Source organism: Neorhizobium sp. T25_27, from assembly GCF_002968565.1.
GTDB classification, from domain to species: Bacteria; Pseudomonadota; Alphaproteobacteria; order Rhizobiales; family Rhizobiaceae; genus Neorhizobium; species Neorhizobium tomejilense.
The window spans coordinates 1-54,418 of record NZ_PVBJ01000015.1; the positions used below are offsets into that span (position 1 = coordinate 1).

General features: G+C 61.4%; 60 protein-coding genes. 34 read left to right on the forward strand and 26 right to left on the reverse strand.

From position 1 onward, the window contains the following. Nucleotides 1–99: 99 nt before the first annotated feature. From C5J24_RS28550 to C5J24_RS28580, 7 genes are all read right to left on the reverse strand, one after another. Nucleotides 100–1,212 (reverse strand): sialidase family protein, encoded by a 1,113-nt coding sequence (locus C5J24_RS28550; RefSeq protein ID WP_105422822.1) that lies wholly within the window; start codon nucleotides 1,210–1,212, stop codon nucleotides 100–102. Nucleotides 1,213–1,262: 50 nt separating this feature from the next. Further along, on the reverse strand, nucleotides 1,263–2,195 hold the full coding sequence (locus tag C5J24_RS28555; protein WP_052754678.1) for a carbohydrate ABC transporter permease: 933 nt from the start codon (nucleotides 2,193–2,195) through the stop codon (nucleotides 1,263–1,265). Beyond that, entirely contained in the window at nucleotides 2,192–3,094 is a 903-nt protein-coding gene (locus tag C5J24_RS28560) for a carbohydrate ABC transporter permease (RefSeq protein WP_105422824.1), read from the reverse strand. The genes C5J24_RS28555 and C5J24_RS28560 overlap by 4 nt, the downstream gene beginning before the upstream one ends. A gap of 10 nt (nucleotides 3,095–3,104) precedes the next feature. Beyond that, nucleotides 3,105–4,406 carry an extracellular solute-binding protein gene (locus C5J24_RS28565; RefSeq protein ID WP_172724174.1) on the reverse strand — a complete coding sequence of 434 codons (1,302 nt, stop codon included), beginning with the start codon at nucleotides 4,404–4,406 and terminating at the stop codon, nucleotides 3,105–3,107. A 31-nt stretch (nucleotides 4,407–4,437) separates the two neighbouring features. After that, a complete protein-coding gene (locus C5J24_RS28570) occupies nucleotides 4,438–5,532 on the reverse strand; it encodes an ABC transporter ATP-binding protein (protein WP_105422828.1) in 1,095 nt (364 codons plus the stop codon). Between the two features lie 202 nt (nucleotides 5,533–5,734). Further along, nucleotides 5,735–6,418, reverse strand: a complete 684-nt coding sequence (locus C5J24_RS28575) for a GntR family transcriptional regulator (RefSeq protein ID WP_105422830.1) — start codon at nucleotides 6,416–6,418, stop codon at nucleotides 5,735–5,737. 31 nt (nucleotides 6,419–6,449) lie between these two features. Further along, on the reverse strand, nucleotides 6,450–7,349 hold the full coding sequence (locus C5J24_RS28580) for a dihydrodipicolinate synthase family protein (protein ID WP_172724175.1): 900 nt from the start codon (nucleotides 7,347–7,349) through the stop codon (nucleotides 6,450–6,452). Between the two features lie 251 nt (nucleotides 7,350–7,600). On the opposite strand from C5J24_RS28580, the gene C5J24_RS28585 reads away from it, so the two are divergent. The 13 genes from C5J24_RS28585 to C5J24_RS28645 all read left to right on the forward strand — a co-directional run bounded on the left by C5J24_RS28585 (nucleotide 7,601) and on the right by C5J24_RS28645 (nucleotide 19,549). Continuing rightward, the gene (locus tag C5J24_RS28585) at nucleotides 7,601–8,350 is read left to right on the forward strand and encodes a hypothetical protein (protein ID WP_105422834.1); all 750 of its coding nucleotides are present in this window, start codon (nucleotides 7,601–7,603) and stop codon (nucleotides 8,348–8,350) included. Between the two features lie 160 nt (nucleotides 8,351–8,510). Further along, nucleotides 8,511–9,389, forward strand: a complete 879-nt coding sequence (locus tag C5J24_RS28590; RefSeq protein WP_105422836.1) for a dihydrodipicolinate synthase family protein — start codon at nucleotides 8,511–8,513, stop codon at nucleotides 9,387–9,389. A 5-nt stretch (nucleotides 9,390–9,394) separates the two neighbouring features. Further along, nucleotides 9,395–10,075, forward strand: coding sequence for a GntR family transcriptional regulator (locus C5J24_RS28595; protein WP_105404450.1), 681 nt, complete (start codon nucleotides 9,395–9,397; stop codon nucleotides 10,073–10,075). A gap of 51 nt (nucleotides 10,076–10,126) precedes the next feature. Next, complete coding sequence (locus C5J24_RS28600) at nucleotides 10,127–11,458, forward strand: ABC transporter substrate-binding protein (RefSeq protein WP_046666286.1); 1,332 nt, start codon at nucleotides 10,127–10,129, stop codon at nucleotides 11,456–11,458. Further along, nucleotides 11,458–12,393 (forward strand): carbohydrate ABC transporter permease, encoded by a 936-nt coding sequence (locus C5J24_RS28605; protein ID WP_105422838.1) that lies wholly within the window; start codon nucleotides 11,458–11,460, stop codon nucleotides 12,391–12,393. Before C5J24_RS28600 ends, C5J24_RS28605 begins: the two co-directional genes overlap by 1 nt. A 29-nt stretch (nucleotides 12,394–12,422) precedes the next feature. Then, nucleotides 12,423–13,244: a carbohydrate ABC transporter permease gene (locus C5J24_RS28610; protein ID WP_046634738.1), complete on the forward strand. Its 822-nt coding sequence runs from the start codon at nucleotides 12,423–12,425 to the stop codon at nucleotides 13,242–13,244. A gap of 27 nt (nucleotides 13,245–13,271) precedes the next feature. Further along, entirely contained in the window at nucleotides 13,272–14,330 is a 1,059-nt protein-coding gene (locus C5J24_RS28615; RefSeq protein ID WP_105422842.1) for an ABC transporter ATP-binding protein, read from the forward strand. 90 nt (nucleotides 14,331–14,420) lie between these two features. After that, nucleotides 14,421–15,914: a UbiD family decarboxylase gene (locus C5J24_RS28620; RefSeq protein WP_245446830.1), complete on the forward strand. Its 1,494-nt coding sequence runs from the start codon at nucleotides 14,421–14,423 to the stop codon at nucleotides 15,912–15,914. 117 nt (nucleotides 15,915–16,031) lie between these two features. Beyond that, entirely contained in the window at nucleotides 16,032–16,694 is a 663-nt protein-coding gene (ric, locus tag C5J24_RS28625) for an iron-sulfur cluster repair di-iron protein (RefSeq protein WP_105422846.1), read from the forward strand. Nucleotides 16,695–16,748: 54 nt separating this feature from the next. Continuing rightward, nucleotides 16,749–17,024: a DUF6522 family protein gene (locus tag C5J24_RS28630; RefSeq protein ID WP_105422848.1), complete on the forward strand. Its 276-nt coding sequence runs from the start codon at nucleotides 16,749–16,751 to the stop codon at nucleotides 17,022–17,024. A 109-nt stretch (nucleotides 17,025–17,133) separates the two neighbouring features. Then, nucleotides 17,134–17,643: an SCP2 domain-containing protein gene (locus C5J24_RS28635; protein WP_105422979.1), complete on the forward strand. Its 510-nt coding sequence runs from the start codon at nucleotides 17,134–17,136 to the stop codon at nucleotides 17,641–17,643. Further along, complete coding sequence (locus C5J24_RS28640; RefSeq protein ID WP_105422849.1) at nucleotides 17,634–18,611, forward strand: peptidase U32 family protein; 978 nt, start codon at nucleotides 17,634–17,636, stop codon at nucleotides 18,609–18,611. The genes C5J24_RS28635 and C5J24_RS28640 overlap by 10 nt, the downstream gene beginning before the upstream one ends. A 2-nt stretch (nucleotides 18,612–18,613) precedes the next feature. Next, the gene (locus tag C5J24_RS28645; protein WP_371674848.1) at nucleotides 18,614–19,549 is read left to right on the forward strand and encodes a U32 family peptidase; all 936 of its coding nucleotides are present in this window, start codon (nucleotides 18,614–18,616) and stop codon (nucleotides 19,547–19,549) included. A gap of 20 nt (nucleotides 19,550–19,569) precedes the next feature. Here C5J24_RS28645 and C5J24_RS28650 read toward each other — a convergent pair whose 3' ends face one another. Further along, nucleotides 19,570–20,253, reverse strand: a complete 684-nt coding sequence (locus C5J24_RS28650) for an NnrU family protein (RefSeq protein ID WP_105422852.1) — start codon at nucleotides 20,251–20,253, stop codon at nucleotides 19,570–19,572. A gap of 10 nt (nucleotides 20,254–20,263) precedes the next feature. Continuing rightward, entirely contained in the window at nucleotides 20,264–20,419 is a 156-nt protein-coding gene (locus C5J24_RS28655) for a hypothetical protein (protein WP_167551678.1), read from the reverse strand. Nucleotides 20,420–20,540: 121 nt separating this feature from the next. Here C5J24_RS28655 and C5J24_RS28660 point away from each other — a divergent pair, with 121 nt between their 5' ends. The 6 genes from C5J24_RS28660 to C5J24_RS28685 all read left to right on the forward strand — a co-directional run bounded on the left by C5J24_RS28660 (nucleotide 20,541) and on the right by C5J24_RS28685 (nucleotide 26,181). Next, nucleotides 20,541–21,086, forward strand: coding sequence for a cytochrome c oxidase subunit 3 (locus C5J24_RS28660; RefSeq protein WP_105422853.1), 546 nt, complete (start codon nucleotides 20,541–20,543; stop codon nucleotides 21,084–21,086). A 9-nt stretch (nucleotides 21,087–21,095) separates the two neighbouring features. After that, a complete protein-coding gene (locus C5J24_RS28665) occupies nucleotides 21,096–21,368 on the forward strand; it encodes a cytochrome C oxidase subunit IV family protein (protein WP_105422854.1) in 273 nt (90 codons plus the stop codon). Nucleotides 21,369–21,568: 200 nt separating this feature from the next. Beyond that, nucleotides 21,569–22,021: a cytochrome c gene (locus C5J24_RS28670; RefSeq protein ID WP_105422981.1), complete on the forward strand. Its 453-nt coding sequence runs from the start codon at nucleotides 21,569–21,571 to the stop codon at nucleotides 22,019–22,021. 22 nt (nucleotides 22,022–22,043) lie between these two features. Further along, nucleotides 22,044–23,390, forward strand: a complete 1,347-nt coding sequence (locus C5J24_RS28675) for a nitric-oxide reductase large subunit (protein WP_105422855.1) — start codon at nucleotides 22,044–22,046, stop codon at nucleotides 23,388–23,390. 76 nt (nucleotides 23,391–23,466) lie between these two features. Beyond that, nucleotides 23,467–24,273 (forward strand): CbbQ/NirQ/NorQ/GpvN family protein, encoded by an 807-nt coding sequence (locus C5J24_RS28680; protein ID WP_105422983.1) that lies wholly within the window; start codon nucleotides 23,467–23,469, stop codon nucleotides 24,271–24,273. Between the two features lie 9 nt (nucleotides 24,274–24,282). Continuing rightward, nucleotides 24,283–26,181: a nitric oxide reductase activation protein NorD gene (locus C5J24_RS28685; protein ID WP_105422985.1), complete on the forward strand. Its 1,899-nt coding sequence runs from the start codon at nucleotides 24,283–24,285 to the stop codon at nucleotides 26,179–26,181. Nucleotides 26,182–26,245: 64 nt separating this feature from the next. Here C5J24_RS28685 and hemN read toward each other — a convergent pair whose 3' ends face one another. Next, nucleotides 26,246–27,598, reverse strand: a complete 1,353-nt coding sequence (hemN, locus tag C5J24_RS28690; protein WP_105422987.1) for an oxygen-independent coproporphyrinogen III oxidase — start codon at nucleotides 27,596–27,598, stop codon at nucleotides 26,246–26,248. A gap of 200 nt (nucleotides 27,599–27,798) precedes the next feature. Here hemN and C5J24_RS28695 point away from each other — a divergent pair, with 200 nt between their 5' ends. Genes C5J24_RS28695 through C5J24_RS28715 form a run of 5 tightly spaced genes read left to right on the forward strand, consistent with a single transcriptional unit; the run spans nucleotide 27,799 to nucleotide 30,442 of the window. Continuing rightward, entirely contained in the window at nucleotides 27,799–28,068 is a 270-nt protein-coding gene (locus C5J24_RS28695; protein WP_038546255.1) for a DUF2249 domain-containing protein, read from the forward strand. Nucleotides 28,069–28,079: 11 nt separating this feature from the next. Next, complete coding sequence (locus C5J24_RS28700; protein WP_105422856.1) at nucleotides 28,080–29,438, forward strand: hypothetical protein; 1,359 nt, start codon at nucleotides 28,080–28,082, stop codon at nucleotides 29,436–29,438. Further along, nucleotides 29,435–29,956 carry a DUF2249 domain-containing protein gene (locus C5J24_RS28705; RefSeq protein WP_105422857.1) on the forward strand — a complete coding sequence of 174 codons (522 nt, stop codon included), beginning with the start codon at nucleotides 29,435–29,437 and terminating at the stop codon, nucleotides 29,954–29,956. The genes C5J24_RS28700 and C5J24_RS28705 overlap by 4 nt, the downstream gene beginning before the upstream one ends. Beyond that, nucleotides 29,949–30,245, forward strand: a complete 297-nt coding sequence (locus C5J24_RS28710; protein WP_105404465.1) for a metal-sulfur cluster assembly factor — start codon at nucleotides 29,949–29,951, stop codon at nucleotides 30,243–30,245. The genes C5J24_RS28705 and C5J24_RS28710 overlap by 8 nt, the downstream gene beginning before the upstream one ends. After that, complete coding sequence (locus C5J24_RS28715) at nucleotides 30,242–30,442, forward strand: hypothetical protein (RefSeq protein WP_105404466.1); 201 nt, start codon at nucleotides 30,242–30,244, stop codon at nucleotides 30,440–30,442. Before C5J24_RS28710 ends, C5J24_RS28715 begins: the two co-directional genes overlap by 4 nt. 54 nt (nucleotides 30,443–30,496) lie before the next feature. Here the strand turns inward: C5J24_RS28715 and C5J24_RS28720 are convergent, their stop codons facing one another. Next, nucleotides 30,497–31,192, reverse strand: coding sequence for a Crp/Fnr family transcriptional regulator (locus C5J24_RS28720; RefSeq protein WP_105422858.1), 696 nt, complete (start codon nucleotides 31,190–31,192; stop codon nucleotides 30,497–30,499). Between the two features lie 167 nt (nucleotides 31,193–31,359). Between C5J24_RS28720 and C5J24_RS28725 the strand changes: the two genes are divergently transcribed. Beyond that, nucleotides 31,360–32,577: an NnrS family protein gene (locus tag C5J24_RS28725; protein WP_105422989.1), complete on the forward strand. Its 1,218-nt coding sequence runs from the start codon at nucleotides 31,360–31,362 to the stop codon at nucleotides 32,575–32,577. A gap of 55 nt (nucleotides 32,578–32,632) precedes the next feature. Here C5J24_RS28725 and C5J24_RS28730 read toward each other — a convergent pair whose 3' ends face one another. The 5 genes from C5J24_RS28730 to C5J24_RS28750 all read right to left on the reverse strand — a co-directional run bounded on the left by C5J24_RS28730 (nucleotide 32,633) and on the right by C5J24_RS28750 (nucleotide 37,392). Then, nucleotides 32,633–34,249 carry a copper resistance CopC/CopD family protein gene (locus tag C5J24_RS28730; protein ID WP_105422859.1) on the reverse strand — a complete coding sequence of 539 codons (1,617 nt, stop codon included), beginning with the start codon at nucleotides 34,247–34,249 and terminating at the stop codon, nucleotides 32,633–32,635. A 31-nt stretch (nucleotides 34,250–34,280) separates the two neighbouring features. Next, nucleotides 34,281–34,808: a YcnI family protein gene (locus tag C5J24_RS28735; protein ID WP_105422860.1), complete on the reverse strand. Its 528-nt coding sequence runs from the start codon at nucleotides 34,806–34,808 to the stop codon at nucleotides 34,281–34,283. Nucleotides 34,809–35,035: 227 nt separating this feature from the next. Beyond that, on the reverse strand, nucleotides 35,036–35,422 hold the full coding sequence (locus C5J24_RS28740; RefSeq protein ID WP_172724176.1) for a hypothetical protein: 387 nt from the start codon (nucleotides 35,420–35,422) through the stop codon (nucleotides 35,036–35,038). Nucleotides 35,423–35,565: 143 nt separating this feature from the next. Then, on the reverse strand, nucleotides 35,566–36,750 hold the full coding sequence (locus C5J24_RS28745) for a DUF418 domain-containing protein (protein WP_105422862.1): 1,185 nt from the start codon (nucleotides 36,748–36,750) through the stop codon (nucleotides 35,566–35,568). 39 nt (nucleotides 36,751–36,789) lie between these two features. Next, nucleotides 36,790–37,392 carry a TetR/AcrR family transcriptional regulator gene (locus tag C5J24_RS28750; protein WP_105422863.1) on the reverse strand — a complete coding sequence of 201 codons (603 nt, stop codon included), beginning with the start codon at nucleotides 37,390–37,392 and terminating at the stop codon, nucleotides 36,790–36,792. A gap of 205 nt (nucleotides 37,393–37,597) precedes the next feature. Between C5J24_RS28750 and C5J24_RS28755 the strand changes: the two genes are divergently transcribed. Then, nucleotides 37,598–38,098, forward strand: coding sequence for a ClbS/DfsB family four-helix bundle protein (locus tag C5J24_RS28755; protein ID WP_105422865.1), 501 nt, complete (start codon nucleotides 37,598–37,600; stop codon nucleotides 38,096–38,098). 27 nt (nucleotides 38,099–38,125) lie between these two features. On the opposite strand, the gene C5J24_RS28760 is transcribed toward C5J24_RS28755, so the two are convergent. From C5J24_RS28760 to C5J24_RS28775, 4 genes are all read right to left on the reverse strand, one after another. Then, entirely contained in the window at nucleotides 38,126–38,971 is an 846-nt protein-coding gene (locus tag C5J24_RS28760; protein WP_105422867.1) for a metal ABC transporter permease, read from the reverse strand. Further along, nucleotides 38,968–39,828: a metal ABC transporter permease gene (locus tag C5J24_RS28765; RefSeq protein WP_105404471.1), complete on the reverse strand. Its 861-nt coding sequence runs from the start codon at nucleotides 39,826–39,828 to the stop codon at nucleotides 38,968–38,970. Before C5J24_RS28765 ends, C5J24_RS28760 begins: the two co-directional genes overlap by 4 nt. Continuing rightward, nucleotides 39,825–40,724 (reverse strand): manganese/iron ABC transporter ATP-binding protein, encoded by a 900-nt coding sequence (locus C5J24_RS28770; protein WP_105422869.1) that lies wholly within the window; start codon nucleotides 40,722–40,724, stop codon nucleotides 39,825–39,827. Before C5J24_RS28770 ends, C5J24_RS28765 begins: the two co-directional genes overlap by 4 nt. Nucleotides 40,725–40,796: 72 nt before the next feature. Further along, nucleotides 40,797–41,711, reverse strand: a complete 915-nt coding sequence (locus C5J24_RS28775) for a metal ABC transporter substrate-binding protein (protein WP_105422871.1) — start codon at nucleotides 41,709–41,711, stop codon at nucleotides 40,797–40,799. A gap of 329 nt (nucleotides 41,712–42,040) precedes the next feature. Here C5J24_RS28775 and C5J24_RS28780 point away from each other — a divergent pair, with 329 nt between their 5' ends. Further along, on the forward strand, nucleotides 42,041–42,541 hold the full coding sequence (locus C5J24_RS28780; RefSeq protein ID WP_105422873.1) for a sigma-70 family RNA polymerase sigma factor: 501 nt from the start codon (nucleotides 42,041–42,043) through the stop codon (nucleotides 42,539–42,541). A gap of 92 nt (nucleotides 42,542–42,633) precedes the next feature. Next, entirely contained in the window at nucleotides 42,634–42,939 is a 306-nt protein-coding gene (locus C5J24_RS28785; protein WP_105422875.1) for a DUF982 domain-containing protein, read from the forward strand. A gap of 97 nt (nucleotides 42,940–43,036) precedes the next feature. Here C5J24_RS28785 and C5J24_RS28790 read toward each other — a convergent pair whose 3' ends face one another. After that, on the reverse strand, nucleotides 43,037–43,459 hold the full coding sequence (locus tag C5J24_RS28790) for a response regulator (protein ID WP_105422877.1): 423 nt from the start codon (nucleotides 43,457–43,459) through the stop codon (nucleotides 43,037–43,039). Nucleotides 43,460–43,641: 182 nt separating this feature from the next. On the opposite strand from C5J24_RS28790, the gene C5J24_RS28795 reads away from it, so the two are divergent. Next, complete coding sequence (locus C5J24_RS28795) at nucleotides 43,642–44,355, forward strand: Crp/Fnr family transcriptional regulator (RefSeq protein WP_105422879.1); 714 nt, start codon at nucleotides 43,642–43,644, stop codon at nucleotides 44,353–44,355. 7 nt (nucleotides 44,356–44,362) lie between these two features. On the opposite strand, the gene C5J24_RS28800 is transcribed toward C5J24_RS28795, so the two are convergent. Together C5J24_RS28800 and C5J24_RS28805 are read right to left on the reverse strand one after the other, a co-directional pair. After that, complete coding sequence (locus C5J24_RS28800) at nucleotides 44,363–44,608, reverse strand: hypothetical protein (protein WP_105422881.1); 246 nt, start codon at nucleotides 44,606–44,608, stop codon at nucleotides 44,363–44,365. Nucleotides 44,609–44,662: 54 nt separating this feature from the next. Beyond that, nucleotides 44,663–45,379 (reverse strand): Crp/Fnr family transcriptional regulator, encoded by a 717-nt coding sequence (locus tag C5J24_RS28805; protein ID WP_105422883.1) that lies wholly within the window; start codon nucleotides 45,377–45,379, stop codon nucleotides 44,663–44,665. A 499-nt stretch (nucleotides 45,380–45,878) separates the two neighbouring features. Here C5J24_RS28805 and C5J24_RS32120 point away from each other — a divergent pair, with 499 nt between their 5' ends. After that, nucleotides 45,879–46,235: a hypothetical protein gene (locus tag C5J24_RS32120; protein WP_172724177.1), complete on the forward strand. Its 357-nt coding sequence runs from the start codon at nucleotides 45,879–45,881 to the stop codon at nucleotides 46,233–46,235. 302 nt (nucleotides 46,236–46,537) lie between these two features. Next, nucleotides 46,538–46,843, forward strand: coding sequence for a hypothetical protein (locus C5J24_RS28820; protein ID WP_046604592.1), 306 nt, complete (start codon nucleotides 46,538–46,540; stop codon nucleotides 46,841–46,843). 118 nt (nucleotides 46,844–46,961) lie between these two features. Here C5J24_RS28820 and C5J24_RS28825 read toward each other — a convergent pair whose 3' ends face one another. Further along, nucleotides 46,962–48,470, reverse strand: a complete 1,509-nt coding sequence (locus tag C5J24_RS28825; RefSeq protein WP_105422889.1) for a PLP-dependent aminotransferase family protein — start codon at nucleotides 48,468–48,470, stop codon at nucleotides 46,962–46,964. A gap of 129 nt (nucleotides 48,471–48,599) precedes the next feature. On the opposite strand from C5J24_RS28825, the gene C5J24_RS28830 reads away from it, so the two are divergent. The 3 genes from C5J24_RS28830 (at nucleotide 48,600) to C5J24_RS28840 (ending at nucleotide 52,110) form a co-directional block, all read left to right on the forward strand. Continuing rightward, nucleotides 48,600–49,238, forward strand: coding sequence for a LysE family translocator (locus C5J24_RS28830; RefSeq protein WP_105422891.1), 639 nt, complete (start codon nucleotides 48,600–48,602; stop codon nucleotides 49,236–49,238). Nucleotides 49,239–49,255: 17 nt separating this feature from the next. After that, nucleotides 49,256–50,164 (forward strand): dihydrodipicolinate synthase family protein, encoded by a 909-nt coding sequence (locus tag C5J24_RS28835; RefSeq protein ID WP_105422893.1) that lies wholly within the window; start codon nucleotides 49,256–49,258, stop codon nucleotides 50,162–50,164. A gap of 542 nt (nucleotides 50,165–50,706) precedes the next feature. After that, complete coding sequence (locus C5J24_RS28840; RefSeq protein ID WP_105422895.1) at nucleotides 50,707–52,110, forward strand: hypothetical protein; 1,404 nt, start codon at nucleotides 50,707–50,709, stop codon at nucleotides 52,108–52,110. A gap of 22 nt (nucleotides 52,111–52,132) precedes the next feature. On the opposite strand, the gene C5J24_RS28845 is transcribed toward C5J24_RS28840, so the two are convergent. Together C5J24_RS28845 and C5J24_RS28850 are read right to left on the reverse strand one after the other, a co-directional pair. Then, the gene (locus tag C5J24_RS28845) at nucleotides 52,133–53,062 is read right to left on the reverse strand and encodes a family 16 glycosylhydrolase (protein WP_105422897.1); all 930 of its coding nucleotides are present in this window, start codon (nucleotides 53,060–53,062) and stop codon (nucleotides 52,133–52,135) included. Between the two features lie 42 nt (nucleotides 53,063–53,104). Beyond that, nucleotides 53,105–54,247, reverse strand: a complete 1,143-nt coding sequence (locus C5J24_RS28850; protein ID WP_105422900.1) for a glycosyltransferase — start codon at nucleotides 54,245–54,247, stop codon at nucleotides 53,105–53,107. Nucleotides 54,248–54,418 lie beyond the last annotated feature (171 nt).

Genomic DNA, 54,418 nt, shown 5'->3' on the forward strand with positions numbered 1-54,418 from the left:
CCCCAACCCCTCCCCACAAGGGGGAGGGGTTCCACGCACCGCCCCGCATCCCATGTGCGATTTCCTGTCGGCCGCGGAGGCTTAGCCAATCAAGGCTGATCAGTCAGCTATGCCGAAAATCGATGCGCCGACGAAGCGCTCCTGATCGCTGCCGTAATTGTAATAATAGACGCTCAGCAGCTTTCCATCGGGCCTGACGACCGTACGCGGATAACCGAGATCGGACATGCCGCCGTCGTCGCGGATGACGATGTCGTCGCTCCATGTCTTGCCCTCGTCCGAACTGACCCGGGCACGCAGGCCATAGGGCGCGTCGCGATAACCGAACACGAGCACCAGCCGGTCATCCTTCAACCGGTTCAGCGTCGGCGGGTTGCCGGCGTACCCCGTATTCGGCACCGGCCGGCCGATCAATTCCCAGGTCTTGCCCTCGTCGCCGGAGGTATAGGCCTCGATCCACGCCTTGCGGTCCGGGCCGCGGCTTGCCGTCGAGCAGCGCACCAGCGTCAGCACCTTGCCGTCCTTCAGCCGGATCGACGCCGGCATGATCGCAAAACCCTCCGGTTCCTCTCCGACGAAGCTTTCGAAGCTGAAACTCTTGCCGCCGTCGCGGGTGCGGACGCAGAAGACCTGGCCTTCCTTGCCGTTCGGCTTGGCGGCGCTCAACAGGAAGAGCGCGTCATGCTTGCCGAGCGGCACGATGTCGGTGCGTGCCGAAATGCCCGGCAGGCCGAAATCGTCGAGCCGGTAGGGACCACGCCAGGTCCGCGCCCGGTCGTTGCTGACATAGAACCAGCTGATCGCGCCACCCAGCAGGCCTGTGCGGGCACACATGACGATCGTTTCCGGATCGGTGAAATCGATCGGCTGGTCGAGCTGGCGAAGGTCCCGGTCGATGTCGATCCTTGGCTGCGCTTCGAGTTCGGGCAGGACATGCTCGTCGCCCGAAAGCGTCTGGCCGCCGGGTACGAAAGCGTTGAACCGCTCGATCGTCCAAGTTTCGCCACCGTCGAGGCTGCGGGCCTGCACCGGAATGAACGGCCGGGTCTTGTCGCGCGCATGCAGGTTCTCCGCCTCGCCACGGAAACCCTGGACGAAAATCGTCACCGCCTCGTCGCCCCAGAGCCACAGGCCGTAATTGGCGGGCCATGCGGCAAACTCGCCCGGCTTGCGGTAGACTTCCACATTCTTGATCGCATCTGACTTGACCACAGGCATCCTCCTTGCCGCCAAGGCGGCTCATTCATCTCTTGATTGATCGGTCAGCCCTTGACCCCGCTGGTCACCGCGCCGTCGATCACGTGCCGCTGCGCCAGAAGGTAGACGATGATGACCGGCAGGGTGATGAGTGTCGCCATCGCCATGACGACGTTCCAGCGCGCATCCGGCCCGCTCTGCAGCAGTTGCAGGCCGATCTGCAGGGTGGCCATCTCCCGGTGCGAGTTGAGGATGAGCGGCCAGACGAAGTCGTTCCAGGCGCTCTGAAAGCTCAAGACGCCGAGCACGGCAAGCGACGGCCGGGCCAGCGGCAGCAGGATACGCCGGAAGATCGTGAACGGCGACGCACCGTCGAGCTTGGCGGATTCCTCGTACTCCATCGGGATGCGGGTGAAGAACTGCCGCATCATGAAGATGCCGAAAGGTGTCGCCGCAGTCGGCAGGATCATGCCCCAATAGGTATTGAGAAGGCCGGTGCCGCCATTGCCGAGCCAGTCGTTGCCGCCGGCAAAGGGGATCTTCTGGACGATCAGGAAGACGGGAACGATCTGGCTCTGGGCCGGCACCATCAGCAGTCCGACGACCAGCGCGAAGATCAGGTTGCGGCCGGAAAACTGCATGCGGGCCAGCGCGTAACCAGCCAGCGAGCAGAATACGAGGTTCGAAACGGTCGAGCCCAGCGCGTAGATCAGGCTGTTCACCAGCTGCCGGCCGGCATCCGGCGAAGCCATTGCATCAAGATAATTCTGCCATCGCAGCCCGTCCGGAACGAAACTCGGTGGAAACCGGAAGATTTCCTGGTCGCCCTTGAAGGAGGTCGAGACCATCCAGAGGAAAGGCATCACGGTGGCGAGCGCTGCAAACAGCAGCAGCAGGTAACCGATGACGTTCATCACGTCGAAGCGCGGGAATTCCCGGCCACGGCGGCGGGCCGTGATCTGCCGTTCCATCGCGGCGGGCTGTGCAAGGTCGGTCATGCGTCTTTCCTCCGCATGATCCGGGTCCCGATGATCGAGAACACCAGGATGGTCAGGAAGAGTATGGTCGACATGGCCGCGCTATAACCGAACTCGGTATAGCCGAAGGCCGTCTGGTACATCTGGTAGACGACGGTTTCCGTGGAGCCGAGCGGCCCGCCCTGCGTCATCACGTAGATCGCGCCGAACACCTGGAAGGTCTGCACGATCAGGATGATCAGCAGGTAGAAGGTGACGGAACTCAGCATCGGTACGGTGATGCGCAGGAAGATATCCTTGCCCTTGGCCCCATCGAGGCGCGCCGCTTCGTAGATGTCGTTGGGAATGTCCTGCAGACCGGCGAGATAGATGATCATCGCGGTGCCGAAATCGCGCCAGATCGCCATGATGATCAGCGAATTCATTGCAAGGCTGGGGTTCTGAAGCCAAGGCTGCGGCGGCAGGCCGACCCGGGTCAGGACACCGTTCAGCGGCCCGGCATAGGGCTCGTAGACATAGGCCCAGACGACGGCCGCCGCGATCAGCGAGGTGAGGACGGGCAGGTAGAAGATCGTCCGGAAGGCGATGCGCCCCGGCACGTTCTGATTGAGCGCGACCGCGGCCAGCAGGCCGAGCACCATGGTCGGAAAGGTTACGCCGACCGTATAATGGATCGTGTTGCCGACCGCCTGCTGGAAGCGCGTATCGTTGAAAAGCTTGATGTAATTGTCGAAGCCGATGAAATTCGTCGGCTTGAGGAAGGAGACGTCCGTGAAGCTCATCAACAGCGTCGCCACCGCCGGTAGCAGCAGCGACAGGAACAGGATGACGAGCGCCGGTGCGAGGAATGCGTAGGCGCTCCAGGTCTGATGAAAACTGACCGTTTTGATCGGTCTGGATGTCGAGTTCTGAAGCGCCATCACCTGCTCCTCAGCTCTTTTTGAGCAATGTCTGCACTTCGTCGGCGGCAGTCTTCAGCGCCTTGTCGGGCGTGTTCTTCTGGAAGATGACTTCCTGAACGCCGCGGGCGACGAGCGTCATCATGCGGGAGAATACGGGCGTCGCCGGGGCCGTCGGCGGAGCGTAGCTCGCGGTCTTGATGAACTTGGAAAGATAGGGGTCGGCCTGCACGTCCTTGTTCTGCTGGGCGGACTTCAGGGCCGGCACATTCTTGCTGGCGACCGCGAAGGCGACCTGCTGTTCCGGCGACATCGCAAACTCGACGAGCTTGAGCGCCGCTTCCTGATTTGGGGCGCCTGCCCGGACGGCAAAGCAGAAGGGATCGACAAGCGACGTGAAACCGCCGCTCTCCTTCGGGAAGGGCACGACGTCGAACTCGACGCCTGCCTTCAGCGCGTTGTTGGTCGAGTAGTTGCCCGCGACCAGCATCGCAGCGCGTTGCTGGTTGAACGGGTTCGCCATGCCGCCAGGGCCGACGCCGAAGCCCGCATCGGTGATCTTGTCGGTGACAACGAGGTCTTGCAGGAAGGTCAATGCCTTGACGCCTTCCGGACCGGCAAAGCCCGGCGCCGACAGATCCGCCGTCAGCAGCGAACCGCCCGCCCCCTGCAGCAGCAGCGTGAAGAGTTCGAAGGCCTCGAGGTCGTTCTGGTAAAGCTGGATGCCGGAGACCTGCAGCATGCCGCCGCCCGGGCGCTTGGTGACGGCCTTTGCCCATTCGCGAAGTTCGGCCCAGTTCTGCGGGCCCTTGTCCGGATTGAGGCCCGCTTCGCTGATGAGCTTGCGGTTGATGCCAAGGCCGCGCGAGGTGCCGTAGAGCGGCATGGAATACTGACCGCCGTCGGCACGGCCGTAGGCGAGCAGGGACTGGTCGAGATCGGCCGTCTTCACATTCGGAAGCGCCTTGCCGAGTTCGACGAGCTTCTTGCCCGAAGCATAGGTGAGATTGTAGTCCCAATGCTGGACGATCAGGTCCGGGCCTGTATTGCCGTTGATCGCCGTCAGCATCTTTTCATTGAGCTGCGACGGCTCGGCATAGAGGCTGGACTGCAGCGTGACTTCCGGACGTGCGGTCTTGAAGGCGGCTTCGAGCGCTTCACCGGCGGCCTTCTTGCTGCCCGCGAGCTGAGACCAGAAAACCAGTTGCTGGTCCGCCGCAAGCGCGCGGCCGGATGCCGACATCAGGATCGGCAGGCCCGCGAGCCCGGCGGCAGCACCTGACAGAAATGCACGGCGTGTAGGCCTCATGGCATGCATGACATCGTTCTTCATCGCAAACTCCTCCCGATTTATCGACGATGATTCAGTTCCGTCCGATTGTGGTCCCGGCGGCATCAAAGACGTGGATGTTGGCCGCGTCGCAATAAACGTTGAGGTCCCTGCCCGGCTCGACGGCCTGGTCGCCGGCAAACACGCAGGTGAAATTCTGCCCCTCGATAGCGCTGTGAACGATCGTCTGGGCACCGAGCCTCTCGACCGATCGCGGCACGACGCCGATCTTCACCAGCGGCTCGCTGCCGGCCGGTTGCGGCGCCAGGAATTCCGGGCGAATGCCAAGGACGACCTCCTCGCCGACCTTGAGGCGCTTCGCCAGTCCGTCGATGACGATCGTGCCGATGCCGGCAGCCTCGAAGGAATAATATTCGCTTTCGATCGCCTTCACCTTGCCGCGCAACATGTTCATCGGCGGGCTGCCGATGAAGCCCGCGACGAAACGATTGACCGGCTTGTGATAGAGGTCCATCGGTTTCCCGACCTGCTCGACACGGCCGCCGTTCAGCACCACGATCCGGTCGGCCATGGTCATGGCCTCCAGCTGGTCGTGGGTGACATAAACCATGGTGGCACCGAGCTCCTTATGGAGCTGGGTGAGTTCGGTGCGCATCTCGATGCGCAACGCGGCGTCGAGATTGGAAAGCGGCTCGTCCATCAGAAAGATTTTCGGCTTGCGGACGATCGCCCGGGCGATCGCGACACGCTGCCGCTGGCCGCCCGAAAGCTTCGACGGCTTGTCCTTCAGCCGGGTGGAAAGCTGCACCGTGCCGGCGGCCTTCTCGACCTGCTGGCGGATGTCGCCCTTCGAACGGCGCTCCATCTGCAGCGGAAAGGCGATGTTGTCGTAGACGCTCATATGCGGATAGAGCGCGTAGGACTGAAAGACCATCGCCACACTCCGTGTGCCGGCCGGACGGCGGGTCACGTCGTCCGGGCCAATTCTGATCGCGCCGTCGCTGATCGGATCGAGCCCCGCGATCAGGCGCAGCAACGTGGACTTGCCGCAACCGGACGGGCCGACGAAAACCGCGAATTCTCCGTCCTCGATGGCAAGCGATACGTCCGTGATGGCGTCGAACGCCCCGTAGCTTTTCGAAACGTTGGATAGCTCCAGACGCGCCAAAGCTCGGTCCTCCCCTGAATTGCTTCTCCCAAAGCGTCAGATGCCTGACAGCTTCACCATGCAACAAAAAACCGGACCTGTAAACATGTTGTTCGACAACTTCTATGCCAACTGATATGATCAGTTATACATCAAGAGCGCTGCCGGGGGCGTGGAGCCCCTGGAAACGACCTATAGGATTTAAATACCGGGCCGCCGCCCGTCAGAGCTCGATCGCCCGCTCGCGGGCATGCATGATGTGGCGGTCGATGGCGTCGCCTGCCGCATGCGGATCGCGGGATTTGATGGCGTCGATGATTGCCAGATGATCGGCGAAGGCCGGCGGCAGGACCTGCTCGGAAAGGCTGATCCTGTCGAGCTTGATGAGCCGCATGCGGATCGCGTTGACCGCATAGGCCTGGATCAGCAGGTCGTTCTGGGTCGAGTCGACGAGAAGGTTGTGAAACCCGTCGTCGACCTTCTGGCCGCGCTCGAAGACATCCGGCGAGGGAGCATTGCGGACCTCGTCGAGGATCGACTGGTGAAGCCTGGCCTGCTCGTCGAGGATTGCGTCGGGCATCCGCCTGACGGCCGTCAGCACGGCCTCGCGCTCCAGCGCCATGCGCACCTGGAAAGCCTGGCGAATGATCGAGAGATCGATCTGGGTAATCTGGATGCCTCGCTGCGGCATGACCACCAGCAGGCCTTCATATTGCAGACGCGGCAGCAGTTCGCGCAGAGCGCCGATCGATAGGCCAAGGAGAGCGACGAGCTCCCGCTGGGACACGAACTGGCCCGGCCGCAGCCGGCCATCGAACAGCGCCTCGCGAAACCGCTCATAGGCGATCTGTTTGACCGAGCGGAGTTCTGGCTGTTCGGTGCCGGGCGGTGCAGTACGTGCGCTCATCTGTCTCCTATCGCCGGCAGTACCGGGCGGGTCAAGCAGCGGCGCGATAACCCGTCCGCTCAAACAATTCAATGAGCATAGCACGATCGCGCTGATTGAGAGCAACCAGGGGCGGCACCGCATATGCCAGACTTTCGTCGTTGCGATAATGGGCAAGAGCCGCCTTGAGGGCAACGAGCGATCCGTAGGCATCCACTGCCTCGATACGCCGCGACTGCTTCTCCAGAAGGCCCGCATCGTCGGGATTGTCGTAAAGCGACTTCAGGTCGCTGGCGAAAACGTTCGGCATGCCGCCGATCATGCCGGCGCCTCCAGCCTTGACGAGCGTCGGCAGAACCCGGTCGTCGCCCGTAAAGACGGCGAGCCCCGGGAACGACTTCACCAGCATCAGGCCGTTTTCGAGATTCCCGGTCGAATCCTTGATCCCGGCGATGCGGCTGCCATGCTTGCGCATCAGGGCCGCGACCAGCGGCTGCGTGAAACGGACGCGGCTGAGCTGCGGGATGTTGTAGAGGACGAGATCGATTTCCGTATGCGTCCTGGTCCGCTCGATCAGCGCATCGAAGAAAGCCGCGATACCGTCTTCGCTCGCTCCGTAATAGAAGGGCGGCAGGACGAGCGCGGCGCGACAGCCGAGTTTTCCATAGGCGATCAGCGAGATCACCGCGTCGTCGAAACTCGCTGTCATGATCGCCGGCATCTGACGGGCCATATCCAGCCCTCCGGCCTTCAGGGTTTCGAGAGCTTCGAGCTTCTGGATGGTCGAAAAGGATGCGCCCTCGCCCGTCGTGCCGAACGTGGAGATGAAACTGCAGCCATCTGCCAGGAGATGATCGATATGCGCCTTCAGCCGGAGGGTATCGATACGGAATTCGGCCATCACCGGCGTGACGGAGGCGGCAACAATGCCCTTCAGCGCTGCATTCGACATGAACAGGTTCCTCGTTATAGGACTGATATAATCAGTGTAGGTATCAGTCGTCAAATATATATTTACATCAGCCGTCGGCTGCGGCATGTTGCGCCCGGGATTAGCGATGGAGGAACGGATGCGCGACTGCCGTCGGCATATTTTGAAGCATGCAAAATCCATTGATTTTATTGGGATGCTTGAAAGCTCGGCTATTGGTACTAATTGCGGATGCCCCTGGGCTTCCACCTCAAACCAAGGAAACTGAACCTATGCCGGACATGCCTGCCGACACCCTCCCCGCCCGCCTCGCGAGTGCCATTCGCAATGCCATCCTGTCGAGGACCGTGCTTGATCCGGAGCCCTTTCTCGGGCTGCCGCTGGCGGATGCGTATGCGGTGCAGACGGACGTGTTTCGCGCGCTCGGCCAGCCGTTCAAGGGCGCCAAGCTGACCCTGAAGGGGGATTTCTGCCAGAGCGCACCGCTTCTGTCCGTCGACGAAGAAACCAGCCATGCCCATCAGCCGGGCATCTCGCTGGAAGTCGAACTGGCCTTCGTGCTCGACAAGGATGTCGTGGCCCGCGACGGCGAAGTGACCCGCCAGGATATCGTCGACGCGATCGGCTCGGTGCGGATCGGCGTGGAGCTTCTCCGCAGCCGTTACCAGGGCGGCTCCCGGGGCGATCCGGCCCTCGCCGCCGCCGACATGATGAGCAATGTCGGTTATGTCCTCGGCCCGCCGCTGGACCGGAGCCTGCTCGACGAAGGCGCATCGATCGGTCAGCTGTCGGTTTTCATCGACGGACAGTCAGGATTCGACAAGCCCGCAGTGCATTCAGACGGCGACCCGCTGAAGACCATGGTCGTGCTGGCGAACCAGAAACAGCTCTCCTCCTTTTCCATGCTCAAGGCCGGACAGGTGATGACGACGGGCACGTTGTGCGGACTGATTCCGGTCGCCGAGCCTGGCAGGATCGAAGTGAACATGGGCGGACAACGGTTCGTCCTCGACCTGAGCTGACGCGACCTCGAGGGATGTGGCGATGACCGAACGTCCCTCGAAACCCACTAACGAACAGTAGCCAAGGCTCATCCCCAAACTCCTATCAAATTACTTACTTGATTTCTAACATGTCAGTATGCAAATGTTGGAAGAACACTGGGAGGATAAATAAACCAATATGCGTTTCGGGCTCTCCGTCGCACTCGCGACCCCTTTTGACAAAGACGGCAAGATCGTGCTCGACGCGATGGTCACCCAAGCTCGCCGCAGCCTCGATGCCGGCTGCGACAGCGTCACGGTTTTCGGCACGACCGGTGAAGGCGCCTCGATCGGCAATAGCGAACGGGAAAAGGTCCTCGCCGCCATGATTTCGGGCGGCATCGCGCCGCGCCAGATCGTTGCGGGTGTTCTCGTCGATGCGGCCGGGGACGCCGCAGAACAGGCCGCACACGCCCTGTCGGCGGGTGCGCGCAACATTCTTCTGGCCCCGCCCTCCTATTTCAAGAACGTCAGCGACGAAGGCCTGTTCGGCTGGTTCTCCACCGTATTCGCCCTTTTGGGCGACAAGGCCCGCGACATCATCGTCTACCATATCCCGTCGGTCACGATGGTGCCGCTGAGCCACGCGCTGATTGGCCGGCTTCGCCAGGCATTTCCCGGCATTGTCACAGGGGTGAAGGATTCCGGGGGCGAGTGGGCTTTTACCGAAAAGCTGCTCAAGGAACATGGCGACCTCATCATCCTGATCGGCGACGAGCGCCATCTGGCCCAGGGCGTGCGTCTCGGCGGACAGGGTGCGATCTCCGGTGTCGCAAATTTCGCCCCGCGCGAAGTTCGGCGCATGGCCGTGGATGGCGAGGACGATCAGCGGGTCGTCGATCTCGTTGTGGAATTGCTGAAATATCCCGTCATTCCGGCCGTGAAGGTGATGATCGCCCATCTTTCCAACGATCCGTCGTGGCTGACGGTGCGGCCGCCGCTTCTTTCGATCACCGACGAGGGTCAGCGCCTGTTGGCATCGGCCTTCGACACCCTGTTCCGTTCGAAGGCGGCCTGAAGACCATGGATCAGGCGCGCCCCACGGAAAGTCCGGTCGAGGAGCAGCCAACGCTGAGGGAGAAGGCTTACGAGAGCTTCACGCGCCACCTTCTGGCGCGTGACGTTCGCCCGGGCCAGTTCGTCTCCCAACGTCGGCTCGTGGAATTGACGGGCCTGACGCTTGGTGCGATCCGCGAACTAGTGCCGCGGCTGGAGGCCGAGGGACTGATCAAGACAGTACCGCAGCGCGGCCTGCAGATCGCCCATATCGACCTCAACCTCATCCGTGAAGCTTTCCAGCTTCGCCTCTTCCTGGAAAAGGAAGCCGTTGCACTGTTCACCCAATCGGCCCCGGACCAGGCGATCGCCAGGCTTTTGAAAGAGCATCGCGAGATCGTTCAGGCGATCCAGGGCGGCAACGACAGCCGCGAGCTGGAACTCCATGCGCAGGCGGTCGACTGGGGCATGCACGACGCCTTTATCGACGCGCTCGGCAACACCATCATTTCGAACGTCTACCGGGTGAATTCCATCAAGATGCGGCTGATCAGGCAAGAGCGGTTCCGCATCGACGGCCGGGTCGGCCCCGTCATGAACGAGCATCTGAAAGTGCTCGAGGCGATCGAGCGACGCTCCGTGGAGGAAGCGGTCGCAGCACTCGTCGCCCATATCAATCACGCGAGGGATCGCGCGATCAGACTTTAGAAAAAGCAGCCGGAGACAAGGGTATCCGGCGCATTAGGAGGAGGAAATAGCATGTCATCTTCGTTCTGGAAGCCCACCCGCCGCAGCTTCCTGGCCGGCTCGGCCGCGCTCGGCGCAGCCGGTTTGGTCGGTTCGCGCCCGGCCTCGGCCGCCGTCGACTGGAAGCGCTTCGCCGGCACCACGCTGGAAGTGAACCTCGTCAAAAGCCCGCGCGGCGATACGATCATCAAGTACCTGGCCGAGTTCGAGGCGCTGACCGGCATCAAGGTCAATGCCGAAGCGACCCCGGAACAGCAGCAGCGCCAGAAGGCGACGATCGAGCTCTCGTCCGGCAAGCCGAGCTTCGACGTCATCCACCTGAGCTACCACGTCCAGAAGCGCCAGTTCGAAAAGGGCGGCTGGCTTGCCGATATCAGCGGCTTCCTGAAGGATCCGACGCTCACCGACCCGTCGCTGAGCGAAAGCGATTTCGCCGAAGCCGGCCTCACCTTTGCCAAGGACAAGGACGGCAAGCTGCGCTCCCTGCCCTTCTCGGTCGACTACTGGATCGTCTACTGGAACAAGGAACTCTTCGAGAAGAAGGGCCTCGCCTATCCCAAGACCTTCGATGAAATGGCAGCGGCAGCGGAAGCGCTGACCGACAAGACCACCAATACCTACGGCTTCGTCGCCCGCGGCCTGAAGAACGCCAACGTTCCGGTGTGGACGGCGCTGATGCTCGGCTACGGCGCGACGGCGCTTGGGCCTGACGGCAAGCTGCGCACGACCTCCGACGAGGCCGTCGAAGCCGCCAAGCTTTACCAGCGCCTGATGACCAAGTCGGCCCCGGCCGGCATCTCCGGCTTCAACTGGGCGGAAGCCCAGTCTGCCTTCCTGCAGGGCAAGGTCGGCATGTGGCTGGATGGCGTCGGATTTGCTCCGCCGCTCGAAGACCCGCAGAAGTCCCGTGTCGTCGGCAAGGTCGGTTACGGCGTCATGCCGAAGGGACCGAAGGCGCAGGCGGCCGCCACCTTCGGCGATGGCATCGGCGTCACCGCCGGCAGCCAGAAGAAGGAAGCCGCCTATCTGTTCTGCCAGTGGGTCATCTCGAAGGAGATGGGCGCACGCCTGCTGCAGGCCGGCGCCGGCGTTCCCTTCCGCCAGTCGATCCTAGCCGATGCGGAAGTCCGCAAGGGCGTCACCATGCCCAGCGCATGGGTGGATGCGGTCGCCGCTTCCGGCAAGGTCTCGCAGCTTGCACTGCCGGTCATCATCCCGGTCACGGAATTCCGCGACATCTACGGTGTCGGCCTGACCAACATGATCGGCGGCGCCGACCCGGCAACCGAACTCAAGACGGCAACGGCGCAGTTCGAACCGGTCCTTGCCAAGAGCGAGGGATAATGGCCTCCGTGAGCATCGAAACAGCACGGACGGAAACCGGTAACAAGAGGAGCAAGCCGAGCAGGCTTGCTCCCAACTACTGGCCTTTCGTCGTTCCCGCCCTCATCGTCATCGGCGCGGTCATCGTCTTCCCGTGGGTTTTCACCCTGTGGATGAGCGTGAACAGCTGGACGCTGGGACAGGAGCAGACCTTCGCCGGGCTGGACAATTACATCCGGCTGGCGACCGATTTCCGCTTCTGGGAATCGCTCTGGCACACGCTGATCTTCACGGTGCTGGCGGTCGTGGCACCGCTGTTTCTCGGCACGCTGGCAGCACTTATCTTCGATGCTCAATTTCCGGGAAGAGGTTTTCTGCGCGGCGTCTTCGTCATGCCGATGATGGCGACCCCGGTCGCCATCGCACTCGTCTGGACCATGATGTACCATCCCCAGCTTGGCGTCCTCAACTATCTGCTGTCGCTGGTCGGCATCGGCCCGCAGGAATGGATCTATAACCGCTACAGCGTCATTCCCTCGCTGGTCCTCGTCGAGACCTGGCAATGGACGCCGCTGATCATGCTGATCGTGCTCGGCGGCCTCGCCGCACTTCCCCGCGAACCCTATGAGAGCGCAGAGATCGACGGCGCCAACGCCTGGCAGAAATTCCGCTATCTGACACTTCCGATGATCGCGCCCTTCCTGATGATCGGCGTCATCATCCGCTCGATCGACGCGATCAAGAGCTTCGACATCATCTACGCGATGACGCAAGGGGGGCCGGGCACGGCATCCGAGACGATCAACATCTACCTCTACAACACCGCCTTCGCCTATTACGACATTGGCTACGGCTCGGCGATGGCGGTCGTCTTTTTCGTGATCATCGTCGCGCTCTCTTTCCTGCTGATGATGGTCCGCGCGCGGACGAACTGGTCGGACATGGAGACGCGCTGATGGAACACGCCCTCACCAAACGCCCCCTCATCAGACGCAAGACGCTCGATCGCATCGGCCTCCTGTTCGCGGCCCTCGTCATGGTGTCGCCGGTCGTGCTGTTCTTCCTCTGGATGATCTCGCTGTCGCTCAAATACGAGATCGACAACGGTGCCTATCCACCGATCCTCATCCCGGAAAACTTCGCCTGGTCGAATTATGTGCAGGTGTTCCGCGAGAACAATTTCTTCCTGTATTTCTGGAATTCCGTGCTGGTGACGGGGGCCGCGACACTGCTGGCGCTCATCATCGGCGTGCCGGCGGGATACGGCATCGCACGGTTGAAGGCGGACAAGGCAGCGATGGTCATCATGATCGCTCGCATGACGCCCGGTCTTTCCTTCCTCATTCCGCTTTTCCTGCTGTTCCAGTGGCTGAACCTGCTCGGCACGCTCTGGCCGCAGATCATCATCCACCTGGTCGTCACTGTGCCGATCGTCGTGTGGATCATGATCGGCTATTTCGAGACGACACCGATGGAACTCGAGGAGGCTGCCAGCATCGACGGCGCGACGCCCTGGCAGGTGTTCCGCCTCGTGGCTCTGCCGATCGCCAAGCCCGGCATCGTCGTCGCCTTCATCCTGGCGCTCATCTTCTCCTGGAACAACTTCGTCTTCGGCATCGTGCTCGCAAGCCGCACCACGCGAACGCTGCCCGTCGCCGTCTACAACATGCTCTCCTTCGAACAGGTCAGTTGGGGACCGCTCGCCGCGGCCGCACTGATCGTCACCCTCCCCGTGCTGGTACTCACCCTGTTCGCCCAGAAGCAGATCGTCGCAGGCCTGACGGCCGGCGCGGTCAAGGGCGGCTGAGCAGGCTCACAAACAGGATCGAATTTCATGGCAACCGTCACCCTTCACAACATCCAGAAGCGCTTCGGCGCGGTCAACGTCATCCAGGACCTCAGCGTCGATATCGCCGACGGGGAGTTCGTGGTTCTCGTCGGTCCCTCGGGCTGCGGCAAGTCCACGCTGCTGCGCATGGTCGCCGGTCTCGAAGAAGTCAGCGGCGGCGAGATCCGCATCGGCGCCCGCGAGGTCAGTAACCTGCCGGCCCGCGACCGCGACATTGCCATGGTGTTCCAGAACTACGCGCTCTATCCGCATATGACGGTGGAGGACAACATGGGCTTCGCGCTGAAGCTCAAGCGGGCGAATCCAGCCGATACCGCAGAGCGGGTAAAGAAGGCGGCGGCGATCCTCGGCCTCGAAAACCTGCTTCAACGCTACCCCCGCCAGCTTTCCGGCGGCCAGCGCCAACGCGTCGCCATGGGCCGGGCGATCGTCCGCAATCCTCAGGTGTTTCTCTTCGACGAGCCCCTCTCGAACCTCGACGCAAAACTGCGCGTGGTGATGCGCAGCGAGATCAAGGCCATGCACCAGCGCATCGGCACGACGACGATCTACGTGACGCACGACCAGATCGAAGCCATGACCATGGCCGACAAGATCGTCGTATTGCATGACGGCAATATCGAGCAGGTCGGCGCGCCGCTGGAACTCTACGACCGGCCGGCCAACCTCTTCGTCGCCGGCTTCATCGGTTCGCCGGCCATGAACTTTCTGGACGGCAAGATCGAGGAAGGCGTTTTCCGCACCGAAAAGGGGCTGATCCTGCCGCTTCCGGCCGAAGTCTCGCCGGCCAAGGCGGGTGGCCGCCCGCTCGTCTACGGCATTCGGCCGGAGCACATCCGCGCCAGCGACCAGTGTATCCAGGGCCGCGCGGCGATCGTCGAAGGCACTGGCTCGGAAATCTTTGCAAAGCTCGATTGCGGCGGCGAGCAGCTCTCCTGCCTTTTCCGCGAGCGCATCGATGTCAGGTTCGGCGACACGGTCGGTATCTCGCTCGACGCGAAACAGGTTCACCTCTTCGACAAGGCGACGGGCCACAGGCTCTGAGCGAGAACTGGCGGCGTCTAATCATTTGCGCAAGCGCAAAGACAGCCGCTTCCTTCTTCTCAATCTGGGGGCATGAAAGCAGATGCCACAATGCCCCGCCACTACGGCAATCTCCAGGATTTCGTAGCCCTTCTGGAAAGCAGGGGGCGGCTGAAGCGGATTTCGCAGCCCGTTTCGCTGGTCCATGAGATCACCGAGATCCACCGCAGGGTCCTTGTGGAAGAAGGGCCGGCGCTGCTCTTCGAAAAGCCGGTCGATGCCCGCGGCAATACCCTGGCAATCCCGCTCGTCGCCAACCTGTTCGGAACCCGCGAGAGAATAGAGTGGGGCCTTGGGCTCGGAGCTGGCGGCATAACGGGGCTTGCCGATTTCCTGAGCGAGTTGCGCGAGCCGCGACCACCGAGATCGATGCTCGACGCATGGCGAAAACTTCCGCAGCTAAGGGCGGCGCTCTCGCTGAACCCTCGCTCGGTCTCGCACCCGTCGTGCCAGGAGATCGTCTGGCAAGGCGCCGATATCGATCTCGACCGGCTGCCGATCCAGTCCTGCTGGCCCGGCGAGCCCGCCCCCCTCGTGACCTGGCCGCTGGTGATCACCCAGGCGCCGGACGATCCGGCGGATGTCAATGTCGGCGTCTACCGGATGCAGAAGCTCGGCAAGGACCGGCTGATCATGCGCTGGCTCGCTCATCGCGGCGGCGCAAGACATCACAGGATGTGGCAGGCGCTCGGCCGGGACATGCCGGTGGCGGTCGTCGTCGGCGCCGACCCGGCGACAATCCTTGCGGCCGTCATGCCGCTGCCGGACAAAATGAGCGAACTGAATTTTGCCGGCGTCCTGAAAGGCAGGCGTCAGGCGGTTGCGCCCGCGTTTTCCGTACCGCTCCCCGTTCCCGCGGAGGCCGAGATCGTCCTCGAGGGCACGATTTCCGCTACGGAGATGGCGGACGAGGGACCTTATGGCGATCACACCGGCTATTACAACGCCGTCGAAAGCTTCCCGGTGCTTTCCCTTTCGGCGATCACGATGCGCCGCAATCCGGTTTATCTCTCCACCTATACCGGACGACCGCCGGACGAGCCGTCCAGGCTGGGCGAAGCGATGAACGAGATCTTCATCCCGCTGGTCAGGCGTCAGTTCCCGGAGATCAGGGATCTTTGGCTGCCACCGGAGGCCTGTTCCTATCGGACCATGGTGGTGTCGATCGACAAGCGCTATCCGGGCCATGCCCGACGGATCATGATGGGCCTCTGGTCCATGCTGCCGCAGTTCAGCTACACCAAGCTGATCATCGTGGTCGATCCCGACATCGATGTCCGCAGCTGGCCGGATATCATGTGGGCGATTTCCACCCGTTTCGATGCCGGCCGCGACCTCATGGTCGTCGACAACACGCCGATCGACTACCTCGACTTCGCCTCTCCGCGGCCGGGCCTCGGCGGCAAGCTTGGGCTGGATGCCACGACCAAGATCGGCTCCGAGACGACACGGGAATGGGGCCGGATTCTCGAAATGTCCACCGAAATCATCGAGAAGGTCGACCGGATATGGGCATCGCTCGGTCTCGACGAGGCCTTGCCATGACAAATTATTTGCAGAGCGCCGAGCCGCAAAAGCTGTCCGCCGGCCAATGATGCCGACGCCAGTACAATCCTGAAACCATCATCGATCCCCAAAACCATCATAGACGAGGAGTACATCATGACCGAAATTGTTCCAGACACGACAGTCGGAGCGATCGCCACGGAACTGCCGGGAGCCGCTGAGCTCTTTCGCCGTCACGGCATCAGCTTCTGTTGCGGCGGCGACATACCGCTCTCCATGGCCGCCGAACAGGCAGGTCTCGCACCGGCCGCGCTGATCGCCGATCTCAAGGCCCTCCAACAGGCATCGGGACGGGATGCACCGCAGGAAACACTGGCATTGATCTCGCACATTCTCACGAGATATCACGCCGCCCATCGCGAGGAACTGGGGTGGCTCATTCCACTCGCTCAGAAAGTCGAGCGGGTGCACGGTAACCACCCTTCCGCCCCGATCGGCCTTTCCGGGACATTGGCACAGCTCCGCGATGAACTGGAAAGCCATATGATCAAGGAGGAGCAGGTGCTCTTTCCGATGATGCAGCACGGCGGCAGCCGAATGATTGCCCATCCGATCGCCGAAATGCGAAACGAACACGAAGACGAAGCGCAGCATCTGCAGACGATCGAGCACGTGACGCGCGGCCTCGCCCTGCCCGAAGGTGCCTGCAGATCCTGGACGGCGCTCTATACGGGGCTGCGCAAATTCACCGACGATCTTGTCGTCCATATGCATCTCGAAAACGAAGTGCTGTTTCCAAGATTTCAATCGGTGTCGTAGAAGGTGGAGAAAGCGGTAAACCTTGCCGCAACACCGTCGATCTGAGGAAGAGCGATGCATATCGAACGCGACCCGAACGGCGACTTCATCCTGGAATCCGGCGAGATTGCCGGTCGGTTCGGGCTGTCTCGCGACGATTTCCGGCAGAGAATCCGCCAGGGTCTCGTGACAAGCACGGTCGAGCGTGGCGAAGCCGAGGATATCGGAACGTCCCGCCTCAGCGTTCGTCTCGGAAACCGTGTCTGGCGCGCCATCCTCAACAACGAAGGCGAGGTTCAGAACGAGGCCGTGACATTCGTTCGTGGGAGAGGCCGATCCGGCGGATCCTGACGCCGATCGCGGGCCTTTCAAAGAACCATCGTTCCTCTTTGCGCTGGCTCAAGCACGGCCGCTCCCGCAACCGATAGCCTGTGCCTGCATTTCAGCAGGACGCATGAACATGGAATTTCCCCGCGCACTCGCCATCCCCTTGGCCTACATGCCACTTGCCGCGATCGAGCGAGCGGCAGGGCTGCTGTTTCAGCGCGTCCTGAAAGAACATCCCGACCTGTTCGAACGGCTGGGCGAGTACAAGTCGAAACGTTTTGCTTTTCTTCCGAGCGACCTGCCTCTCGCCTTCATCGTGGAGCCGGCCGGGCCATCCATCCGCGTCACGCGGAAACAGGCGATGCAGGACCTCGCCGATGCCTCCGTCGAAGGGCCGCTCTTCCTGCTGCTTGCCCTGCTCGAAGGCCGCTGCGATGCCGATGCGCTGTTCTTCTCTCGCGATCTCTCCGTCACCGGCGACATGGAAGCCATGCTTGCGATGCGCAATGCGCTCGATGGCGCCGACATCGATCTGCCGCGCGACCTGTCGAGGCTTGCCGGTCCTCTCGCCCCCCTCTTCGGAAAGGTGGGCCGTGATATCCGCCGCCGCGCACTGAACGAAGAGACTTCCCGATGGAACTGATCTGCCCCGCCGGAACGCCGGCGGCCTTTCGCGAAGCCGTCGATGCAGGTGCCGACGCCGTCTATTGCGGCTTCCGCGACGAGACCAATGCCCGCAATTTTCCCGGCCTCAACTTCAGCCGCCAGGAATTGCGCGAGGCGATCGCCTATGCCCGCCGGCATGGCACCCAGACCTTCGTCGCCCTCAACACCTTCATGCGCGCCGGAGACGAGGAGATCTGGTACCGCGCCGCCGCCGATGCCGTTGCTCTTAAAGCCGATGCGCTGATCCTTGCCGATTTCGGGCTTATGGCACATGTGGCCGAACGTTATCCCGAGCAGCGGCTGCATGTCTCGGTCCAGGCCTCCGCTTCGAACGTCGACGCGATCAACTTCCTCGTCGATGCCTTCCATGCCAAGCGGGTCGTCCTGCCGCGAACGCTCACCATTGCCGACATTGCCCGCATCGCACCGCAGATCCGCTGCGAGATAGAGGCCTTCGTCTTTGGCGGGCTCTGCGTCATGGCCGAGGGCCGCTGTTCGCTCTCCTCCTACGCGACGGGTAAGTCGCCGAACATGAACGGCGTCTGCTCGCCGGCAAGCCATGTGCGTTATCGCCAGGAGGGCACGGAACTGGTGTCCGAACTCGGCGACTACACGATCAACCGCTTCCCAGCCGGCGAAGCGGCCGGTTACCCCACCCTGTGCAAGGGTCGTTTCGATATCGCCGACAGCCCCGCCTATGCATTCGAAGACCCGGTTTCCCTGGATGTCATGGGCGAGATCGATGCGCTTTCGGCAGCGGGCGTCAGCGCTCTGAAGATCGAAGGCCGCCAGCGCGGCAAGGCCTATGTCGCCGAAGTGGTCTCGACCCTGAAAAAGGCCCTGTCGGCCGGACCGGAGCAACGAACGGCGTTGCTGATGCGCTTGCGTGGCCTCAGCGAAGGCCAGAAGACCACGTCGGGCGCCTACGAGAAGCGCTGGAGATGAACATGCACCGCACCATTTCGCCCTCCCTGACGATGGGACCCGTCTATTATCTCTGGGGCGGCCCCAAATGGCGCGATTTTCATTTTCGCATCGCCGACGAGGCGCCGATAGAACGCGTGGTGATCGGCGAAACCGTCTGTTCCAAGCGACAGCATTTCATCGAACCCCATATCGCCGAGGTCATCGAGAGACTGGAAGCCGCGGGCAAGACCGTGGTTCTTTCGACGTTGTCGCTCGTCACCCTGGAGCGCGAGAGCCGGCAGATCCGGGATCTCGCCGCCGACAGCGAACATATGATCGAGGCCAACGACCTCTCCGCCCTCGGGCTGCTGAATGGCAAGCCCCACAGCATCGGCCCCCTGGTCAACGTCTACAACGCGCCGACCGCCAGGCTGCTCGCCGGCCGGGGAGCGACCAGCATCTGCCTGCCGCCGGAATTGCCCTTCACATCGGTCGAGAAGATCGTCGCCGACGCGCCCGCAATCGCATTTGAGGTCTTCGCCTTCGGCCGCATGCCGCTCGCCATCTCGGCGCGATGCGCTCATGCGAGATCCAAGGGCAAGATCAAGGACAATTGCCAGTTCGTCTGCGGCGAAGATCCGGACGGCCTGCCGGTGAAGACCCTTGACCGACAATCTTTCCTCGCACTAAACGGGGTGCAGACCGTGTCTCACACCTGCCAGGCCCTACTGGGCGAGCTCGCCAGCCTCGCCGCATGCGGTATCTCGGCGGTCCGCTTGTCGCCGCAGGACTGCGACATGGTGGCGGTCGCAAAGCTCTACCGCGCCGTGCTCGATAACGCACTGGACGCGGACGAGGCGATCATGCTGCTGCGCGAGATCTATCCCACCGCCGCTTTGTCGAACGGTTTTCATCATGCCCGCGAAGGGGCTGCATGGGTCGCGCGTGCCCGCGACACGGCTCATGGTCGAGTGTGAGCGGTTGCCTCGCGAGGCGATCAGGCGCCAAGAAACAGAAGCGGATCCGCGCCCACCAAAACCGCATGTCCTCCGCCGAGAAGCCAGACGAGCAACGCTGCCGCGCAAAGCGCAGCGGCAGCCATCGGCACGTCTACTGTAACTAGACACTTACCATTTATCGCCGCTGCGAACGGAATGACGGAAGTCTGCGACGAGGCCGCCGGCCAGGCTGGCCCCAGCGATCGGCGTGCCCTCTTTTCGAGCATCAACAAGCCGGCGGCGGAAAAGGCGGCGAAGCCGCCGAACAGAAGCAGCGAACGCAAATCTCCGTTCGCAGGAATGTGCCCCACCGACCAGCAGAGAAAACCCCAGAGAACCGGATGGCGCGTGACGGCTACGATCGCATCCGCCTCCCCTCCCTTACGGAAGGAAATCGAGAAGGGATTGCGGCTGAACAGGCCGGCAAGAACCAGGAAGAGCCCGATCGGCGATAGCACGAAGGCAGGCCAGGCCTGCCACGGCCTCGGTCGCCAGATTTCCACGTAGTCGAGGCTCAAAGCGGACAGGAAGAGCCAGGCCAGGGCCGCGGTGGAAACGACGGAATAGGCGGCAATATAGCCTCCATGCCCCATCCATCCGATCAGCGTGCTGCGAATCCTCGGAACCGCGGGCAAGGAATGCAGGGCGATGAAGGCCACGAAAGCCAGCAGAAACTGCGTCATGGCACGGCCGCTACTGTTGCCAGAAGAGAACGCCCGCAATCGCCACGGAAAAGACGACCGCCGCCAGCGAGCTGTAGCCCTGCAGGACACCCATCCGCTTCAGGGCGATGGCGAATATGACAATGATCGGGGCGGCCATCAGAAGGCCGACTTGTGCATCAGACATGGCAAATCCTTGGTTTGCCGTCATCCTAATCCCTCTATCTGCCGTTTCTTTGCGATATGACAAAGAGCCGGATCTGTATTGCCTCCATTTTCCGGGACGGAAGAATACCGGAGGTTTCGGAATGGCGGCAATCTCGACCAGCGAAGAGAGGGATGAAGGCGGCGACCTTCTTCTCTGGGTGCTCGTCTGGGGCGAACTCGTGGCGTTCGGCATCCTGCTGATCGGCTATATAGTCATGTCCATGCTGCACCCGGAAAGTTTTGCGCTCGCAAAGCTCCATCTCGCGCCGCGGCTGGCGGGGCTCAACACGGTCGTGCTGCTGGCGAGCAGCTGGCAGGCGGCGCTTGCCGCCAGCTCCCAGGGAAAACCTCGCCGGCAGCGCCTGTTCCTGCTCGGCGCGGCATTTTTGGGCTTCCTCTTCGTCGCCCTCAAATTCGCCGAGTACAGTTCCGAATGGGCCGCGACAGGGGCCGAGAACCTGCAGACCTTTTTCGAACTCTACTTCCTCATCACCGGCTTCCACCTCGCCCATGTCGCGTTCGTTGCCGTCCTCTTCGTATTGGCGGCGATCAGGCTGGAACGGTCGACGATCGTCACGCTGACGACCATCTGGCACGTCATCGACATCGTCTGGCTGGTGATGTTCCCCCTGATCTATCTGAGCTAGGAGGCCGGAATGGATGATTCGAAACTCTTCGGCAGCGCCAACTGGATCATGATGCTCGGCATCGTCGGCGCATTGATCGCCGCGCAATGGAAGCATGAGGTGATACCGGCGGCGGCACTTGCCGTCATCCTCGTCATGACCATCGCCAAGATACGGCTCATCGTGCTCGACTTCATGGACCTGCGGGGGATGCGACCCAATCTGGCCCGCGCGCTGATGATCTGGCCGATCTTCTTCTCTGCCCTGTCGCTGGGCAAGGTCGTGCTGGCCACCCTTCTCTAGGGCCACGCCCACCGGCGCAAGGAAAGCAGATACTTACCCTCCGAAAAAACAGCGGACTTCGCGGGCAACGCTTTTTTGTTTGGTAAATCGCAAAGAACGCTTCCGGAAAGCCGCTCATAGAAGCTTCACGGGTCATCGTCCGCGTTCGCGGATGTGGCCCGCAGCAACCCGCAAGGCATCCGCACAAAGGGGACATGAGGATGGCAGAACGCCTCACAAAGACCGGGGCACGTAACGTCTTTTACGGCGGCTCCGCGTTCTTCTTCGCAATCTTTCTCGGGCTTACCGCCCACAGTCACTACTACATGCGAACCACGTCCACGGACGAAGCCACGCTCTCGGATTCCGTCGGGCGAGGCAAACACGTCTGGGAAAAGAACGCCTGTATCAACTGCCATACGATACTCGGGGAAGGCGCCTATTTCGCTCCCGAGGTCGGCAATGTGTGGAAGCGCTGGGGCGGCGATACCGATCCGGGCACAGCCCGCGCGACGCTGAAGGCCTGGATGGCCGCGCAACCGAGCGGCATCGAAGGCAGGCGGCAGATGCCGCAGTTCAACCTGACGGAACAGGAACTCGAAGATCTGGCCAACTTCCTAGAATGGACGAGCAGGATCAAGACCCAGAACTGGCCGCCGAACGATGCCGGCTGATCTCACGGGAAGGGAAAAACACATGAAATATCAAACCCAGAAGGTCGCCATGCTGTATTTCTACGGCGCGCTCGGCCTGTTCATCGCCCAGGTCCTGTTCGGCGTTCTGGCGGGAACGATCTACGTCCTGCCGAACACGCTTTCGGAACTGCTGCCCTTCAACATCGTGCGGATGGTCCACACCAATGCGCTCATCGTCTGGCTGCTGATGGGCTTCATGGGCTCGACCTACTACCTCCTGCCCGAGGAGGCCGAAACGGAGCTGTTCAGCACCAGGATCGCGGTTGCGCAGTTCTGGCTTTTCCTCGTCGCGGCGGCGATCGCCGTGGTCGGTTATCTGTTCCACTATCATGAAGGCCGCGAGTTTCTGGAACAGCCGTTCCTCATCAAGGTCGGCATCGTCATCGTCGCTCTGATGTTCCTGTTCAACATCACGCTCACGGTGCTCAAGGGCCGCAAGACGGTCGTCACCAACATCCTGATCTTTGGCCTCTGGGGTGTCGCGATCTTCTTCCTGTTCGCCTTCTACAACCCGGTCAATCTGGCGCTCGACAAGATGTACTGGTGGTATGTCGTCCATCTCTGGGTCGAGGGTGTCTGGGAACTGATCATGGCCTCGGTGCTGGCCTTCCTGATGATCAAGCTGAACGGCATCGACCGCGAAGTGGTTGAAAAATGGCTCTACGTGATCGTCGGCCTTGCCCTGTTCTCCGGCATTCTCGGCACCGGCCACCATTTCTACTGGATCGGCGCCCCCGGCTACTGGCAGTGGATCGGCTCGCTCTTCTCGACGCTGGAAGTGGCGCCCTTCTTCACCATGGTCGTCTTCACTTTCGTGATGACCTGGAAGGCCGGGCGCAAGCATCCGAACCGCGCCGCACTTCTCTGGTCGATCGGCTGCTCGGTCATGGCCTTTTTCGGCGCGGGCGTCTGGGGCTTCCTGCACACGCTGTCTTCGGTCAACTATTATACCCACGGCACCCAGCTCACCGCAGCCCATGGCCACCTCGCCTTCTTCGGCGCCTACGTCATGCTGAACCTTGCCGTCATGGCATACGCCGTGCCGGAACTTCGGGGCCGCAGCCCTTACAACCAGTGGCTTTCGATGGTCAGCTTCTGGATCATGTGCACGGCGATGTCGGTCATGACCTTCGCGCTGACCTTCGCCGGTGTCCTTCAGGTGCACCTGCAGCGCGTCCTCGGCGAAAGCTTCATGGATGTCCAGGATCAGCTGGCGATCTTCTATTGGGTCCGGCTCGGATCGGGCGTCTTCGTGCTCATCTCGGCGCTGATGTTCCTCTGGGCTCTGTTCGTCCCGGGCCGCGAACGGCGACCCGTCGGGACGCCAAGCATCCAGCCGGCCGAATGATGCAGCGTGGCTCCGTCTTCCCACCGACGGAGCCGCGTTCCTCCATCCCTCCAAAGATCAGGACATTCCGATGACAATGATTTCCACGATAAAGCCGGTCGAGGCCGGACCGATCCCGCACTACATTCCCGCAGGCAACGAATGCGAGCTGTTCGAAACGGCCTGGAAGCGGCAGCTTCCGCTTCTCTTGAAAGGCCCGACCGGTTGCGGAAAGACCCGCTTTGTCTGCCACATGGCCGAGCGTCTCGGACTGCCGCTTGCGACCGTTTCCTGCCATGACGATCTGGCTGCCGCCGATCTGACCGGCCGGTTCCTCCTGAAAGGCGGCGAAACCATCTGGGTGGACGGCCCCCTGACGAAGGCGGTGCGCGGCGGCGGCATCTGCTATCTCGACGAAATCGTTGAAGCGCGGAAGGATGTCGCCGTCGTCATCCACCCCTTGACCGACGACCGCCGCATCCTGCCACTCGAAAGAACCGGTGAGGTGCTGGAGGCGCCGCCGGAGTTCATGCTGGTCGTCTCCTACAATCCCGGCTACCAGAATATCCTCAAGGCATTGAAGCCTTCGACCAAACAGCGTTTCGTCGCCATCGAGTTCGACTTCCTTCCCCGCGAGCAGGAAGTGGCGATCGTCGCTGCGGAAAGCGGCCTTTCCGAGCGAAACGTCGTGCCGCTGGTAAATCTCGCCCATCGCCTGCGCGCCTTGAAGGGACACGACCTGGAGGAGGGCGTTTCAACGCGCCTGCTCGTCTACTGCGCCACGCTGATCGAAAGCGGGCTTGATCCGCGCCGTGCGATACGGGCTGCCATGATCGAGCCGCTGACCGACGATCCGGACGTGCGTGCGGCGTTGATCGAAGTGGCGAATGCCGTGGTTGCCTGAGGTGCTATGATGCTGGATTTTCTCGAGCTGGAAGAAACCGTCGGCAAGGCCTGGCACCGCCTGGTCGGCCAGACACGAAGCCTGCCGCGTTATCCCGAACAGGCGGTGACGCTGGACGAGATAAAACCCGTCCTCGCATCCTGCTTCCGCGGGTTCGGAGGCGATCACGCGGTCCAGCTCGTCGCAGCCCATCAGCGCACGTCGAAACATCGCCTGAAGCTTCGCCAGCTTGTGGGGCTCGGCGAGGAGCGGATTGCCCGCTCCGGCCGGGATTTCGCCCGCGCAATGCTGCCTGATGTCATCGACTTCTTTCCGGACCGCAGCCTGAACCGGGCATTGTACGTCTGGTTGACGGCGGCAATCGCTACATTGCCCGAAGCCCGGCCAGCCTCGCCGGATCCCCTCGCACGGGATCTCGAGCGGCTGCATATGGCAATCTCCAATGTGGACGACACGCTTGCCGCATTTCCCGGCCTGCGTCCGGTCTATCGAAATTTATGTCAGGTAACGCTTACCGAGCGTCGCCGCGGCAGGCTTCCCTCGGTGGAACGGTTGCTGGAAAGCAGCATCATCAGCCTGCTGCGGACAGGCGCCTGCCTGCCGGACGATACCCCGAGCGCGATCTTCCCGCGTCATGCCCCACCCGGCTACCAGCCTATGATGGACGTGCCGCTCTGGCCGGAATTCTTGTCCCATGAGGAAAGCCGTTCTTCGGCGGAGGATTCAGAACCCCCGCTCGGCGATCCGCAGGGTCCGACTGGCAAGAGAAGATTCAGCGCGCAGCGCGAGCGGGAAGACGAGAAGCGCTCCGAACGGAGCCCGTTCATCCTCAACCGCTTCGAGAAAATCCTGGCGATGACGGAAATGGTCAATGTCGACCGGCCGACCGACGACAAGCCCGAGGAAGATGGCAAGGCCGCCGAGGATCTCGACGAGATGGTCCTCGGGCGCCGCAAGGAACGCCCCTCCTCGCGTTTTCACTTCGATCTCGACCTTCCGCCCGAAATGGTCGACCTGAAGGAAATCGCCGCCGAGCTGACCTATCCCGAATGGGATTACCGAAAGGCCACCTATCTGAAGAACCATTGCCGGGTCCTTGCCGTCCCGACCTCGGGTAGCGGCGACCGCCTCGATATATCGGAGGATACGAAGGCGCTGGCGAGGAAGGTGCGCAAGCAGTTCGAGATCCTGCGGCCGCGCCAGGAAATGCTCAAATCGCAACTGGACGGCGTGGAGCTCGATCTTGATGCCGTCGTCCGGCGCCGGACCGATCTCATGGCCGGAGGGCAGGCGACCGACCGTATCCACGTGGCAAGCCGGCAGCGCACGCCCGATCTCGCCGTCACCATTCTCGTCGACGTGTCCCTCTCGACCGACGCCTGGATCGACAACCGGCGGGTTCTGGATGTCGAGAAGGAAGCGCTTCTCGTCCTCGCGCAGGGCCTCACCGCCTGTGGCACGGATCACTCGATCCTCACCTTCACCTCCCGCCGCCGCTCCTGGGTGCGGGTCGAGACCGTGAAAGGCTTCGACGAGCGGCTTTCTCCGGTTGTCGAGGATCGGATCGCCGGCCTGAAACCCGGATATTACACCCGCCTCGGAGCCGCCCTGCGGCACGCCACCGCGGACCTCGCAAAACGCCCCAACCGGACCCGGCTGCTTCTCGTGCTGACCGACGGCAAGCCCAACGACATCGACCACTACGAGGGACGTTTCGCGATGGAAGACAGCCGCCGCGCCGTGCAGGAAGCAAGGCGCCTTGGCGTCAGCGTCTTCGCCGTGACGGTGGACAAGGATGCGAAATCCTATCTGCCGACGATGTTCGGACGCAACGGTTATGCGGTTGTCGGAGATATTTCAAAGCTTCCGGCGGCTCTGCCCGCCATCTATCGCGGCCTGACGGGATAGGGGAGCCCGGCCGCATGGAGGTCCGGCTCGGCGGATGCCGGACCTCCATTTCCCGTTCTGAACCCTATGCCGCCTTGCTGAACGACCTGCCGCTTCTGTTTAGATAGGCATCGAATGCAGAGGCCGCGGCTCTGACGATGAACCGGTGATCCTCCGAGACGCGGATGATGCCGTCCCGGCGTTCGATCAGGCCGTCTCGTTCCAGCTCATCGAGCCGATCGTTGCCCCGCAGCAGAAGCTCGGCATCGAAGCCATGCGCTGCCGCTAGGGCCGCAACATCCACCGTAAAGTCACACATCAGTCTTTCGATCACCTCACCGCGCAGGCGATCTTCCGGCGTGAGGCGATAGCCCTTGGCGACCGGCAATTCGCCTTTCGACACCCGGGTCGCATAAAGGCCCGGCGGAACCTCGTTCTGGATATACCCTTGCGGCAACCGGCCGATCGAGGACGCGCCGAGCCCGATCAGGGCCTCGCAGGCATCCGTCGTGTACCCTTGGAAATTCCGATGCAGTCGGCCTTCGGTCTGCGCAAGCGAGAGTTCGTCGCCCGGCAGCGCGAAATGGTCGAGACCGATCCTGACATATCCTGCCGCCACCAGGGCCTCTGATATCGCGGATGCCTGAAGCGCGCGCTCCCGCGCATCCGGAAGCGCCGCCTCATCGATGAGTCGCTGGTGCTTCTTGAAACTCGGAATATGCGCATAACCGAAGACGGCAAGGCGATCCGGGCGCATGGTGACAGCCGTTTCGACCGTCTCGACGCAGGATTCGACCGTCTGAAACGGCAGCCCATAGATCAGATCGAAGTTGATCGCGTTGATGTCGTTACGGCGAAGATGCTCGACCGCATCCATCGTCGTCTCGACGCTCTGAACGCGGTTGATCGCCTTCTGGACCTTCGGATCGAAGCTCTGGACGCCAAGGCTTGCGCGGGTGACGCCCGACTGGCCGAGCGCAACCGCCATCTCCCCGGTCAAGGTTCGCGGATCGATCTCGACCGCGGCATTGACGGCGCCCGCAAAACCGAGACGATCGCGAAATGCATCCATCAGCGCGATGAATTCCTCCGGCCTGATGATGGTCGGCGTGCCGCCGCCGAAGTGGATTTCCCCGACGCTGAAGCCGTCGTCCCTGGCGGACGCCAGAAGCTCGATTTCCCGGTGAAGTATCTCGATATAGTCGAGAATGGGCCTGTCGCGCTCGGTGATCGTCGTGTGGCAGCCGCAATACCAGCACATCGACCGACAGAAGGGGATGTGGATGTAGAGCGAGGTTGGTTGTCCTTCGGGCAACGCCTTCAGCCAGGCCGGATAGTCGAGGGCATCGAAATCCGGGCTGAAGTTCGGAGCCGTCGGATAGCTCGTGTAGCGCGGCAGCCGTGCATCGCCATATTTCTCGATTATCGCTGCTGACATGTCGGGCTCCTTTCGGTTTTCTTCAAAGAGCATTTAGCTGCCCGCCGCCGGCCTCTCTTTGTGCAAAATCAACGACAGCGTCGTCTTTCTGTAAAATATTTGTCCCGACGCAAATTCCGTCGATCGCGCCGCTGCTAACTCATCAAGGCGGCCGGGATCGGCCAGGCCGCTGCACCAGCTCGAAAGGCCCAGAACAAACCATGTCGGATATTGAAATCCCCTCCATCGATGTCAGGACGCTCGCTCCCGCCGAACGTCACCCGAAGATTTTCGGCGTGCTGACGTCCCTCATCCCCGGCGGCGTCATGCATGTCACCAGCGACCATGATCCCCGGCCGCTGCACTACCAGATCGAGAGCCGGTATCCGGAAGAGTTCGACTGGCAATATCTCGAACAGGGTCCGGATGTCTGGCGCGTCGAGATCCAGCGGGCGCAAAGCTCCGGCTGCGACTGCTGCTGCGGTCATTGAAAGACGAAGCCATGCCCGGCGCCACTCTCTCCCCCTGGACGATGTCCTATTTCGCGACGGCGCTGGTCTGCCTGGTCGCCGGGCTGGCCTTGACGATATCGGGCTTCGGATATCCATCCGCTCCCATCGACGACCCGGCCTCGCTGGTGATCGTCCACCTGATCGCGGTCGGCTGGCTCGGCCTCCTGTTTGCCGGATCGCTGCTTCAGTTCGTGCCGGTAATCGCCTCGCGACAGTTGCAATCCCCCCATCTCGCCCTGCCCGCCTTGCTGCTGACCATGATCGGGCTTCTCCTGCTGCTCGGCGGGTTCCTGGGGCTGGCCGATCTCGTGCCCCTCTGGACGTGGATGCTGCCGGCCGGAGGCCTTCTCCTGACCGTGGCATTCGCGGGCCTCTGCTGGATGGTCGCGGGGACGCTTGCGGCAGCCCGGCCGTACTCGCTGCCGGCAAAGTTCGTCGCGCTCGGCTGCGTGCCACTGATCATTACGGCGCTGGTCGGGCTGCTGTTTGCCCTTTCCCTCTCCGGCCTCACCGATGATCCGCGTCTCGTCGGGCTGCTGCTCTCGGCCGGACCGGCGCACGCCTATCTCGGATTGTTCGGATGGATGACCATCACCGCGATCGGCGTCAGCTATCGCCTCCTGACGATGTTCCTGCTGTCGCCCGAAAGGACGAGCGGGACAAGCCGGGCGATCGGCTGGCTATCGGCCACCGCTCTCCTGGCCGCCGGCTATGGCATTTTCTCCGATGGCGCCGGCTTGCCCGCCGACTGGCCGCTTCACCTGGCGATAGCGCTCTCGGGACTTGCCGCTCTTTTCTACGCCATCGATATCCACTCGATCTTCCGCGAGCGGAAACGGAAGTCCGTTGAACTGAACGTGATGGCGAGCCTGGTGGCGATCGGCATGCTGCTCTTCTGCTTCGTTCTTCTCGCGGCCTCTATCGTGATCGGCAATCTGCCTGAGATGGTGATGCCCGTCGCCTATCTTTTCACGTTCGGATGGCTGACCGGGCTCGGCCTCGGGCAGCTCTACAAGATCGTGGCATTCATGACGTGGCTGGAGTTTTACGGCCCCGTTCTTGGCCGCACAGCCGTCCCGCGCGTCCAGGACCTCGTCAACGAGCGGCGGGCTTCCTTGTGGTTCGGGCTCTATTTCACCGCGACGGCAACGGCGACCGCGGTCCTGATCCTCGACATGCCGGACATGTTCAGGGCGGCTACATTCGCTCAGCTCACGGCTGTCTGCGCTCTCGCCTTCGAGTTCATTCAGGCCCGCCGCCTCGCCATGGTCCCGGTCGCGACCCGGCTGCCATCGGCCATCGCCGCACGGCGGCTCATTTTACCAAGCTTCAACGGGAGGTCACGATGACCCAGGAATTCAAGGAACTCGATGTCAGGCCGATCCTGAAGAACGGCGGCGAGCCTTTCGAAGCGATCATGACGGCGGTCGGGGCGCTGCAGCCCGGTCAGGGACTGAGGCTGCTTGCGCCCTTCAAGCCGCAACCGCTCTATCGCGTCATGGATGCCAAGGGCTTCGATCACGCCATTATCGAACTCGACGGCGGGGATTTCGAGGTCCGTTTCACGCCGCGCCAGCAAGAAGCGGTCGCGCTCTCGGAAAACGCGGTCTCGCCCGAACTCTGGGCGGAGCCGTCGGTGCAGCTCGACCTTTCCGACCTTGATCCGCCGGAACCGATGCAGCGAATTCTCGGCGCGGCCGAAGCACTCGACGCGGGCGAAGTGATCTTCGCGGTGCTGGCACGCGAACCGGTCTTCCTGTTCCCGGAACTGACGCGCCGGGGCCATCAATGGGTGGGCAATTTCGATCGGGACGGCAGCGCCTACCGCATCATGATCCGTATCGGCAAAGGGGTTGCCGATGCCTGACACGTCCGAGCAGGCCAACCTGATCGAACAGGTCAGGCAACAACTTTCCATGGTCATCGATCCGGAGATGGGACGCAGCGTCGTGGACATGGGCCTCATCTACCGCATCGAGGTGGATCAGGCCGGCGACATGCACATATCGATGACGACCACGACGAAAGGCTGCCCCGCCTCGACCTTTCTGAAGGAAGCCATCCAGGCCTGTGCCGCATCGGTTGCCGGCGTGAAGAGCGTCGAGGTGGAACTGACCTACGACCCGCCGTGGAACGCTTCGATGATGACATCATGAAGCTTCTAACGCTGATCAGGCGCTGGGGAGAGACACGGCACCACGAAAGGGCGCCGCTCGTTTCGCATGCGGGAAATGTCCGGGACAAGCGCCATGCGGTCTACGAGATGGTAGCATCCGGCGCTGCAGACGATCCGGCCTTGTTCATCATCGAGGAAATCGAGCGCCTGAGCGAGTCGATCACCCGGGAGATCTGAGGCATCTCGCCGGGTTGTCCGGCGGTTGTTTCAGGAACGCCTATCTCGCTCCCGTTATCCCTTCGTGCTTTCAGCCAGCGCCAGCAGGCCTTCGGCATCCTTCACCAGCAGCTTCTGGCGCCCGCCTTCGACCAGGCCTTTCGCCTCCCAAGCGCTCATGATCCTCGAGACGGTATGCAGCGTCGTGCCGGTCATCTCGGCTATGTCCTGCCGGGAGATTGGGAAGTCGATCCGCACCGCATCGCCCTCCTTGCGGCCCGCATGCTTAGCGAGCCTCAGAACCGCGTGGGCGACCCGCTGCTCGACCTCCTGTGTCGACATTTCGCGGATGCGGGCATGGGCTTCTTCCAGGCGCTGCCCGATCGTCTGCATGGCCGTGACCGCAAGCCGGGGATTGCGATCCACGAACTGCGGCCAGAGTTCCGTCGGCCAGCAAAGCGCGATGCTTTCCGAAACGGCCATCGCCGTGCCGGGATAGTCCGTCCGCTGGAGCGCCTTGGCAAAACCGAAGAGATCACCCGGGTGGACAACGCGCACGATGATCTGCTGACCGTCTTCGGTGACCTGCGTGACTTTCAGCCTGCCATGCAGAAGCAGATGGAAATGCGTCGCGGCCGCCCCCTGTTCGAAGACCGCTTCGCCGACCGGCACCCGACGGGAAGTTGCGTGAGCAAGAAGCGCTTCCGTATCGGCATCCTCCATCCTTTCGAACAGGGGAAAACTTCTCACGAGGCTCTTATCGATCTTCAACGGCCTATGCTCCGCTAGGGTCAGCGCGAACCTAGCACAGCCCGCGGCGAGATCGAAGATGCGCTATTGCCGCGCCGGCAGCAAACATTCCCGCGTCTGCTTGCGACGCCGCAATGAAGGGGGGGCGCCGCCGCCGTTACAAGGATGCCGAACAAGGAGTTCCGAAGATGACGACAATTCCGGCCGGGCGGCGACCTGGGAGCATCCCGAGGGGACTTTCCACAACCGCTCCCATCATATTCTCCTACGGCTTCCGGCCGTTCTTTCTCTCGTCGGCCCTCTGGGCGGCTGCCGCGATGCTGTTATGGATGGCAAGCCTGGCCGGACTGATCGACGTGGCGGTTTCCTACGGCACCGTCCACTGGCATGCACACGAGATGCTGTTCGGTTATGCGAGCGCCGTGCTGGCGGGTTTCCTGCTGACCGCGGTCCCGAACTGGACCGGCAGGCTGCCGGTGTCCGGTTGGCCGCTGGTCTTCCTGTTCCTCGTCTGGATCTCCGGCCGGCTGGCGCTGCTTCTGTCCGACTTTATCGGCACCACGGCCGCCATCCTGGCCGACAGCGCTTTTCTGCCCCTCCTCCTCTTCATCTGCGTGCGCGAAGTAGTCGCGGGACGGAAGTGGAAGGACCTGAAGGTCATCACCGGCCTCGTCGCGCTCTCCGCTGCAAACATCCTGTATCATCTGGCGGTGGCTGGCGGGCAGCACCCATCCATCGGGATCAAGCTTGCCCTCTCGGCCTATACCGCAATGATCCTCGTTGTGGGTGGGCGAATCATCCCGAGCTTCACCCGCAACTGGATCAACAAGACCGGTCGGACGGATTTCCCCGCCGCCTATGACCGGTTTGATACGGCGGCCATCCTGTGCGGGGTCGCCGCCCTGGCCGCCTGGGTCGTTCTGGACGACGGAAAGCTCGTTGCGGGGGCGGCAGGGCTGGCGGCGGCCATGCAGGCTATCCGGCTCGCGCGCTGGCGGGGCTGGACCACGACCGCGGAAATGCTGGTGACGATCCTGCATATCGCCTACCTGTTCGTACCGCTGGGGTTCCTTGCGATCGGCCTTGCAGCCGTGAACCTCTTCGACCAGACCTCCGCTATCCACGTCCTGAGCGTCGGAACCGTGACCACGATGATGCTCGCCGTCATGACAAGGGCAAGCCGGGGCCATACCGGGCGCGCCCTGACCGCGTCGCGAACAACCGTCGCTTGCTATGCGGCAATCGTGCTCTGCGCCCTTCTAAGGCCAAGCACCGGCCTGTTTCCGGAATTTACGAGCCTGATCTATTCACTCTCCGGCACCGCATGGCTTGCCGCGTTCGGCCTCTTTATTCTCGAATACGGGCCGATGCTGACCCGCGTGCGACGGCGGGTGGCGGAAGGATAAAGGAACGTTGGCTTACGGACGCTCCGCCCTTAAGGAGCGTCCGGCTGGCGTCGGGTCAAGGCGCGATTTCGATCTCGCCTTCCATCCTGGTGATCTCGAAATCGCTGATGATCACGTCAAGGCGAAGCCGCCACCGCCCGGGTACGGGAAGCACGATATCGGGCGCCGACCAGCCGTCCTTGCCTTTCTCGGCCTTCCGCCTTATCGGCTCGATCCCCGCCCCCGGGTTAGACAGCACGACCGTTACTTCCTGAGGATCGAGCGGCGACCGGTCGCTTTTGGCGATGACCGCGGATATCGCGACCTTTCCTACCCTGTCCGGCGTGATCCTGACATCAGCCACGGCCTTGCTAGTCTCCAGGTGAACCACGGCAGTCCTCTGGACTTCAGCGATCAAGGTGCGTGGCGGCGGCGTGAAGCGCCACGTCGCAGCCACCGCGAAGATGAGGAGCAGGATGACAGTCTCCGCAGCGATCGAACGAACGAGCTGGCGGATCGCCGCAGGCTCCCCCTTCCTCGAACATGAGGTGAGTTTCCACCGGTTGACGGCTGCCAGGGCAAACAGCAGGGCGAGCAGCCCGAGCTTGACGAGGAATACGATCCCATACGCCGTCGTGACCAGCCCAGCCGGAGTGCGGACCTGGACGACGGCGAGCACGCATCCGGCCACGGCAAGGACCAGGACAGCCGAAGGTATGAAGACCGAGAAGCGATGCAATGCCGCGCCGGCAGCTTCTTTGTCTTTTCCGAATTCCGCCAGGAGCGGCAGCAGCGCGCCGGCCCAGACAGTTATGGCCGCGACATGCAGGAAAACGGCCGGGCGCATCAGCCATTGCGGGTCTGCCGCACTCGCGTGTCCGCTGAGGCAGAGGGCGAATGCCACGGTCATGACGGCGGATATCGATATCCAGCGGGCATCCCTGCCCCGACCGCTGGCCAGAGCGAGCCCTGCAAGCGCCAGGGCCGCGATCGCAAAGATGACCGTCGGCCCGAAGCTCGTGGCCATTCCCGCCTTCCAGACAGCCGGCACGAAGAGCCGCGAAACAGGCTCGCCCGCTGTATCGAGGCCCTGGAAGCCTCCTGAAAGCAAGGCACCCGCAAGGCCGGCGCCGAGGGCGGCAAGCACCTGCCTCAACGCATTCCCGGAACCGTCCGCGAACCAGTGGATGGCAAAAGCGCCGCCGACCCCCAGGAAGAGACCGACATAGAGCGCCACCTTGCCGATCCAGAGGCCGGCGCGGACCGGCCCGTCGATATCGACCACCGTGCCCCGGGCGTCGGCGTTCGGCCGCCCGATCGAGAAGACGACCGAGCCGCCGATCGGGTGGCCATCCTCCGAAACGACCCGCCAGGAGAGAAGATAGCTCCCGTCCGCAAGGTCTTCCGGCGGGGTAATCTCGACTGTCCTGTCCTTCAGGACGAAGCTTTTGAGAGTGACTGAACTGCGGTCCGGCCGCGTGAGCTTGAGGCTGGTCGGCGAGACAGGCTCGCTGAATGTCAGAGTTATCACGCGCGGGACCGTGGACACGACCGAACCGTCGCGCGGCTCGGTCGTGTTGAGGGATGCATGGGCGGATGCCGCCGCCGTCATGACCGACCACAACAGGATCGCATAAGCAAACCGCTGCAGAGCGCCGGTCAGTGAAAGTGCCTTGTAGCAAAGCGGCGTCATCGGCCTTCATGCTCCCGGGTGGATCGATCGCTCAGTTGCCGGTCTTCTGAAGGAGCTTGACGCCCGGGGCCGGGAGTTCGAGGTCCGACGCCTTCTGGCCTGCGGCAGGCACTTCGATCCAGCGTTCCTTGAGGCCTTCCGGGCACTCCTGGATCACCGGGAAATAGAGCATGTCGCCGGCTTTCAGATCCACGGCAATCGTGCCCCGCAGCACGAACTCCTCATACTCGTCGTCGCCGAGGTTGCCGCCGCTCCAGACCACTTCCTTGACCCCTTCGGTGACGGGAGAGCCGTGATTGTCATAGGCCTTGGCATAGGCGCCCTTGACCTTGCCGAGCGTCCAGCCGGCCTTCGGCTGCGGCTTCACTCCGTAGAAGCCTTCCGGGATCTGGACGCGCACGGTGTTCGTCGGCTTGCCCTCGCAACCGTGCGGCACGCGCAGCACCGCCTTGTAGGTGGCGCCCAGGGGAGCTTCCTTTGCTTCCAGGGTGACATGCGCCAGAGCGGCGGTGCTACCGACCATGAGGATGGCGGCGGTTGTGGTGATTTTCTTCAACATGTGAATCTCCATGCTTGGCCGCGCGTTGGACGGCCTGATTTTCAGGTGACGGGCAGCCGGGAAGGCGCCGGTCCGGGGTGGATTGATGGTTTGAAAAGGCGATCCTGCCCGTGCTCCGATACGGCCGGCGGCCCAGAGCGCTCTGCACGGCTTTTGCCGCGTCATTGCCGTTTTGGCCGAAACGAGTTCACGGAACAGAGAGCGGCACGACTTGGAGCGCTTTGCGATCAAGCTGCCGGCGGTGGCGCGCGGGGATTTCCGGGGGAGGTCTCGGGCCGTTCGAAGGGACCTATATCCGCTTCGGCCGGAACCGGCTTGACAGTGGCCTCCAGCCGGTTGCTCAGAAAATTGTCGGAAAACTGCGGCGCGAGCGCCGGAGCGAGAACGCTGCATGCCTGGGTACAGCACTCGGGCAGTTTTGGGCCATCCTTGTGATCGGATTGGCCGCTACCGCCGGCATGGGTAATGCAAAGCGGGTTTCCAAAATCATCGATGACAGGAGCTGCAACCGCTGAGCCGAGAAGGACGGAGCCAAGCACCATCTGCACGACGAGCGCGTAGGCCGCGATAGACGCGAACACAACACTCCAGCCAGGCGCTCTGCGGTTCTTCACGGTCCCCTCATCAGTTGCGGCCAGCCGCCGATGTCCGATCTGGACATCCGTTATTGGCACGGCACAGTCAGGTCTGTCTATGCGCCCTTCCGCCACAGCGTTCTTTGATGCGCGTCAACTCCGGCTTATGTCGGCCGCTGCGTCTACACGTGCCAGGCAGGCCAGGATGCAGTCGTAAGGGCCCGCAGGACCCATTCCAAGGGACCATAGGCGAACACGCGCATCCACATGTGGCTCAAAAACAATTGAACCGCAAAGATCACAAGAGCCAGTGCAACCGTCCAGGCAGGAGCGATCTCTCCCACGAGCCCCAAGCCGTAAGCGGTGAAGATCAGCGAGCAGGCCAAGGACTGAAACAGATAGTTGGTTAGGGCCATGCGCCCTGCTGGGGCAAGGCACCCGGTGATCCAGTCGCCGATCCGCGACCGGAAGACCTTCATCGCTACCACCACGTAGGCGCCGGATAACAGAGGAGCGGTAAGGAGACCTATTCCCAGTCCGAGCGGCTCCCAACCGGAACCTGCCAGCCATACAGTAGCAACCGCAAAGACCGAAGCTCCCGTGAGCCCGACGACCGACCCAGCCAGCACAAAGCGTCGCAGCATGGGCTGATGATCCTCCAGCCGCTCAAATATCCGCTTTTCCCCTGCGACAAAACCGATGAGAAACATTGCCAGCGCACATGGCCCCTGCATCAAGACCAAAACCAGACCCATCTGGGGAAGCTCCCGCATATGCTGCCAGATCACGCCGGCCGGAGAACCGGTATAGGTCGCCCTGGCCGCTTCGGCACGTATCGATGCCTGTTCGACATCACCAATACCGCCCTCGAGAAGCTGAAGGCTTCCCAGGAATATCCAGATCGATGCAGTCACGATGATCAGCCAGCCCGCCGTCTTGAGCATTCGCCGAGGCGATTGGTGACGCATCGCCAGAAGCGCTATTCCCAGCAACGCGTAGGTGGACAGGATATCGCCGTGAAACAGCAGCACCGCATGAGCCACCCCGATAACGAGGAGGCCTAGCTGTCTGCGCACCATGCGGGGCACGAAAACCTGGCCCGCCCGCTCGGCGGATCGCATTTGCAATGTGAAGCTGTAGCCAAACAAGAACGAGAACAGGAGATAGAACTTTGTCTCGAAAAACAACGCCACAAATCCCTGAACCAGCCTGTCGAACTGACTGCTGAACGCTGGATCGGGCGCTCCGGAACCGTAAAAGGTCGAAGCGAAGACCGAGATATTGACGACAAGAATGCCGAACAAGGAAAAACCGCGAAGCGCGTCGATGTTCGTCAGGCGCTGTTGGACAGCGGGACGCAGAACCATGATCTGATATCCAATTATTGTCTGATACTTAAAGAGAGGTCACGCCGCATCCGCGCAGAGCATGCGGGTGATCATCAGGCGCAGGGTGCTGCTGTGGGCCTTGGGGCTAAAGTCGGGATCGATACCGACGCGCGAAAATATCCCGTCGATCAGCGTGGCGATCCACGTGGCGGCATCGGCGGAAGGAAGCGCCCTGCCGACCTGGCCGCGTTCTTCGGCGGCGGTAATAAGAGCTTGAAGCGCGCTGCGAAGTTCGACGTCGTTTCGAGAAACCCGCGCCCCGATTTCCGGGTCCCTGGTTGCTTCGGCCACGATCTCGAGGGCCAGTCCTGCGAAGGTCTTGTCGGCAGCCAGGGCTAAAATCATGTCCATGAACGCCAGAATTTCACCCAGCAAGTCGGCCGCTTGCATAGCGGAGCTGAAGTATTCGGCGACGTCCCTGCGCTCCCCATCAACGATGGCAGCGATAATGGCCTGCTTGCTGGAAAAATAATGGAATAAGTTGCCGGGACTCATGCCAGCCCGGGCGCAGATCGCTGCGGTGCTGGTTTGATGAAAACCCTTTTCTGCAAAGCAGGCTCGGGCGGCATCGAGGATTTGCCGCACCCGGGCGTCGTGCTTGTCGGGATCAACTTTACGCATGCAACTTTTCGCCTTTTCAAACGGCCGATATAATTAATCGACTAGTCAATCTATTAATTATCGTCAGCCCGATCTGGAGTCAACTGCTGGATTGACAGGGAGTGCCATGGGCCGCCGTTCGACTGCGGCATGACGGCAGCTTCACCCGCAGGATCGCGGAGCATATCTGTCGTCCATGCTAGAGGCCGCGTCGTGGAGATCCAGAATGGCTGTCCCTGCTTCCAAAACCGAGCTTCTTGCCGCGATCGGCACGACGTTCGACAAATTGACGGCCGACCTCGGTCAGGTGCCCGAAAGCCGCGCCCGCGAATCCTCGCTGGAGGGACACGCTGCGGGAACCGTGATGAGTCCCGCCGATCTGGTCGCCTATCTGCTGGGATGGAATGAACTTGTGCTGAAGTGGCTGGATCGCGACGGCAGGGGAGAACCGGTCGACTTCCCTGAGACCGGTTTCAAATGGAACCAACTCGGCTTGCTCGCCCAGAAGTTCTACCGGGACTACCAATCCCTTGACTGGCGGGAACTGCTCGACCGTTTGACCGCAGCGAAGGAACGTCTGGTCGAGACCATATCCTCCCGGTCGAACGACGAACTCTACGGCAAGCCCTGGTATGACAAATGGACCAAAGGCCGAATGATCCAGTTCAATACCTCCTCTCCCTATGCCAACGCACAGGGGCGCATCCGCAAATGGTTGAAGGCATAGCGCACCCGAGGCGCTCCCCTCCCCTTGCTAGATCGTTTCGGTTGTCTCGACCCGGGCAGCCTTGCGGGTAGCGTGGATGAAGGCGAGCACGAAACCGATCGCCAGCAGGAGCACGATGGTCGGGGCCGGAGCGCTGTCGATGAAGAAGGACAGGTAGACGCCGGCGAACGAACCGGTCACGGCAATGGCAATCGACAGGACCAGCATGGTGCTGAACTTGCGGGTCAGCAGGAAGGCGATGGCTCCCGGCGCGATCAGCATGGCGATCGAAAGGATGATGCCGACCGCCTGCAGGGCACCGACGATGGTCAGCGAAATGAGAGCGAGAAGACCGTAGTGCAGGAAATTGACCCTCAGTCCCACGGCCCTTGCCTGCGCCGGATCGAAGGCGTGCAGCAGGAAATCCTTCCATTTCACACCGAGAATGCCGGCCGTGATCGCCGCGATGACGGCCGCCTCGCCGATGTCACGCCAGGAGATGCCGAGCATGTCGCCGAACAGGATATGATCGAGATGCACGTCGGACTGGATCTTCACATAAAGGACGAGGCCGAGCCCGAACATGCCGGCGAACACGATGCCCATCACTGTGTCCTGCTTGATGCGGCTGTTTTCCTTCAGGAAGCCGGTGGCGATGGCGCAGAACATGCCGGCTGCGAAAGCGCCGATCGCGAGAGGCATGCCGACGATATAGGCGATCACCACGCCGGGAAACACGGCATGGCTGATCGCATCGCCCATCAGCGACCAGCCCTTCAGGACAAGGAAGCAGGACAGAAGCGCCATCGGCACGGCCATCAGCACCGAGATCAGCAGCGCATTGACCATGAAGCTGAACTGGAAGGGTGAGAGAAGCGTATCGACAATGGTCATGGGGCCTCCTCCAGTGCCTGGGCTGCCCGCCTGCGCGCCGCCAACATCCCGTGCTTCGGCGCCAGGAAGAATGCGATCAGGAAGATAGCCGTCTGCAGCACCACGATGATGCCGCCGGTCGCCCCGTCGAGGAAATAACTCGCATAGGCGCCGACAAAGCTGGTGATCGACCCGATGATCACCGCCAGAACAAGGAGGCGCGGGAAACGGTCGGTCAGGAGGTAGGCGGTCGCGCCGGGCGTGACCACCATACAGACGACCAGGAAGGCCCCGACCGTCTGGAGCGCAGCAACCGTCGAAGCCGACAGAAGAGTGAAGAAGACGATCTTGAGCGCTGTCGGATTGAGCCCGATCGATCGGGCGTGGCTCTCATCGAAGAAGGTTACCATCAGGTCCTTCCATTTGACGAGCAGAACGGCCAGCGACACGAAGCCGATGATGGCAAGCTGCAGCGTGTCCTCGGGCGTGATGGCGAGGATGTTGCCGAGCACGATCGTCTGGATGTTCACCGCCATGGGCCTCAGCGAGATCATGAACAGCCCCAGCCCGAAGAAGGAGGAGAAGATCAGGCCGATGATGGCATCTTCCTTCAGCTTGGTGCGCTGGTTGAGGAAAAGCATCGTGGCCGCAGCAAGCCCTCCGGAGAAAAAGGCGCCTATCGAAAAGGGAAGCCCGAGCATATAGGCGCCTGCCACGCCGGGAACGATCGAATGCGAGAGCGCATCGCCGATCAGCGACCAGCCTTTCAGCATCAGGTAACAGGAAAGGAAGGCGCAGACGCCGCCGACAAGGGCCGAGACCCACATGGCATTCAGCATATAGTTGTAGGTGAAGGGTTCGATCAGAACGGCGATCATTCGCGGCCTCCGCCTTCCTCGTCCGATGCACGGTTGGTCGCCTTCCCGCCCCGAAGCACCAGGGGCCGCTCATCGTCGCTAATCAGGCCGATCGACGTCGATCTTCCGTTCTGCGCGTCGCTGAGTACAAAATGACGCAGCACGCCGCCGAAGGTCTTTTCCAGGTTTTCCTGGGTGAAGGTCTCGACCGTCGGCCCGTAGGCGAGCACCGTCCCCTTGATGAGGATGGTCCGGTCGCAGAATTCCGGCACCGAGCCGAGATTGTGCGTCGAGACCAGCATGACGCGGCCCTCGTCGCGCAGCTCGCGAAGCAAGGTGATGATCTGGTCCTCCGTCTTGACGTCGACGCCGGTGAAGGGCTCATCGAGCATGATGACGCGGCCGTCCTGCGCCAGGGCGCGCGCCAGGAAAATCCGCTTCTTCTGCCCGCCCGACAGTTCTCCGATCTGGCGCTTGCGGAACTCGCTCATGCTGACGCGGGCCAGCGCCGTCGCCACGGCCTCGTGATCGGCGGCTTTCGGAATGCGCATCATGCCCATATGGCCGTAGCGGCCCATCATGACGACATCCTCGACCAGCACCGGAAAGTTCCAGTCGACCTCTTCCGACTGCGGCACATAGGCAACGAGGTTCTTGCGCAGCGCCTCCTTGACCGACATGCCGAGCACCCGGATGTCGCCTTTCGCCAGACGCACAAAACCCATGATCGCCTTGAACAGCGTGGACTTGCCCGAACCGTTGACCCCCACCAGCGCGGTAATCGTTCCCTGAGGAATACTGAAGCTCGCATCCCGTATGGCCGTATGGCCATTGCGGTAGGTCACGGTCGCGCCGTCGACCATGATTCCGTCAGAGCCGGAAGGAGCATGGTTCGGCCAACGGGGTTGAGCATTCATGGGCAACATCCTCTTGAAAACGGCAAATGTACGCGCCCACCCGCCGGATCGCGAATGGGCGCACGACAGATATCAGGGCGAGGCGGCCAGGCCCTTGGCGATGGTATCCGAAGTCACCTTCAGCAGATCGAGATATGTCGGAACCGGGCCATCGGCCTCGCTCAGCGAGTCTACATAAAGAACGCCGCCGTATTTGGCGCCTGTTTCCCGCGCCACCTGTTCGGCTGGCTTCGGCGAAATCGTGCTTTCCGAGAAAACGACACCGATCCGGTTTTTACGGACGGCGTCGATCACCTTGCGAACCTGCTGCGGCGTGCCCTGCTGGTCGGCATTGATCGGCCACAGGTAAAACTCCTTCAAGCCGAAATCGCGGGCGAGATAGGAGAAGGCGCCTTCGCTCGTCACAAGCCACCGCTTGTCTTCCGGCACCCTGGCGAGCTCGGCCTTGATGGGATCTATGGCGGCCTTGATCTTCTCTTTGTAGGCTTCAGCATTGGCCTTGTAGATCGCGGCATTCTTCGGATCGTACTTCACGAAGGCATCGCGGATGTTGTCGACATAGATCAGCGCCGCGGTGGGAGACATCCAGGCATGCGGGTTGGGCTTGCCCACATACGGGCCTTCGACGATGCCCATCGGCTCGACGCCTGTCGAGACCACGACGCCCGGCACGGCCTTCAGGTTCTGAAAGAACTTCTCGAACCAGAGCTCGAGATTGAGCCCGTTCCAGAAGACGAGCTTGGCGCCCTGCGCCCGCTGGATGTCGCCGGGTGTCGGCTGGTAGTTGTGGATTTCCGCACCGGGCTTGGTGATGGATTCGACGACCGCGGCGTCGCCGGCGACGTTTTTCGCGATGTCGGCGATCACCGTGAAAGTCGTCACCGCCTTGAATTTGTCCTGAGCCGATGCCGGCATGACCGCCAGAACGGCGGCGAACGCCGTTCCCACCATTCCGGTCAGGACCAGCCGTCGTATCTTGTCAAGCATGCACGCCTCCTTTTGCGAATAGGACTTAATTGCAGTCAGTGGTCGAAATGGCCTCGTCGCAGCTCGGAGATCGTCTGCAACAACGATGGACACTCTCGTTACATTCATATTCTGCAATTGCGAATGAATTGCAATAAGGATTCGCAGTGAGGGAACGAAATGATTGCAAGCTCCCTGACAAGAAGACGTGACGGTACCGGCGAGAGGCCCCGACAACCTCGCTGACTATGATGCCGTCGCCCCCTGCCGCCACGGCCCAGGATTCATATAAAACATCGGAACAAATGGCTCCGGCCGCAGTTCCGTCGATTGTCATGTCAGGAGGCCCCATGGCAGTCGATAATTCCATTTCTCATATTCGTTCCGAGGTCGTGGATCTGATACCTGCGCTCAGATCCTTCGCGCGCCGGTTTCACCGGACGCCGAGCGACGTGGATGATCTCGTGCAGGAGACCCTTCTCAGAGCGCTGGCCAATCTCGACAAGTTCCAGCCGGGCACCAGCCTGAAATCCTGGCTTTTCACGATCATGCGCAACACGTTCTGCACGAAGTTTGGCCTTGCCAAGCGAGAGGTGATCGGTCTGGGAGAAGGCATTTCGGCACAGCCGTCGGTCCAGGCGCCCCAGGAATGGTCGGTCCGCGCCCGGGAACTTGAAAAGGCATTTTCGGAACTGCCCGCTCACTATCGCCAGGCCCTGGATATCGTCCTGATCCAGGGGGAGAGCTACGAGGTTGCGGCACGACGTTGCGACTGCCCGCTCGGCACCATCAAGAGCCGGGTCAACCGTGCCCGAATTCACCTTGCGGCTCAGCTCGGCGATAACAACTAATCACAGCGGACCGCACGACCTCTTGAATCCCAGCGGCCAATAACCAAATCGATTCTGCTTCTTTTTCATCCGGCATGTGAAAGGAGGAGATCATGAACATCCCGGAAATGCCGTTCCGCGCGCCGGTAAACATCCGGCTGCCGAACGGTCTCAACCATACTTTCCACAACGTCCACGACGCGTTGGACTTTCTCGAGAACGAATGGCCCCTCAAGCGTGGGGAGCGTTATGACCGCGCCGTCCAGAGATGCCGGGCGGCGCTGAAGAGGATAGCGCCAGTCGAGATCGCCCGCGAAGCCTTCATTGCGGCATGCCTGGAAGCCGGCATGCCGATGGTGGCAGTTGCAACGGGAAGATCCTCATCGACCAGAGCGCGCCCGTTGGCTGTTCCCGCCTGACCAGTCCCCTTGTGAGGGGAGGCTGAATTCAACAGCCTCCCTGCCTCGAGCCTGACCCTACCGCGGCACCGGCCACTTTGCATGAGAAGGAACTTGTCTACCGCTGGTGGCACTGCTCCTGGTATTGGGTGCCCGAGGCGGCGGGCACTGGTTTCCTGCGGCTGGGCACACACTCTTTCACGGCCTTCACGAATTCGTCCGGATCGCACGGTTTGTCGATCCATTTGCATTTGGTGCCCATGTAGGGGTGATTTCCACTGCCGTCCCGCTCTACCGAGTGGACGATATAGGGAACGCCCCGCTGGTTGAGAACGGCGGCGATGGCGTCGCATGGCTCGTCCCTGAGCCGGGTTTCTATCACGGCAAGCTCGGGTGTGTTCTTCTGAAGCCACTCCGCCGCGGCAGCGCAGGATGAGAGTGTGCTGATATTGTCAAACCCGGCCTCGTGAAGCAATTCCTCCATGTAAATGGCAATAAGAGCCTGATCCTCCAGCAGCAAGACGGGTTCGTGGTTCTCCATTTTACGCCCTCCTGAAATGAAGAACCATGAGATTACCCCACATGGAAGAAAACGGGCGAAGCGTCTGCCAGCGTACGCAAAAACACCTGGAACAACAGGATGCTATAGAATCGACAACCGTCCGTCAGTTCTGGGCATGGCGGCCGGAAGCTCTCGGCTCCCGCCCGACCTCAGCGAGAGCCATGTCCGCCGCAGAACCCCCTGAAAAGCGAAACCGACTGCTAGCTTTGTTGCCGGACGACGAGTTTCATAGCGTCGCCGGCGCGCTTGAGCCCGTCGATCTCGGCAGAGGTTTCATCATTGTCAAGGCAGACAGGCCGATCGACTATGTCTACTTTCTCAGCAACGGGATCGGGTCGGTCATCACCATCTCGTCGGACGGTCAGCGGGCTGAAGCTGGAATGTTCGGCCGCGAGGGTTTTTCGCCGACCTCGGCCGGCGTCGGCGGCACGATCAGCGTCCATGAAGTGCTGATGCAGGTCGAGGGGCATGGATTTCGCATGCCGCTCGACGCCGTCATTCGGGCTCTCTCGCAACATCCGGTTTTTGCCAATCTCCTCGCCAGATTTATCCAAACCTTTGCCTCGCAGATATCCTATACGGCGCTTTGCAACGTCACCTATCAAGTCGATGAACGTCTCGCGCGCTGGCTGCTGATGTGCCACGACCGTGTGGACGGCGATGAGATCGCGCTGACGCATGACTTCATCTCGTTGATGCTCGGCGTTCGCAGACCAAGCGTCACCACCGCCCTGCATGTCCTTGAAGGCAAGAAGCTCATCCGCGCAGAACGCGGCCGCATCACCATCCGGGATCGGAAGGGCATGGAGGAGTTCGCGGGCAATGCCTACGGCAAGCCGGAAGAGGAATTCCGCCGCCTCATTGGGGAATTCTGAACCGCTCTCAGCGTTTGAGCTGGCCTTCGATCACCTCGTGGAACGAGATGACCAGGTGCAGCGCGTCTGCTTCGTCGCGCACTTCCATATGCTCGTTCAGGATCATCAGGCCTCTCTTGATCTTTGCCGCCACTAGTTCCCGGACGGCATTGACGGCGCTGACCCGCGCGTCGTCGAGGCTGGCGAATTCGTCGCCTTCCTCATCGAGGACCGTCTCGTCATTCCGCCGGATATGGAAGAAGTAGCGTGTCATGTCGGTTCGCTCGGTGAAAGCTCGATCGACGGCAAATCTAACGCATCTGATGCGTCAGAAAAGGTCTCTCATCAGACGCCGGTATTCCTCTTCCGGCCTTCCATAGGCGTCATGCGCAAACTCTTCGAGAGCGGCCCGGTTGCGAATGGTAATGTGACCCCTCTCGGACTTGATGAATCCATTGCCTTCAAGCACATGCAGAGCCGTCGTCACGCTCGGCCGGCGGACGGCCAGCATCAACGAAATGAACTCGTGAGTGAGGTTGATTTCATTGCCGGCAACCCGGTCATGACACATCAGCAGCCAGCGGGCCAACCGCTCCGTGACGTCATGAAGAGCGTTCGATGCGGCCGTATAGGCGAGTTGGATCGAAAACGCCTCCAACGAGCGGATCATCACCTTGGAAAGGCTCCTGTTCCCCTCCATCCAGCCGCGGAATGCATCGTAGTCCATCCTGTAGCCATCGCCCTCCAGTTGGATGCCGACGTCGTGCGCGTTGATTTCCGCGCCCGCGACGGCCGAGGTGGGGACATAACCATCAAGACCAAACAGACCTGCTTCGGCGCGATGCCCCTCAGGCGTCGTTGCAACGACGGAACCTATCCCGGACGTGAGAAAATAGACGTATTTGATGGGCTTCCCCATTTCGCCGAGCAAGCTTCCTCTCGGAAGGACGACATGGTTCAGGTCCGGCGCGATCTGGTTGTAATCGGCTGAAGGAAGCAATGCCAGAAGCTTGTTCGGCATATTGAACTGCGGAGGCGCGGCCATGTGTGCTTCCCACGATTGGGGGCAAGAGCACACTGTAACCCTCAGCCGTTCGCGCCCTGTTTAGTCTGCGAACGATAAGATGAAGTCTACTCCTTTGGATCTTCGCCAGCAAGCCTTGCACGCTGGCGCGTCAGGTAGGGACGCACCGAGCGGCCAGCACTTCGATTGTCCGCTACCGTACCGGAACGACACGACAGCTTGCTGGATTGTCTGGCGTAAGGAGGGAGCTACGAATGACCGTCGTCCCGGGTACACCAAGTCCCAATAGCCAGGAAGATGTGAATCCTAAGATCGACGATCTCGTCCCCTGGGTCCACCGTATGGCGCGTCGTTTCGTCCGCTCCGACAGGGAAGCCGGTGCACTTGCCGATCGAACGATCATAGAGGCAAAACTTCAACGTCCTCTGGGACAAACGAGCCAGGCTCTTCGCCTCCAGCTGTTCAGGCTGATGCTAAAGAATTTCGCGGCACATTCGTCGACCGAACGAAACCAATCCTAGTGCCGGACACCGCTGTCGTATTGCTGAAGCAGTTCTTCGACAATGTCTTTGATATCTTCTGGCCGAACTCCGAGCACGTAAGGGCCCTTATGTCCGAGAAGCCGCTCTTCACGAACCACGAAGACAAAGGGAACCGAAGCCGCTTCAAGCTGCTCGGATATCCGAAACATGAAATTGGCATCCTCCGTGGCATCGATCAGCACGCCATGGGCAGCCCGTACGAGACCCATTTCGAAAGCCGACGGCAAAACGGGGCCTCGCAACCCGACCCCTGCTTGTTTCCAGGCATCGCGAATTTCGGAGGAAACGATGTTCTTGTTCCCGATGACGATCATTCGGTACGGCTTCACCTGTGATCCTGCTAGACGCGAGGTTTCTACTCATCCATCACTTACCTACCGCAAACTGTGGTGGAAGTCGGAAGTTCGCTGACAGGTCCACAATTTTCGCAAGCGCCGCAATGGTCGCGGACCACCGCACCTTCGTCAACGGCAATCACACCGTCGTCTTCCCGGCAAGCCCGGGTTCAGCGGTGGCGAAGCCTATGCCTTCCGGCGAACCGGCGTCGACTGACGGAGGATGGTTCTGCAAAGTTTGAGTTGACCGTTTTCGATAGCGAGGCGACAGTTCAACCTGCAGCAAGGCAGGAGGAAAAACGATGGACGAGACAGATCGCTGGCGCCACATGGCAAGCGCACCGAAGGACGGTAGCCGAATCTTGGTCACCATCCGGCCGTCCGAACAGGGGCCGGCAGAAGTTGACCTCGCGTACTGGTCGAATGGCGATCAGTTCGGTGGAGAAGGCTGGCGCGCCTCTGATTCCTCGCCCGGCCACATCATCGAATACGCCGAGCCGGAACTGAAGTGTTGGATGCCGATGCCCTCGGCCAGCCTCAATCGCCTTTCGCTGCCCTCACCCTGGGAAGGCCGCGACACACAGCAGTTCGACGGGTCAGGGATTTAAGAAATCCCGCCGACGTCCGCTGTCATCTGCGCAGATCTGAAAATCGACCCTCTACCGGAAGACGTTCCTTCTCAAAGTCACAGAAACAGCGGATGCGTCGCATAGCCGCCGGTCGAAACTATGTGACGCTCAAAGTCTTCCCGTTTTGGCTCCCGCTCCCGCCTGGACGGACCTCTTCGCCGATGAAGCCGAGGTATGCGCGATGCAACTTTTCCACTCCTTTGGCGAGTTGATCGACGGACATGGAGGCATAGCCAAAGATATATCCGGCTCGTTCATCAGCCGGCGATGAGAACAGGCGAGCGATGGGATAGATTCCAATGTCGTGGCTTCGGGCAATATCGGCGAAACGCGCCTCTTGTCGGCAGGAAATGGTGTTGAACCACACGACGACGTGAAGTCCCGCAGTCGTGCCGACGATCTCGATGTCGTCCACAAAAGCGCTGGTCATCGACGCCAAAAATACGGCGCGTCGCTCTGCATTAAGCCTCCGCATCTTGCGGACATGCCTCTCGTAGGCACCGGTCTCGATCAGCGCGGCGAGAGCTTCCTGCTCGAACGTGGATGTGTGCCGATCGGCAATCCGCTTGCATTCGATAAAGGCCTCGACGAGTGGATGCGGAATTATGACGTATCCGAGCCTGAGCGTCGGCGACAGGGTTTTTGAGACCGTTCCGACATAGATGACGCGCCCTTGCCCCGAGAGATAGAGAGGCGGGATGGGGCTGACATCGTAGCGATACTCGCTGTCGTAGTCGTCCTCGATGACATAAGCGCTCGCCGACATGGACCACTCCATCAAGGCTTGGCGATGCGCGGCAGGTAAGACTCCTCCCAGAGGAAACTGGTGGCTCGGCGTCACATAGGCGACCGCGATGTCGCCAACCTCGGGAAGCTTCGCGGTATCTATGCCATGAGCGCCACAAGGTACGGCAACGATGTTTGCTCCGACGGCATGCATCACGTTCTTGGCCATGGCGTAGCACGGGTCTTCGACCACGATACGGTCGCCGGGATTGACAAGAACCCGAGCGCATAGGTCCAGCGCCTGCTGCGATCCGTTGACAACAATGATCTGGCCGAGATCGCAGCTGATGCCCCTTGACCGCCAGACATAGCCCTGCAACGCCTCCCGCAGGGATCGGCTTCCAGCGGGATCATCGTATCCCAATCTGTCGCGATGCCTGAGGAAGGCGGTATTCAGCGCTTTTCGCCAGGGGGCCTTGGGAAAGTCCTCTGCCGCAATATCGCCGTAGCGGAAATCGAATTTGAGCGGCAGCCTCCCGGCGATGCTGTTCGGTGGCAGAGCCATCGCACGAGTTGCATAGGCGGAAAGCCGGCGAGCGGGGATCGCCAAACAGTCGGGCGGATCAACCTGGCTCAGCCGCCCCGCTGAAGCGACACACGCTTTCCGTCCCTGCTGTACCCGGACATACCCCTCCGAAACAAGCTGATCGAATGCGGCGGTCACCGTCGTCCTCGAAACCCCCAGTTCTTCCGCAAGCGAGCGGCTTGAAGGCAGAGCGTCACCGACACCATAGACACCAGTCTCGATCTGGTTGAGCAGTGAATGATAGATACGGCGTGTCGCTCCGGTCCTGCGAGATCCTTGTCTGTACTGGACCAATGAAAATCTCCAAAACTGGCAGTTTAGTTTGTGCCAATGAACTGCAATAGGTCGCTTGCAGTCAAGACAATCGTCACCGGTAGCTATTGCATCTTTCGATGCTGGATAAGGTTTAAAGGGCTTCAAGGAATGAATTCCGACCTGCATCAGTTGCTCATAGTCTATGCAGCATATGTCATCGCCGCTGGTAGCCCCGGCCCGAGCAACATGCGCATCATGGGCGTGGCGATGGCGCGCGGCAGAGGCGCTGCGCTCATGCTTGCCTCCGGCGTTGTCAGCGGCTCGATCTTCTGGGGCCTGATGGCCTCGACGGGCATCTCCGCCTTGTTGGCCAGGTACGCCCAGGCGCTGATCGCTCTCCAGATTTTCGGAGGCTTGTATCTGCTATTCCTCGCCTTCAAGGCGGGACGTTCGGCGCTGATGTCGAACGAGAAGCTGGCGGCGCGCGTGTCGGCGGATGACGTTGCTCTTTCTCGGGCCGCGCTCTACCGGCGGGGCCTCTTGATGCATTTGGCGAACCCGAAATCCGTACTGGCATGGATCGCGCTGGTCACGTTGGGCATCGGCCCGAGTTCTTCGTGGGAAAGCATCGCCGCTATATTGGGTGGCTGCGCCGTCTTGAGCGTCGCGATCTTCTGTGGCTACGCCATTGTCTTCTCCACAGCGCCGATGGTGGCTCTGTACCGCCGCTGCCGCCGTTGGATCGAAAGCCTGCTGTCGCTGTTCTTTGCGTTCGCGGGGCTGCGCATGCTGCTCTCCCGTATTTAGTTTGAAAAGGTTGGATCATGACTTTGTTCAATGGCCTGTCTGCGTTCCCCCTGACCCCGACCAATGCTGAAGGGCGCGTCAACGCCGAGGCGCTGGCCCGTTTTCTCGAGCGTATCCATCACGCGGGTGCAGATTCCATAGGGCTGCTCGGCAGCACGGGTGGCTATTCATACCTCACGAAGGAAGAGCGCAAACGTACAGTCGCGGTTGCCGTTGAATGTATCGGCGGCAGGACTCCCCTTATGGTGGGTGTGGGAGCATTGCGCACCGACGACGCTCAGGCTTTGGCGCGCGACGCCAAAGCCGCCGGCGCCGACGGCCTGCTCCTGGCGCCCATGTCATACGTTCCCCTGAACGAGGATGAAGTCTTTCAGCACTTCGTCGCTGTGGCCGAGGCCGGGGAACTGCCTTTATGCATCTACAACAATCCCAGCACCACGCGCTTCACGTTCAGCGATGCACTGATCGCCCGGCTGTCGGCGGTGCCCAACGTGGTCGCCGTGAAAATGCCTCTGGCGGCAGGTGGCGATTACGCCGGGGAACTCGCACGCCTGCGGCAGGTCACTCCTGACAGGTTCATGATCGGGTATAGCGGCGATTGGGGGGCGGCCGATGCCTTGCTTGCCGGATGTGACACCTGGTACAGCGTTGCGGCAGGCCTGCTGCCAGGCCCGGCGCTTGCCCTGACGCGTGCTGCGCGGGCCGGCGACATTGTCGAGACCGCGCGGTTGAACAAGGCTTTCGAACCGCTCTGGACCTTGTTCAAGCGCTACGGCAGCTTCCGCGTTATGTTCGCCATTGCGGGCCTCCTGGGTCTGGCGCACGTCCAGCCGCCGCGTCCGATCTTGCCGTTGCCGAAAGACGCCGAAGATGACGTCAGGCTGGCATTGGAGATGATCGAGGGCGCGGCCCCGCAGAGGTTTTGATCTGCCGGACGCGGGTTCGGGGACATCTTCCATATCTGCCTTTGCTCAGCCGCGGTTCCGAACTAGGTCAGCGCGACGGGCCAAACTGCACGTTTAACCACTGCGGCATCGGCTTCAGAGAGAAGTATCATCAAGTGAAGCCGGTAGCCGGCCAAGGATCGTAGATCGTCTCGCCCCCGGCCAAAGCAATCCTCATTCTCGGAGGACTCTTAATGATTTGGCTGCGACGAATGTCGGCTCTTCCTAAACCTTTTGATGCAGTTGCCACGACGGTTCAAAGCGATACGATCCACTTGCGATACGGAGATAACCTAGGGCTCGGCTCGGAAAACGACCGACCTGGGGTTTTGTCGTAACCTACGAAGCACGACGAAGGCTCGAGCCTTGGGACGGATCGAGCGCGTGCCTTCGAAGAGGTCGTTCGGCGGATTCGTCGCAGCATTGCATGCCTTGCCACCCATGGCGACCATACACAGTCCCCCCAATGCGTCCTGACGTTAAGCACGTTCGGCTCCACGCAACGAATGAAAGGGGTATCGCGCATGAGCTTGGAGCCCATCGGAATATTTACGCTCGTTCTGGGGCTCTACTGTCTGTTCGCGGGATACCATGCGAGCATCGTCGTGTTCATCGGCCTTTCCGTTTTCGGTGCTGCAGCCGCGATCCTGATGGGTTCCGCAAACATCCAGCCGGCGCACCTCTTTCTCGCATTCCTTGCCCTGAGCGTCCTGACCTATCGAGACAAGTTCAGCATCGCGCTGAAGGCACTGTCCTTCCCTAAGCCCGGGTTCTGGCTGGCCTGTCTGCTGATCTACGGGACAGTGTTGGGTTTTTTCGCGCCGCGCCTGCTTGCCCGCATGACGGACATCATCCCGCTCGGCTCTTCCGAATATCCATCCACCGGCAGCACCGTGCCTTTGGGGCCGGTCTCCAGCAATTTTACCCAGGCGGTCTACGTTTCCGCAGATCTTCTCGCCTATGTCCTGATCCTGGCGATCGGATCCACCATGGCCGGTTTCAGGGCAATCGCCGTCGGGGTTCTGCTATTCGCCGGCGCGAATGCCTTCTTTGCTCTGCTCGACATCGCGACCTATGGCACTGGGGCTCAAGACCTTTTTCTCTACATCCGCAACGCCCAATACACATTTCACGATGATGACGTCGTCGCCGGCGTCAAACGTATCGTCGGCTCATGGCCGGAGGCGTCGGCATTCGCCGGCATCAGCCTCGCCGCCGTCGGGTTTACCGGCACGCTGTGGCTCTGCGGGCGCGATCTGAGATGGAGCGGCGCACTTTTCCTTGTCACGACCCTGCTGGTGATACGGTCTACGTCGTCGGCGGGCCTGTTGGCTTTGCCGCTTTGCTTCGTGATCTTGTATGTCACCGCTTTCTTCCGCTGTGGCGGGCAGTCCGGAACCCGCAACAGTTCGACGATCGTGCTGTTTGCACCGCCGCTGATTTGTCTCATCGCATTGGTGATTGCCCTCAACGAGACGCTTTTCCGGCAACTCTACGACTATTTTGACCTGCTCATCTTCAGCAAGTCCACATCGGCTTCCGCGGTGGAACGCGGTTCCTGGAACACCTATGGATACCAGAATTTCCTCGATTCTTACGGTCTCGGGGTTGGCCTCGGTACCTCACGCACGTCGAGCTTCCTGTTCGCCCTGCTCTCCAATGTGGGGATACCAGGGACGATCATGTTTTTGCTCTTTGCGATCTCAGCATTCTCGAAACGGCGCGGGATGCCTCGCACCTTCACCTCGGATGTCCGGCTTGCGGCGCGCAACGGCTGCGCCTGCCTGATGATCGGTGCCATGGTTGCGGGGCCGACCGTCGATCTCGGCCTTGTGTTCTTCATCCTGGCCGGCCTTTCGAGCGCCGAGCCGGAGCACGAAAGGCTGACAGCTCCGGCGGGCCGCTACATGACCGTAAAGGTGGGTTGATTGCGCGCCTTAAGCTTGTCCGTCAGGCATACGCCCGGAAATAATCGACCCGCATGCGCGTGAGCGTGTCCGCGGGCAAGAGTGGCTGCGGATACGGGACATCCGAACGCAGGGCAAGCGTGAGGACCGGCCAGAACACATCCTGGTCGGCATCGAGTTGTGCGGAGCGGGTGATCGTCCAGACCGCCGGCATTCCGGTCCTGGTATCAATGATGGGCTGCCGCTCGAAATAGATCGTGCATTCGGTATCGGTGACCAGCACGCCGTATCGGCAATAACCGGCGGTCATGTCGGTCGGCGTGGGCACGCCGGTTCCTTCGTTGTGCTCGCCGGGTTGCCCCCATTCGTGCAGATAGGCTCCGTAGAGCGTGGGTTCCCAGCCCTTGTGCTCGACGACGTCGATTTCGATGCTCGTCTGAGGACGCAGGATGCTGCGTCCGTTCATCATCCAGAAAGCCGGCCAGGTCAGCGGGTGTCTCGGAAACAGCATCCGCGCCTCGAAATAGCCGCGCCGCCAACCTTTCATGATCGTGCCATCGCGCTTGGCCGTCTGAATATTGCCCGATATCCATTGAAACTCGGCGAGCTCATTGCCGTAATAATGGGGGACCTTCATCGGCTGCCCGATGTGTTTTGCAGCCACTTCCAACGCCTTGCCATCGCTCGCGTTCGGGTCGTCGACAATCGCATAGGGATTGAAACCCTCTTCGCCGCTGTCTCTCGCGAAGGCCGAACGGCCGTAAAAGCCCGGATCGGAGGTCGTCGGCTTCGGACCGGCGCTCCAGGTAGACCAATCGAGCCTGGTGAAATTGTCCTCAAATATCAGGGCTCGCCCGCTGGTCGGGTCCTCCAGGCGCTCCGATGCCTTCGATCTCCAAACGAGACCGCCGCCAAGGCCCGCCGAGGCCAGGGCGCCGACCGCGAATGAGCGGCGGGACAATAACGTCGTCATGATCCACCTCACGTCGTTTCATTCAGGCTGGTCCACAGAGATCTATGCCGCTGCCGCACTCCGCAACGCGTTGGCATGCACCTCAAGCACCCGCTCCGGGCTGTAACAGTCAATGAACTCCTGCCGGAAGCTGGCATGGGCCTGCTCGGCGCGCAGATTGTCGCAATAATAAATCATCGCGTTCACGAGCTCTTCGCTTCGATCTACCGGCACGAGCAGCCCAAGCCGGCTGTCGACGAGGATATCACTCGGGCCGAATTCGCAATCGGTCGCGATGACGGGCAGACCAAACCGCAACGCTTCACAGATCGCCAGCGACCACCCCTCCCATCGCGACGTGGATACATAGACGTCACTTGCCGCCAGCGCGGGCTGGGGATTTTCAGGATGATGCTCCAGGCTTACCACGTCCGCGAGGCCCCGGCGGTCGATCTCTGCCCGCAAGGCCGCCTCCCCGTCACCATAACCGACGATTTTCAGCAGGACATTGCTGCGCTTTTTCCGCAGCTCGCAAAACGCGGCGAGGAGAATGTCCTGGCCTTTCTGGAAGGAGAAGCGACCGATATTGATGAAAGTGACGTTATCGCCGACGCGTGCCTGGCCGGCATCGGAAAGATCAAACTTTCGCACGGGGTTCGGCACCCAATAATGCGGGCGCTTGCTCTTGAACATCGCATTGAATGAGGTGAGCTGCCGCGGCGAGGTTCCGAAAACCGAGGCGATCCTCGGCAGGAAAAGCGTCTTCATCAACAGGAAGAGTATCTTGGCCTTGATATGGCTGCGCTCCAGCTTGGGATTGCCGTGAAGATGGACGGCAAACCGGCGCCGAATGCCGATGCAGGAGGCCATGCAGATCACCGTCGGCTCGATCTGCGGCACGACGACCAGGTCGTAATCCTTGCCCGCAATGACCTTCCGGAAGTTGCGCATCAGCTCGATCCGGCTCGAAGCCACGCGGTCGATAATGGTGTAATTCCTGCCCTCCGTCGGGCGATTTTTGTGAACCGATGTGTAGAGGACGTCCACCTCGAAGTCGCTTCCATACCGATCCATCAGACCGGAGCAGATCGTATCCACGACCCTCTCGATACCGGCGAAGGCACTCGTCCCCGGCTGGACATAGAGGATCTTCAAAGGTGTAGGGGGGCTAAGTCTTTCGGAGTAGGGCATGGTTGCTATTTGCATATACCTAACCTCTTTGAATTTTCCGAAGACCCTGTATAGTAAGGAAAATCTCCCATAAAAACATCGGAAACATCCCTGCTGAAACATTAAGTCAAACCTTGCGGAAAACAAGAAATTATTCACCGCCAAGAGCGATAACATTGATGCAATGTCGATGAGATTGCAACAACA

What these genes read in the sequence shown, in the direction of transcription:
- C5J24_RS28745 (WP_105422862.1), bottom strand. Translation starts at nt 36,750, where the DNA reads ATGGTTCTGCGTCCCGCTGTCCAACAGCGCCTGACGAACATCGACGCG.
- C5J24_RS28640 (WP_105422849.1), top strand. Translation starts at nt 17,634, where the DNA reads ATGGAACTGATCTGCCCCGCCGGAACGCCGGCGGCCTTTCGCGAAGCC.
- C5J24_RS28660 (WP_105422853.1), top strand. Translation starts at nt 20,541, where the DNA reads ATGGCGGCAATCTCGACCAGCGAAGAGAGGGATGAAGGCGGCGACCTT.
- C5J24_RS28760 (WP_105422867.1), bottom strand. Translation starts at nt 38,971, where the DNA reads ATGACCATTGTCGATACGCTTCTCTCACCCTTCCAGTTCAGCTTCATG.
- C5J24_RS28695 (WP_038546255.1), top strand. Translation starts at nt 27,799, where the DNA reads ATGTCGGATATTGAAATCCCCTCCATCGATGTCAGGACGCTCGCTCCC.
- C5J24_RS28565 (WP_172724174.1), bottom strand. Translation starts at nt 4,406, where the DNA reads ATGAAGAACGATGTCATGCATGCCATGAGGCCTACACGCCGTGCATTT.
- C5J24_RS28580 (WP_172724175.1), bottom strand. Translation starts at nt 7,349, where the DNA reads ATGTCGAATGCAGCGCTGAAGGGCATTGTTGCCGCCTCCGTCACGCCG.
- C5J24_RS28820 (WP_046604592.1), top strand. Translation starts at nt 46,538, where the DNA reads ATGGACGAGACAGATCGCTGGCGCCACATGGCAAGCGCACCGAAGGAC.
- C5J24_RS28680 (WP_105422983.1), top strand. Translation starts at nt 23,467, where the DNA reads ATGATTTCCACGATAAAGCCGGTCGAGGCCGGACCGATCCCGCACTAC.
- C5J24_RS28790 (WP_105422877.1), bottom strand. Translation starts at nt 43,459, where the DNA reads ATGGAGAACCACGAACCCGTCTTGCTGCTGGAGGATCAGGCTCTTATT.
- C5J24_RS28835 (WP_105422893.1), top strand. Translation starts at nt 49,256, where the DNA reads ATGACTTTGTTCAATGGCCTGTCTGCGTTCCCCCTGACCCCGACCAAT.
- C5J24_RS28830 (WP_105422891.1), top strand. Translation starts at nt 48,600, where the DNA reads ATGAATTCCGACCTGCATCAGTTGCTCATAGTCTATGCAGCATATGTC.
- C5J24_RS28750 (WP_105422863.1), bottom strand. Translation starts at nt 37,392, where the DNA reads ATGCGTAAAGTTGATCCCGACAAGCACGACGCCCGGGTGCGGCAAATC.
- C5J24_RS28705 (WP_105422857.1), top strand. Translation starts at nt 29,435, where the DNA reads ATGACCCAGGAATTCAAGGAACTCGATGTCAGGCCGATCCTGAAGAAC.
- C5J24_RS28590 (WP_105422836.1), top strand. Translation starts at nt 8,511, where the DNA reads ATGCGTTTCGGGCTCTCCGTCGCACTCGCGACCCCTTTTGACAAAGAC.
- C5J24_RS28595 (WP_105404450.1), top strand. Translation starts at nt 9,395, where the DNA reads ATGGATCAGGCGCGCCCCACGGAAAGTCCGGTCGAGGAGCAGCCAACG.
- C5J24_RS28770 (WP_105422869.1), bottom strand. Translation starts at nt 40,724, where the DNA reads ATGAATGCTCAACCCCGTTGGCCGAACCATGCTCCTTCCGGCTCTGAC.
- C5J24_RS28730 (WP_105422859.1), bottom strand. Translation starts at nt 34,249, where the DNA reads ATGACGCCGCTTTGCTACAAGGCACTTTCACTGACCGGCGCTCTGCAG.
- C5J24_RS28605 (WP_105422838.1), top strand. Translation starts at nt 11,458, where the DNA reads ATGGCCTCCGTGAGCATCGAAACAGCACGGACGGAAACCGGTAACAAG.
- C5J24_RS28780 (WP_105422873.1), top strand. Translation starts at nt 42,041, where the DNA reads ATGGCAGTCGATAATTCCATTTCTCATATTCGTTCCGAGGTCGTGGAT.
- C5J24_RS28700 (WP_105422856.1), top strand. Translation starts at nt 28,080, where the DNA reads ATGCCCGGCGCCACTCTCTCCCCCTGGACGATGTCCTATTTCGCGACG.
- C5J24_RS28735 (WP_105422860.1), bottom strand. Translation starts at nt 34,808, where the DNA reads ATGTTGAAGAAAATCACCACAACCGCCGCCATCCTCATGGTCGGTAGC.
- C5J24_RS28785 (WP_105422875.1), top strand. Translation starts at nt 42,634, where the DNA reads ATGAACATCCCGGAAATGCCGTTCCGCGCGCCGGTAAACATCCGGCTG.
- C5J24_RS28685 (WP_105422985.1), top strand. Translation starts at nt 24,283, where the DNA reads ATGCTGGATTTTCTCGAGCTGGAAGAAACCGTCGGCAAGGCCTGGCAC.
- C5J24_RS28555 (WP_052754678.1), bottom strand. Translation starts at nt 2,195, where the DNA reads ATGACCGACCTTGCACAGCCCGCCGCGATGGAACGGCAGATCACGGCC.
- C5J24_RS28725 (WP_105422989.1), top strand. Translation starts at nt 31,360, where the DNA reads ATGACGACAATTCCGGCCGGGCGGCGACCTGGGAGCATCCCGAGGGGA.
- C5J24_RS28665 (WP_105422854.1), top strand. Translation starts at nt 21,096, where the DNA reads ATGGATGATTCGAAACTCTTCGGCAGCGCCAACTGGATCATGATGCTC.
- C5J24_RS28765 (WP_105404471.1), bottom strand. Translation starts at nt 39,828, where the DNA reads ATGATCGCCGTTCTGATCGAACCCTTCACCTACAACTATATGCTGAAT.
- C5J24_RS28840 (WP_105422895.1), top strand. Translation starts at nt 50,707, where the DNA reads ATGAGCTTGGAGCCCATCGGAATATTTACGCTCGTTCTGGGGCTCTAC.
- C5J24_RS28585 (WP_105422834.1), top strand. Translation starts at nt 7,601, where the DNA reads ATGCCGGACATGCCTGCCGACACCCTCCCCGCCCGCCTCGCGAGTGCC.
- C5J24_RS28805 (WP_105422883.1), bottom strand. Translation starts at nt 45,379, where the DNA reads ATGGCCGCGCCTCCGCAGTTCAATATGCCGAACAAGCTTCTGGCATTG.
- C5J24_RS28800 (WP_105422881.1), bottom strand. Translation starts at nt 44,608, where the DNA reads ATGACACGCTACTTCTTCCATATCCGGCGGAATGACGAGACGGTCCTC.
- C5J24_RS28670 (WP_105422981.1), top strand. Translation starts at nt 21,569, where the DNA reads ATGGCAGAACGCCTCACAAAGACCGGGGCACGTAACGTCTTTTACGGC.
- C5J24_RS28635 (WP_105422979.1), top strand. Translation starts at nt 17,134, where the DNA reads ATGGAATTTCCCCGCGCACTCGCCATCCCCTTGGCCTACATGCCACTT.
- C5J24_RS28575 (WP_105422830.1), bottom strand. Translation starts at nt 6,418, where the DNA reads ATGAGCGCACGTACTGCACCGCCCGGCACCGAACAGCCAGAACTCCGC.
- C5J24_RS28560 (WP_105422824.1), bottom strand. Translation starts at nt 3,094, where the DNA reads ATGGCGCTTCAGAACTCGACATCCAGACCGATCAAAACGGTCAGTTTT.
- C5J24_RS28755 (WP_105422865.1), top strand. Translation starts at nt 37,598, where the DNA reads ATGGCTGTCCCTGCTTCCAAAACCGAGCTTCTTGCCGCGATCGGCACG.
- C5J24_RS28775 (WP_105422871.1), bottom strand. Translation starts at nt 41,711, where the DNA reads ATGCTTGACAAGATACGACGGCTGGTCCTGACCGGAATGGTGGGAACG.
- C5J24_RS28795 (WP_105422879.1), top strand. Translation starts at nt 43,642, where the DNA reads ATGTCCGCCGCAGAACCCCCTGAAAAGCGAAACCGACTGCTAGCTTTG.
- C5J24_RS28650 (WP_105422852.1), bottom strand. Translation starts at nt 20,253, where the DNA reads ATGACGCAGTTTCTGCTGGCTTTCGTGGCCTTCATCGCCCTGCATTCC.
- C5J24_RS28645 (WP_371674848.1), top strand. Translation starts at nt 18,614, where the DNA reads ATGCACCGCACCATTTCGCCCTCCCTGACGATGGGACCCGTCTATTAT.
- C5J24_RS28630 (WP_105422848.1), top strand. Translation starts at nt 16,749, where the DNA reads ATGCATATCGAACGCGACCCGAACGGCGACTTCATCCTGGAATCCGGC.
- C5J24_RS28600 (WP_046666286.1), top strand. Translation starts at nt 10,127, where the DNA reads ATGTCATCTTCGTTCTGGAAGCCCACCCGCCGCAGCTTCCTGGCCGGC.
- C5J24_RS28850 (WP_105422900.1), bottom strand. Translation starts at nt 54,247, where the DNA reads ATGCAAATAGCAACCATGCCCTACTCCGAAAGACTTAGCCCCCCTACA.
- C5J24_RS28715 (WP_105404466.1), top strand. Translation starts at nt 30,242, where the DNA reads ATGAAGCTTCTAACGCTGATCAGGCGCTGGGGAGAGACACGGCACCAC.
- C5J24_RS28615 (WP_105422842.1), top strand. Translation starts at nt 13,272, where the DNA reads ATGGCAACCGTCACCCTTCACAACATCCAGAAGCGCTTCGGCGCGGTC.
- C5J24_RS28620 (WP_245446830.1), top strand. Translation starts at nt 14,421, where the DNA reads ATGCCCCGCCACTACGGCAATCTCCAGGATTTCGTAGCCCTTCTGGAA.
- C5J24_RS28675 (WP_105422855.1), top strand. Translation starts at nt 22,044, where the DNA reads ATGAAATATCAAACCCAGAAGGTCGCCATGCTGTATTTCTACGGCGCG.
- C5J24_RS28845 (WP_105422897.1), bottom strand. Translation starts at nt 53,062, where the DNA reads ATGACGACGTTATTGTCCCGCCGCTCATTCGCGGTCGGCGCCCTGGCC.
- C5J24_RS28710 (WP_105404465.1), top strand. Translation starts at nt 29,949, where the DNA reads ATGCCTGACACGTCCGAGCAGGCCAACCTGATCGAACAGGTCAGGCAA.
- hemN (WP_105422987.1), bottom strand. Translation starts at nt 27,598, where the DNA reads ATGTCAGCAGCGATAATCGAGAAATATGGCGATGCACGGCTGCCGCGC.
- C5J24_RS28655 (WP_167551678.1), bottom strand. Translation starts at nt 20,419, where the DNA reads ATGTCTGATGCACAAGTCGGCCTTCTGATGGCCGCCCCGATCATTGTC.
- ric (WP_105422846.1), top strand. Translation starts at nt 16,032, where the DNA reads ATGACCGAAATTGTTCCAGACACGACAGTCGGAGCGATCGCCACGGAA.